This window comes from Nocardia sp. NPDC059195, from assembly GCF_042754695.1.
Taxonomy (GTDB): Bacteria; Actinomycetota; Actinomycetes; order Mycobacteriales; family Mycobacteriaceae; genus Nocardia.
In genome coordinates, this window is record NZ_JBHZBG010000024.1 from 57672 (window position 1) to 106790 (window position 49119).

Below are 49119 nucleotides of genomic sequence, written 5' to 3' on the forward strand. Positions count from 1 at the left end.
ACGGCCAGGATCAACGACCCGACCGCGCCGATCAGCGCGCCCGCACCCAGCAGATCGGGCAGTGGACCACCCGCGGCGGGCGGGCACGGCAGCTTGCGCACGCCGATCGCGAGCGCGGCCGACCCGATCGGCACATTCACGAGAAATACCCAGCGCCAGTCGATTTCGACCAGCAACCCGCCGAGCACCGGACCCAGTGCCGCACCGAGACCGCCGAACGCCACCCACAGGCGGACCGCGCTCGCGCGTCGCTCCGGCGGTGTCGCGGCGAGCACCAGCGCGAGCGAGGACGGCGTGAGGAGCGCGCATCCCACGGCCTGGACAACACGGAAGGCGATGAGCGACTCCACGTTCCAGGCCGCTGAGCACAGCGCCGACCCGATCACGAAGATTGCCAGACCGGTGAGGAAGGTGCCGCGGTTACCGCTGCGGTCGCCGAGCCGACCGGCCGGCACGAGTAGGGCGGCGAAGACGATGGCGTAGAGGTTGAGCACCCAGGACAGCTCGGTCAGTCCGGCGCCGAAGTCGCCTGCCATGGCGGGCATGGCGACATTGACGATGAACAGGTCAAGGCTCGACAACAGCACGCCGATGGAGACGATGGCCAGTACCAACCGCGGATTCGTCTCGCGTGACGGGGCAACGGATTTCATGGGACAAGCTCCCGTTCAGCCGAGGACGCGGCGGGTTTGCCGGGCGGTGGCGAGCAGAATGCCCGCGTCGTCCCAGAGATCGGTGTCATCGACCGACCAGCCGTCACCGGAACTGACGTTCGCGGCGCGGACCAGCACAGGTGCGTTGCCGAGGTCGGTGAGGTCGGCGTGCAGTTGCAGCGACAGGGTGACGGTCGGGACGGCGACCGGCGCGGTGAGCAGCGGGAACAGTCCGGGTGGGAGGGCGTCGGCGAGCACGGCCAGACTCGGCGCGTCGATGGGCAGCGCGGGGTCGAGCGCGATCCAGGCACACATCATCGCCTCGTCCGCGCCGCTGAGGGGCAAAGGGCCCGCAGCGGGTCGAATGACGAAATGCGTGCCGACGGGGACGATTTCCGGGGGCAGCTGGAACAGTGCGCAGTCCTGTGGAGCCGCGACGATGGGCGCGGGCCTGGCACTGTGGGCGGGGATCGTTGTCGCGCCGGGCGCGCCCAGGGTGACGGTGGCCGCGGCGACGGGCGCACCGTCCTGTTCGGCGATCACGTCCAGGATCGTCGTGCTGCGCCCGACGGTGTGTTCGGTGGCGCGCAGGGTGAACGCACCGGTCGCGGGTCGGCCGAGGAATCTGACCTCGGCGGCGCGCACGGGGAACTCGCGCGAGCTCGCCCGCTGGGCGACCTCGATCAGGAGCCCGGCGAGCGCGCCACCGTGTGGGCCGGTCCAGCCACGCCACGAATCGTCGACAACGGCATGCCACGGCCCGGATTCCCCGGCAGTGAGGGCGAATTGTGCGCCGAGACGCCCAGTGAGTTTCATCATGCAACTCACGATAGGTGGGTGAGTTCTTTCATGCAACCGACTAGACTCGGCTCATGCGACGCACCAGCTTCGAAGACATGAACTGCTCCCTGGCCCAGTGCCTGGAGGTGGTCGGGGAGTGGTGGACGCTGCTGATCGTGCGCGACGCGCTGTTCGGTGTCACCCGCTTCGACGACTTCCGCGACCGCCTCGGCATCGCCCGCAACGTGCTGGCCCAGCGCCTCGACGGCCTCGTCGAGCACGAGATCATGACCCGAGAGCCCTACCAGGACAACCCCGTTCGCTACGACTACCGGCTGACGGCCAAGGGTCGCTCCCTCTGGCAGGTGGTGACCGCGATGCGCCAGTGGGGCGACGAATGGGCTGCTCCGAACGGCGCCCCGGTCGAGGCGCTGCATCGCAGCTGCGGCCACGTCGCTACGGTCGAGCCGACCTGCTCGCACTGTGGGGAGCGGGTCAACGGCCGCGACCTGCAACCGGTGGACGGCCCCGGCGCCGGTGAGCGCTCCCCGTTGCCCGCGGCGCTGCGGGGGTAACGGCCGCTCGGGGCTTGTTCTGGACGATCTATTGCTCGTCGGCCTGGCGTGGTCGGCCGAATGTCGCTGCCGGACAGCCTGTTCTGTGAGTTCAGCCGCGCAGGCCGCGGAGGGCGGTCTCGACAACGCGATCGGCGAATTCGGTGGTCAGGGTGCCGGTGCGCAGCAGCCATCGGTCCAATAGAGGACCCCAGATCATCGCGATGGCCACGTCGAGATCGACGTCGGCGGCGATCTGTCCCGCGGCCTGCGCGGCGTGCAGTCTGCGGCGTTTCAGGTCGTCCATGGGCGCCTGGAGGCGTTCGACATAGGTGGTGGCCAGGGCGGTGTCGTTCAAAATCGCGCTGGTCAGGCCGCGTAAGGGGAGGTCGAAGTGGGGGTCGGCGAGTTCGGCGACGGTGGCGTGGAGAACGAGTTTCAGGTCGGCTTCCAGGTCGCCGGTGTCGGGCAGGCCCGATGCCTCGTCGTCGCCGGTCTCGCTGAGCATCAGGAAGGCATCCAGCAGGACCGCGCCCTTGGACGGCCACCATCGGTAGATCGTCTGCTTGCCGACGCCTGCTGTGGCGGCGATCGCCTCGATGGTCAGCTTGTCGAAGCCGATCTCGCCCGCCAGCTCGAATGCGGCGGACAGGATCGCGCGCCGGGATCCTTCATTGCGCCGGGTCGCGTCCGCTGACGGTCGGGGCGCGGGATTCACCTGCTGGCTCATACGGCCATCATAGCAATCAAGAGAGACGAGACGTTGCGTCTTGACAGCGCGATGAATCAGTGGAATCCTCGAATCATCAGACGAGACGCAACGTCTTGTCTAGTCGAGGAGGACTGCTATGACCACCGCCGGTACCACCGCATCTCGTGTCTGGTTCATCACCGGAGCGAGCCGCGGTCTCGGCCGTGCCTTCGCCGAAGCCGCACTGGCGGCGGGGGACCGGGTCGCTGTCGCGGCCCGCACTCGATCCGCACTCGACGAACTCGCCGCGGCCCACCCGGAAAAGGTGCTGCCGCTGACCCTCGACGTCATCGATCGTGGCGCGGTGCACGAGGCGGTCGATGCCGCCGTCGCCCACTTCGGCCGCCTCGACATCGTGGTCAACAACGCGGGCACCCTGTCGATGGGCATGATCGAGGAATTCACCGAAGCGCAGGCTCGCGCCCAGATGGAGGTCAACTTCTTCGGTGCGCTGTGGGTGAGTCAGGCCGTGCTTCCGCACTTGCGCACCCAGCGCTCCGGGCACATCGTGCAGGTCTCCAGTATCGGCGGGCTCGCCGGTTTCCCACTGTCGGGGATGTACGCGGCGAGCAAATTCGCGCTGGAGGGCATGAGTGAGGCGCTGGCACTGGAAGCCGGGGAATTCGGTGTCTCGCTGAGCATTCTGCAGCCGGGCGGCTACTGGACCGACCTGTATTCGGCCATGGCGAACACCACGCCGATCGAGGCCTACGCCCCGCTGCGCGCCCAGCTCGAGGCGCAGTGGGCCGAGGGATCCGTCGACAGCGAACCTGCCCTCGCCGCCGTTGCGCTGCTCACGCTCGTGAACTCCGACGAGCCGCCGCTGCGGCTGCTGCTCGGAGACATGGTGTACGACTTGGCTTTCCATCTCGCGCGCGCCAAGGCGGCGACCTGGTCGGCCTGGGAGCAGACCAGCCGAGCCGCGGAGCGGGCAGTAGCCGCGCCGGGCTCGGCGTCGTAGCTCAGGTGGTGACCGGAGTCCGTGCGGCGCGGTCGATCAGGTACTCGACCAGGTGGGTCAGCACCGCCTTGGCCGAGGGCCGATCGCGCGCGTCGCACAGGATCACCGGAGTATTGGGATCCAGGTCCAGCGCGTCACGCACCTCGTCGATGGTGTAGCGCGGCGCGCCGTCGAAGCAGTTCACCGCGATCAGGAACGGCAAGCCACGCCGTTCGAAGAAATCGACCGCCGCGAACGAATTGCTCAACCGCCGGGTGTCGGCCAGCACGATGGCCCCGAGGGCGCCACGGCACAGCTCGTCCCAGAGGAACCAGAAGCGGTCCTGTCCGGGCGTGCCGAACAGGTACAGCACCAGATCCCGGTCGATGGTGATGCGACCGAAGTCCAGCGCGACGGTGGTCGTGTGCTTCTGCTCCACGCCCGACAGGTCGTCGACACCGGTGCTGACTTCGGTGATCAGCTCTTCGGTCCGTAGTGGCGCGATCTCACTGATCGCGCCGACCATGGTGGTCTTGCCGACGCCGAAGCCGCCGGCAATGAGGATTTTGACCGAGGCGGCCATGTGCTGGTCGCCTGCGGACATCGGGTCAAAGTTTTCGGATGCCATCCAGAACCGCTCGCAATATGTTGAGGTCACCGGCACCGGCCTCGGCCGATACCGGAGCCCGGAAGATGAGGTGGCCCTCGGCGATGAGATCACCGACGAGGATCTTGGTCACCGCCAGAGGCAGTTTCAGCACGGCCGAGACCTCGGCCACCGACTGCGGACGCTTGCACAACCGCGCAATCGTCGTGTACTCGGGTTCTGGTTTGCGCAGGGTGGGGGCGGGATGCACTGCTACCACCACCGTGAGCATGTCCAGGTCGTGCGCCGCGCCCATGGTGCGGCCGCGGGTCACCGCGTACGGCCGGACCAGGGGTCCAGCCGCGTCGTCGAACCACGGATCGCCGAGTCGAGTCATAGTCGAAACTTCCTATAGCTGCGCATGCCCGTGCCGCGGCTCCGTCGACAGATAACTGCCGACCCGCTGCACAGTGAGATTCATTTCGTAGGCGACCATGCCGAGATTGGCCGACTCGTTGGCTTGCAGTGCCAGACAAGCGTTTTCACCTGCCGAGGTGACGAAGAGTACCGCCCGATCGAGCTCGATCACCGCTTGGCGCACGCCGCCGCCGTCGAACCGGCTACCCGCGCTGCGCGCGAGACCGTAGAGGGTCGAGGACATGGCGGCGAAGTGTTCGGCATCTTCACGCTTCATCTGCGAGGAGCGTCCGAGCAGCAGTCCGTCGGTGGACAGCACAACCGCGTAGCGGACCCCTGCCAGCCGGTCGACGAGATCGTCGAGTAGCCAGTTGAGATCACCGGGGGAAGAGTTCACCTCAGCCTTCCTGTTCGTCCTGGTTCGATGTGGTCTGTGGTTTGCGACCCTGACGGGTGCCGTTCTCGATCGCGGACATGATGTCGCGCGCCTGTTCTGCGGAGCGGGGGCGCTCGGGCACTGATGGGACCTCGGCGGCGGGCTCGGTGAGCTCGGGGGCCAGATTCGTCTGCCTGCTGCGGCGCGGCAGTGCGGGGCGTTCATCGGAGCCGGTGTCGTAGCGCGGGGTCTGCACGGCGGACACGTCCGGGGCCGGCGCCATCGGACGCGGGGTCGGCGGGTCGGCGACCAGGGTCGCGACGGGCGCCGGAGCCGATTCGATGGCGGCGACCGGTCCCGATTCCTGCGGCGCGGGCAGGCCACGGCGCAGCGGGCCGGTCATCGTGGGCGGCATGCCCGCCAGGTCGGCCTCGCCCGCCAGCAACTGCTGGGGGATCAGCACGATGGCACGGATGCCGCCGTAATCGGACTCGCTCAGCCGCACCGAGACGCCGTGTGCGAGGGCAAGCCGGGCGACGACGAACAGGCCGAGGCGCGAGTCCGAGGACAGCGTGCCGACACCGAAGTCCGGCGGATCGGCCAGCATGTTGTTGTAGCGCACCAGGTCGTCGGCGCTCATGCCCATGCCCTGGTCGGTGATCTCGACGACCACACCCTTGCCGACGACATTGCCGCCCGCCTCGACCCGCGACTGCGGCGGGGAGAACGCGGTGGCGTTGTCGACCAGCTCGGCGAGCAGGTGCACGAGGTCGGCCACGACGGTGCCGACGACGCTGACCTCGGGCAGCTTGGTGACCCGCACGCGCGCGTAGTCGAGTGTCTCGCCGATGGCGCTGCGCACCACGTCCATCACGGGCACCGGCTGACGCCACTGCCGCCCCGGCCGGCCGCCGCCGAGGATGATCAGGTTCTCGGCGTTGCGGCGCTCACGAGTGGCCAGGTGGTCGAGCCGGAACAGCGTCTCCAGCAGCGCCGGATCCTCTTGGCGGCGTTCGGCTTCGTCGAGGATCTCGAGCTGGCGGTGCACCACGATCTGGCTGCGGTGGGCGATATTGAGGAATACCGCGCGCACACCCTCACGCGTGCGGGCCTCGTCGACCGCGGCACCGATCGCCGCCGCGGCGGCGTGCTCGAAGGCCTCGGCGACCTGACCGATCTCGTCGCGCCCGAAGTCCAGCGTGGGGGCGGTCTCGGCCTTGTCGACCTCGCCGCCGTCGCGCAGGGTGCGCATGGTGGCGGGCAGCTTCTCGTCGGCGAGTTGCAGTGTGGCGGTGCGCAGGCGGCGCAGGCGGCGGATGATCCGGTTGGCCAGGATCACCGCGACTACGAAGACGAGCACACTGAGCGCGAGCACGCCGCCGCCGGCCAGTGCGGCGTTCGTCTCGGCTTTACGCGCGGAGTCCTCGGCGAGGTTCTGGACGTGGTCGTTGTACGCGGCATAGGAGTCGAGCAGGCTCCGGTTGACCTCGGCCGCGGCGTTCTGCCAGTCGGGTGTCGCCATCGGCAGCGCGGCGGGTGTGACGGACTTGCTGGTCGAGGTGCCCGACTGGGCGGCCTCCGACACTGCGAAACGCTGCACGAGAACGGATTCCATGGCGGTGAGCTGCTGCCAGTGCCCGGTGGCCGTCAAGGCGACGACAGCACTGCGCTCCGGTTCGTCGAGTCCGGCCGCCAGGTTGGCGATTTCACCGTGGTAGAGGCCGGTCTGGTTGATGAACTCGTCGAGCGGAATAGTCGAGTTTCCGTCCGAGGCCACCATCGCGGTGGCGACCGCGTTACTGCGTGACATCGCCTCAGCGGCACCGAGCAAGCGCAGACCCTGGGCCACACCGGACGCGACGATCGCGTCGGGCGCCGCACGCTCGGCGACTTTGGTGCCCTGGATGATCACGTTGAGCAACGAGTTGTAGAACAGGTAGGCGTCCGAAATCGGCAGCATCCGGGCGTCGGCGCCCTTGCGTACACCGTCCAGGTGCGTGCCGAGCGTGGCGAAACCAGCCTTGTCGCCGCCGATATTGGTGTCATCGATCGCGCGCAAGGTCTCGCCGGCGGCGAGCAGTCCGCGAAACGCGCCGTCCATGCGCGTGCGCGCGGCGGCGAGCCCGAGTGCCGCGGTCTCATCGCCGGCCAGGTGCGCCAGGGTGAGGTGTCGCTCGGATTGGACCGACTCGATCAGTTCGCGGGCCGGAACCGCGGCAGCCTGCAGCCGCACCGCCCACGATTCGGCCTTGTCGCTCTGCTCGACCAGGTAGCCCGCCGTACCGACGCCGACCACCACCAGAGTCAAACTGGGGATGAGGGCAATCGCCAGAATCCGGGTGCGCACACCGAGTCTCGCTAAGAACATCGCTATAACGTAACGGAATCGTTGCAGTGTTGTCGTGCGTGTCTCGGTGAGCGAGACGCGATTTGGTTTGCGCGGGAACACATTTGCTATATGGGGGGCACACACGAAAAACGGCGAGCTCACCCCGCCGGCTGAGCCGCGATGGCCCAGTCGGCGGGGGCTCGCCGTGACCTGCCAACCCCGGGAAAGATGCTGCCAGGTCAGGTTTCGACGGCGCCGCTACAGCGTGCGGTCGGCGCCCGTTCGTGGTGGCGGTGCGGCCGCCAGTGCCACGTTCTCCGCCTCGGTCAGCAGCCTGGCGCGCAACACGAATCGCATGCCCTGCCCGGCTTCGAGGGAGTCCTCAGCGGCCTCACCGCGCGTCACATCGACGGTGAGGTGGGTATCTTTCCAGCATTCGAATTGCTCGGCGCTGATCCAGAATTCGGTGTGCCAGCTGAGCCGGCCGAGCAGGATGTCGGCCTTCTCGATCGGGAACTGCTTGGCCGACAGGCACCGCGGGGCGCTGTCGTCGTCGCAGCAATCGCCCGCCTGGCGGAACAGGACGGGGCCGTTGTCCTCGATAAGCCTGCGGAGCAGGGTCTGGGCGCGCTCGGTGATCTCCACACGGTGGATTCGATTCTGCATCAGAACATCCCGAGTTTCGTTGTCGAATAACTGACCAGCAGGTTCTTGGTCTGCTGGTAGTGCCCGAGCATCATCGCGTGGTTCTCCCGGCCGAATCCCGACTTCTTGTAGCCGCCGAACGCGGCGTGGGCGGGGTAGGCGTGATAGCAGTTGGTCCAGACCCGACCTGCCTTGATGCCGCGCCCGAGTCGATGGGCGGTGTTCATATCGCGGGTCCACACGCCCGCACCGAGACCGTAGAGGGTGTCGTTGGCGATGCGGATCGCTTCGTCGACGGTATCGAAGCGGGTGACCGCGACGACCGGGCCGAAGATCTCCTCCTGGAAGATCCGCATCGTGTTGTCACCGGAGAAGACGGTGGGTTCGATGTAGTACCCACCCGGCAGGCCGTCGACCTTGCGTGCTTCCCCTCCAGTGAGCACGCGGGCGCCTTCGGCTCTGCCGATGTCGAAATAGGACAGAATCTTCTCGTACTGGTCGTTGCCGGCCTGCGCGCCGATCATCGTCTCGGTGTCGAGCGGATGACCGGACACGATGGCCTCGGTGCGGGCGATGGCTCGGGCGAGGAACTCGTCGTAGATCGACGAGTGGATCAGCGCCCGCGACGGGCACGTGCACACCTCGCCCTGGTTCAGGGCGAACATGACGAACCCCTCGACGGCCTTGTCGAGGTAGTCGTCGTCGGCGGCCAGCACATCGGGCAGGAAGATGTTGGGGCTCTTGCCGCCGAGTTCGAGGGTGACCGGAATGATGTTCTCGCTCGCGTACTGCATGATCAGCCGCCCGGTGGTGGTCTCCCCGGTGAAGGCGATCTTGGCCACGCGCGGGCTCTGCGCCAGGGGTTTGCCCGCCTCGGCGCCGAAGCCGTTGACCACGTTGAGAACTCCGTCGGGCAGCAGATCCGCGATGAGTTCGACGACGAGCAGCAGTGAGGCCGGTGTCTGTTCGGCCGGTTTGATCACCACGCAGTTGCCCGCCGCCAGCGCGGGCGCGAGTTTCCAGGCGGCCATCAGGATCGGGAAGTTCCACGGAATGATCTGCCCGACCACCCCGAGCGGTTCGTGGAAGTGATAGGCGACGGTATCGGCGTCGATCTGGGACAGCGATCCCTCTTGGGCGCGCAGCACACCCGCGAAGTAGCGGAAGTGATCGATGGCCAGCGGGAGGTCGGCCGCGAGGGTTTCGCGAACCGGTTTGCCGTTGTCCCAGGTTTCGGCCACCGCCAGTGGTTCGAGGCTGTTCTCGATCCGGTCGGCGATCTTGAGCAGGATGTCGGACCGCTCGGTGACCGAGGTCGCGGCCCAGCGCTCGGTGGCGCGGTGCGCGGCTTCGAGCGCCATATCGATATCGGCGGCGGTGGAACGGGCCACCGCGCAGAAGGTCTCACCGTCGACCGGTGACGTGTTGTCGAAATAGCGGCCTTCGACAGGGGGAGACCAGTCACCTCCGATGAAGTTGTCGTATCGGGGGGCATAGCTGACTATGCCGGTATCCGATCCGGGTTTGCCGTAGATCATGCGCCTCGCTCCTCGCGACCCTTGCGTGGTGTCCCACACTATTGTCGGAGAAGGTTGGTACGAGGTTGGTGACGGCGTTTGTGCAGGTCAGGACTGTCGCGCGGTGAAAAGTCGGGCCGTGACGACGGCGCGCCGGACATCGTCGCGAGGCAGTAGCCGCAGGGCGTGCTCGTGCACGGCGACATCGCCGGGGCACCGCTGCCCGAACGCGACGGCGTGCTCGGGTCGGTCGCTGCCGAGCACGGCGTTGCGGATGCCGACGTCGAGATGGGCGCGCCACTGTTCGACGCCCGGCAGATCCGAACCGGGCAGCAGCGGTCCGCGATACAGATACAGCGCGGAGGTGAGGTCGCCGCCCTCGATAGCGGCCAGCAGATCCACCGCGTCGCAGGAGACCGCACCGGTGAGCATGTAGCGCCGGTTCGCGATCTCGCCGCGGGTGGCGCGGCGCAGGTGCGACACATCGGCTTTGAGCGTGTTCAGCGACACCGACCGTTCACCGTAGACCGCGGCGTGCAGCTGTTCGGGGGTGTAGCCGTCGGGCTCGAGCGCCAGCAGCGCCAGGATCTCGAGTTGACGTGGCGGCAGCGGCACCGGTCGGCCGTCGCGCAAAAGTCTTGCCGCGCCGAGGCATTCGAGCCGTACACCCGGCGCGGGCGTCGGTGCTTCGGCGCGCAGCATCGTCTCCACAGCGGTGACCAGCGCGCGCACCGAGGTCATCACCATCGGATGCGAGCGTTCCCAGGTCGAGGACAGGTCGAGCACACCGACTGTTCGGCCGTCGGGGCCGTGGATGGGTGCGGAGTAGCAGACCCAGCCGTGCAGCGCGGCGACGAGATGCTCGGCGGAGAACACGGTAACGGCCCTGTCGTCGTGCAGGGCCAGGGATAAGCCGTTGGTGCCCATATGGCTTTCGTCCCACACCCCGCCGGGCGCGAAGTTCACCGCTTCCCCCTGGCGGCGCAGCGTGCGATCGCCCGCGGTCCACAAGATGGTGCCCGATTCGTCACTGACGACAGCGAGATAGCCCGACTCCTCGGCCATTCCGCGCAGCTGGCCCGCGAGTTCGGTGACGGGCCTGCGCAGCGGGGACTCCGACCAGCGGTCGCTGATGTCGCTGAATCCGGGAGCGACTTCGGTGGCGGGGTCGACGGTGTGCAGGGAGCGCTGCCAGGATTTGGCGACATCGTTGCGCACGGCACCGGTGTCACGGGGCAGCGTCAGGGGGCGTGAGGGTGCTGCCAGGCGGTTCCACTGCTTCTCGAGCTCGACCCGGTAGTCGGAGAGCCGTTCGGGCCTGTGCGGTCCGGCGATCGGGTATGGGGGCCTTCCTGCGTCCTCGGCCACGTTCACTCCCTGCTCGTCGGTGACGCACCGTTCCTGCGACGAGAATCGGTGTGGCGCTTACTGTCTATCAGCTCTGCCACCACCATGGGAACGTTTGTGCCGAGGACGACCAGGTCGCCGGTCGGTAGCCTGTCGCGTCGCCTTGACGTCGACTACTTGTTGAGGAAGATCCCGGCGATATCGGCGTTCTTGATCGGAGTGTCGACATTGCGCTGGGTCGCGCACAACAGGTCGACCTGCACGATCATCGAGTCGACCACGGTGCCCGCGGGTTCGTTGTCGTTGCCGGTCTGTTGCTTGATCGCCTTGGTGATGGTGATCCGCTTGGTGTTCGCGTCCTGGTTGACGTAGTCGCGGCAGCTCGTTTCGCCACCCTGGTTGAGCACTCGCTCGACCTCGGTGCAGCCGGTAACCAGTGCCGCCAGCACCGCGACGCCCACCGCGACAGCGCCGGTACGGGTGTTGGCGTGCATGGTTCCTCCTGGAATGGTTCGCTACGCGCACCTGCGCGTCGGTGACAGCTTAGGTGGTGGTGCTCAGGCGCGGTGGATCCGCAGGGGAACCCGCAGTTCAGCGGGGGTGAGCGAGCCGTGGTGGCCGACCATCAACGATTGCAGCGGTTCGGCGCCGGACCGCACGACACCGCCGTCGCCGCTCGCGATCACGACGAGATCGCCGATGCGTGCGGCGGCCTCCCGGGTGGGCGCCGGGCCGAACCAGCCCGCGTCGATCGCTTCGTCTCGGGTGCGTACCAGGAACCTGCTCCCGAGAACGCCTCGCCAGGTATCGGCGACCGAAGCACTCGCGTCGGTGTAGACGTGGCGGGCGCGTGGTTCACCGCCGAGTGCCAGGACGTTTTCCGGCAGGTGCGGGTGGGTGTCGAAGTCGATGCGCTCGACGAGTTCGACCATGCCGTGATCGGCGGTGACGATGAGCGCCGAGCGAGCGGGCAGCCGCGCCGCGATCTCGGCGGCGATCCGGTCGACATTGGCGAGCTCGAATCGCCACGCCCGGCTGGCGGGTCCGCGCGCGTGGCCGGTGGTGTCGAGTTCTGAATGATAGGTGTAGACAAGGGTTTTCGGTGCGCAGGTGAGGGCCGTCAGGACGCCGTCGACGAGATCACCGACCGAATAGGCGGTGCGGAATCCGCCGCCGCGCCACCCGGCCAGGGTCAGGCCGGAGCCGTCCTGGTAGCTCGGCGCCACCTGCACGGCGGCGATGCCCGCATCGGTCGCGCGCTCGAAGATGGTGCGGCGCGGCTGAATTCGGTCGGGCGGGTACGCGGTGAGCGCGTCCACCTTCGGCCCTGCGCCGGTGAGTTGCCACCGGAGCGAATTGAACAGGCGTTCTTCGCCGGGCAGACGCATGGTGTAACCGACGATGCCGTGCTCGCCCGACGGCAGTCCGGTGCCGAGGGTGGTCAGGCTCGTTGCCGTCGTGCTCGGAAAACCGGCATCGAGGGTCGCCTCGGGCAGGCTGGTCAGGAACGGCGCCGCAGTGGATTCGGCGGCCAGGGCGTGCGCGCCGAGTCCGTCGACGAGCAGCACACAGACCCGGTCGACATCGAGTTCGAGGCCGAGTCGGTCGGTATCGCCGGGTACGCCGAGGCAGGTCAGTACCGAGGGGAGTAGATCGGAGAGTGCGGCGGTGCCGTAACGCGGTGTCAGCAGAAGATCGTCGGTCACGCCTGTCCTGTTTCGAATCGGCTGATCAGCCCGTCGCGCAGGACGAACTGCCAGGTGGTTCGCATCGAACCCCACCGGCTGTTGGTGTAGTCGGCGGTGAGTGCGAGGCCGTCGTCGGAGTCGACCGTGTCTACGGCGAGATGCCCGTTGCTGCTGAAGATCTCGGCCTCTGTCCACTGTGCGAGATTGCGTTCGACACCATCATCGGACATGGTCGCGTCTTCGGTGAGCACACCGTAGAACTGGTCGGTGTCCTGCGCGTTGAGTGCGTCGACGAACGCCTCGACCACGGGATCGAGTTTCGCGGTGCCAGACATCGGGCCTCCTGCTCGAAACGGCTACGCAACGACAAACACGGTTCTACCCACTGTAGGTGAGTGCACACGCCGGGCCGACGGAATATCGGCGGCGCGTCAGGACGAACTCGGCGCGATCAGCGCGGTGAATGTGCGCATGATCGTGTCGACCAGCTCGGGCGCGTTGGTACCCATTTGTTCGCTGCGCTTCTCGAGATGACCGTCGAGCCACAGCGACGCCAGCCCGTGGGCCAGCCCCCACCAGGCGACGGCGAGGGTGTCGGCGCGGTCGGCGGGCAGTGCGCCGGTGGCGACACATTCGGCGACGGTGTCGACCAGCACGTCGAATGCGGCGTCACCGGCGGCGTGGGCATCGGGGTGCTTTTCCGGCTGGGACAGCTCAGGTCGGAACATGAGCCGGAACTGGGCGGGGTGATCGCGGGAGAACCGCACGTAGGCATCACCGAGTTCGGTGAGCGCGGCCAGCGGGTCGGCCGACGCCGCCCTGGCGGCGACCATGTAGGCGGCCAGCTGCTGGAAGCCGTCGATCGACAGGGCCGAGAGCAGCGCGGCGCGGTCGGCGAAATGGTGATAGGGCGCGCCACTGCTGACCCCGGCCTCTCTGGCGACGCGGCGCAGGCTCACCGCGGCCAGGCCCTCGCTCTCGATCAGGCGCAGGCAAGCCTGCATCAGCGTGGCGCGCAGGTCGCCGTGGTGGTAACTGGTGCGCTTCACCCTGCTGAGCGTAGGCGAGATTCCGGCCGGAATTGGCACTGGACAGGAAATCTATGCAGTGTTTAGATTAATTGAGCATCGCTTAGATGCGTGCTCCACCGAATCGACGGAATGGATGACCACCATGACCACTCGGGTACTCGTCACCGGCGCGACAGGTTTCGTCGCCGGCCACTGCATCGCCGAACTCCTCGAGCACGGCTACGCCGTGCGCGCCACCGTGCGCGATCTCGCCGCGCACGCCCGCCGCGCCCATCTCACCGAACTCGCCCGCCGCACCGGTGGTGACCTGGAATTCGTCGCGGCCTCCCTCGACGACGATGCGGGCTGGGCCGCGGCGGTCGCGGATTGCGACACCGTGCTGCACGTCGCGTCACCGTTCCCCGCCACACCGCCCGACAACGAGAAAGACCTCATCGAACCCGCGGTCCAGGGCACCCTGCGCGTGCTGCGCGCCGCCGCGGCCGCCGGTGTACGCCGCGTCGTGCTCACGTCCTCGGTCGCCGCCGTCGCCTATGGCCATGACGTGGACACGGTGCGCACCGAGGACGACTGGTCGGTGGTCGACCGCATCCCCGCCTATCAGAAGAGCAAGACCCTGGCCGAACGGGCGGCCTGGGAGTTCGTCGAATCCCTGCCCGCCACCGCCGGTCTCGAACTGGTGGTGGTCAATCCCGGCATGATCCTCGGCCCGCTGCTCGAAGCCCGGACCAGCACCTCTCACGAACCGGTCCGCCGCCTGCTCGCTCGCGACGTCCCGGGTTCGGTGAAGACCGGCTGGACCCCCGTCGACGTGCGCGACCTCGCTGTCGCGCATCGGCTGGCGATGGAAGTTCCCGAGGCGGCGGGCAATCGATACATCTGCGCGACCGACCCACTGTGGATGGGCGAGTTGGCCCGCCTGCTGGCCCGCGACTACGCCGCCGAGGGGTTCCGTGTCCCCACCCGGATCCTGCCGAACTGGGCGATCCGCCTCGTCGCGGTCTTCGACAAGGGCGTCCGCTTGACCGTGCCGGTTCTCGGCCGCACCGAACATGTCAGTGCGGACAAGGCCCGGCGCGAACTGGGCTGGACCATGCGCCCGATCGAGGACACCATCCGTGACACCGCCGACAGCTTGATCGCCTTCGGCATCGTCACCGCCCCCGACCGGCCCGCGAAGCCATCGCGTGTTCGGGTCTGAAGTCAACGCCATTCTTGGCGTTGCAGATCCAGAATCACCGGGTGCATCAAGGTCGAGACCTCGGGGTCGACCGGGCGCCGATCCGGCGGGAAGACGGTGGCCGCGGTGAGGGTGGCGGCGTCCAGGGAGCGCAGCGGGCCGGGGCTGCGCAGGGACGGGGTCGGGGCCACGGTGGCCGAGGCCAGCACGAAGCCCCAGTCGCCGAAGCTCGGGACGTCCACGTGGTAGGGGGTGGTGTGCAGACCCGCGGAACGCAGGGTGGCGTCGATGGTCCAGAAGGACCGCGGGGCGAAGAAGGGCGAGCCCGATTGGACGACCATGCGGGCGCCGGGCGCCAGTACATTGGCGGTCATCGCGTAGAACTCTTGCGAGTACAGCTTGGCCACCGAGGTCTGGTCAGGGTCGGGCAGGTCGACGATCACCGCGTCGAAAAGGCCTGGGGCGCTGCGTAACCAGGTGAACGCGTCGGCGTTGACCACCTCGACTCGCGGGTCGTCGAACGCATGGTCGTTCAGGCCGACCAGGCGGTCGTCGGTGCGGGCGAGGTCGATCATCGCCGGATCGAGTTCGACCAGTGTCACCTCGGCGATGTCGGGATAGCGCAGGATCTCGCGCAGCGCGAGGCCGTCGCCGCCACCGAGGACCAGCACCGACCGGTGCGGGCCGGACAGCACCGGGTGCACCAGCGCCTCGTGGTAGCGATATTCGTCGACCGAGGAGAACTGGAGTCCGCCGTTGAGATACAGCCGGGTATCGGTGGTGGCGAACGGGGAGAACGATTCGGTGAGCACGATCTGCTGATAGGGCGTGCGCGTCTGCCACACGATCGGGTGGGCGAACAGGGCCTGCTGCGCGGTCGCCTCGAAACGGTCGGCGTAGAGGTAGCTTCCGGTGAGGCCGCAGGCGACCGCGACGGTGGCGGCGATCAGGGTGTGGCGGGCGCCGCGCGTCATCTTGTCGCGGAAGAAGAAGAACGCCAACGCGAGTCCGGCGACGGCGTTAACGACCCCCACCACCAGACTGCCGCGGATCTGGCCGAACACCGGCAGCAGCAGGAACGGAAACGCCAAGCCGCCCAGTAGCGCACCCACATAGTCGGCCGCGAACAGATCGGCGACCGCGCTGCTGGCCTCCTGCTCGCGGATGTCCTGCAGCAACTCCATCAGCAGCGGAATCTCCGCACCGACGAGCATGCCGATCACCGCCGCCGCCAGCACCAGCGTGCCCGTATAGATATTGAGCCACGCGTAACTGGCGTACAGAGCGGCTACCGACAGCCCGCCGACCACGGCCAACGTCAACTCCACCGCCACGAAAGCGGCAGCGGCACGGGGCCGCAACGGTTTGGCCACCAGCGCGCCGACACCCATCGAACACACCATCACGCTCAGCGTGATCGAGGCCTGGGCGGCGGTGTCACCGATCAGATAGCTCCCGAGGGTGACCAGCGACAGCTCGTACACCAAACCGCATGCCGCGCACACGAACACGGTCGCCAGCAGCGCCGCCCTGGCCAGGCGGTGCCGCGGCATCAGGTCAGGCCCGCGGCCACCACCAGCGCGACCGCGATATGCGCCGACGCCGTGACCCACACCGCCGGATGCGGTTCCGCGTCGGCGACGACGGCCCGGAAGTCACCGGGAGTGAGCGCGTCGAGCAGCACGAACGCCACCGCCATCGCGGCCAGCCCGATCACGCCGTAGATCGCGCTCGCCAGCAGGGCCTCGGCGATCTTGCCCTCGGAGGTCCAGATGGCCACGGCCACGATGATCCCGACCCCGAACAGGTTCGAGGCGAGCAGGATCGCGGCATTGCGGTTGCGTTCGATCCAGATCTGGGCGCGCAGGTCGCCGGGGGTGAGCAGGTCGACGACGCCGAAACCGACGGCCATCAACACGATTCCCACCGCGGAATAGGCGAGCGCGGCGCCCGCGTCCGCCGCCAGGTCGGCGAGCATGAGTGTCCTCCTGTGTTGTGCGAGCGAGATGCCCGAATGAACTACTTGCCGCCGTTGTCGCTGCCGCCGCCGCGGTAGTCGCCTGCCGCCGAACCGCTGGTCCAGCCGTAGCCGCTGATGTGGCTGTGATGGCGGCGAGTGCCGTTGGACAAGCTGTCGACCAGGACGAGGGATCCACCGGCATGCGGTGACACCGCGACGAGATCCCGGTCGAATCGCAGATAGTGGTTGTCACCGGTATTGCGCTTGTCGCGCGGATCGGTCGCTTTCGCGATCGCGGCGGCCACCGCGGCAGGTGCGGCGGTGGCGAGGAACGCTAGACCGTTGTTCGCCTGATCGAGTTGTTGGGCTCGCCGATACTTCTCTGCGACGAATTCACGCGGATCCTCGTCCCGCGTGGCAACCACAACGACGACCACCGCCACGACTACCGCAACCACAGCGAGCAGGCTCGCGATGATCCACCGGGTGCGATTCATCGACTCGACCCCCCGTGCCCGGTGCGCCACACAACAGTCCGTGATGCGTTGATGACTGACCCTCCCCATCGAAAAATCTTGCCGGACTGTATCACCCAGGTAGGCGGACATACCGCATCGATTCGGACAATACGGATCCACGTCGGTCGCAACGCCGCGACCGAGGCCGCCGTCCACACCCTGGCCCGGATCCTCGCCACCGAACTCGGCCCACGCGGCATTCGGGTGTATCGGATCAATATTCGCCGAGCACGGTGGAGTTCTCAGCTGATCCTCGACGTGAAAACGGGAATCGCGGTACCGCTGGAGGCTCAGCAGATTGCGCGGGAGCTGATCCGGCGATCGCTATAAGTCAGGGCCTGCGCCACAGGAGGGTATAGCGCCACATGAGCCGCCGGCGCACCTCGGCGCCGGGCAGCAGATCGGTGGCCGCCGAGCGGATTTCGGTGAGAGTCTCCTGCGGTTCGCGCAGTGTCGCCGCGGGCCCACCTGCGGCCGCGCGGTGCCTGCGGTCGATTCCCCAGATCACGGGTAGCAGTGGGAGATAGTGGATATCGGCGAGGGGATGCATCTTCCAGAGACCCACCACAGCGAGGGTGCCGCCCGGCGCGACCAGGGTGCGTAATGCGGCCAAGCCCTCACGTAGCGGGACATGATGGAGGGTGGCTACCGCGGTCACGATATCGAAGGCTTGGTCGAGATCTCGGAAGTCGGCTTGTTCGAGGTGGACATTGGGTGCCGCGGGAGCGTTGTCGATGACCTGTCGGTCGATGTCGACGCCGAGAACTGCATCGCATCGGTCGGCGAGCTTTCGGGCGAGCAGACCGTCGCCACAACCGATGTCGAGCGCTGTGCGGGCGTTCGAGGGGACCTGATCGAGTACCCAGGGGTGGTAGCGGCTGTTGTGATTCCAGTAGGGGTCCGTCGGCATGACCCGTCAACGCGTCAGGTCTCGGATGGGTTCCGGAACTGGGTTGCGTCACAGGCTGTTTCGTGGACTATCGCCCCGATGCGTGGACGGACAACCACTCGGCGAACTGGGTGAGATCGTCGAGGACCACGTCCGCGCCCGCGGCCCACAATCCCTCGGCATCGTAGGGACCGGTGGTGACACCGACGGCCACCACACCGGCGGCCTTGGCGCCGCGCATGTCACCCGCGTGATCGCCGACGAAGACGTGGGCCGATTCCTCGCGCAATACATCGGCCTTCCCGGTCGACCACAGGTCGCCAGCGAGACGATCGATCTGCCAGCCGAGGTGATCGACGTGCAGTCGCGCGTGCGGCTCGAATTTCCCGGTGACGACCAGCGTCCGCCCACCGTCGGCGCGCACGGCGGCCAAGGCGTCGTCGGCCCCGGGTAGCGCGGCGATGTGGTCGACGACGTCCGGGTACAGCTCGCGGTAGCGAGTGACCAGATGGGGGATCAGGTCGTCGGGCGCGCCCGCGTCGCCCAGCAGTGTGGCCAGCGGCGGTCCGAGGTGCTCGGCGAAGTGCGAGCCGTCCATGGCGAGATCGAACTCGCGCGCGAGGGTGTCGATCGCCAGGGCGACACCCGGACGTGAGTCGATGAGAGTCATGTCCAGGTCGAAGCCGACGGTGAGGGTCACGCCGCCGAGCCTATCGCCGACCGTGCCCGACTCTGTCGAACGCGGTCCGAACCTGCCCCGAACTGCAGTGATTCACGTGGAACCCCGGCTGCACACGATGCCGAAAAAGGTTGGGGGAGTGCGGTGCCGCGAAGCATGATGTGCGTCATTGCATTTCGGTCCTACTGGTCGGTATTCGAAAGAATGGCAGGTCACGGCCGCATCGAAAGATGTTGGGCTACCGTGCTCCCCGGCAAACGACAGGGAGCGCAACGGTGCAGCGACTGCCGAACCGGTGCTCCGAATGGCCCTGCCCGGATTACCGTGGCGGGGTCGGCACCGGCACTCGTCGCGGGGCGCGACCCTAGATCCTGGCCGCGCCCCGCGGTATCAGCTACTCGCAGCGGCGGTGAACGGCGCGATCGACGGCACCGGCACCGGCCGCGATGGATGCGTCCACACGCCCTTGCGCTCCAGAATCGGCAGCACACCCTCGCCGAACCAGTACGCCTCCTCCAGGTGCGGGTACCCGGACAGGATGAAACTGTCGATCCCGATCGCGGCGTACTCGAGGAGGCGATCGGCCACCTCGGCGTGCGACCCGACCAGCGCCGTACCCGCACCACCGCGCACCAGGCCCACGCCCGCCCACAGATTCGGCGCGATCTCGAGCCCGTCGGTCCGCCCGTTGTGCAGCCGTGCCATCCGGCGCTGCCCCTCGGAGTCGCTCTTGGCCAGGTTCGCCTGCACCCGCTCGATCTCGCCCGGTGAGATGCCGTCGAGGAGTCGGTCGGCCTCCGCCCACGCCTCGGCGGCGCTGTCGCGGCTGATCACGTGGATGCGCAGGCCGAAGTCGACGGTGCGGCCCTCGATCGCGGCCAGGCCGCGGACCCAGTCCAGCTTCTTCGCGACCGCGTCCACCGGTTCGCCCCAGGTGAGGTAGGTGTCGGCGTAGCGGGCCGCGATCGGTCCGGCCGGACCCGACGAGCCGCCGAAGAACACCGGCGGAATCGGGTCGGGACGGGCGCTGAGGATCGCGTCCTGCACCCGCAGGTGCGCACCGGTGAAGCTGAACGGTTCGGTCCGCGACCACAGCTCTCGCACGATATGCAGGAACTCGCCGGTGCGGGCGTAGCGCTGGGTCTTGTCCAGGAAGTCGCCGTAGGCCTCCTGCTCGCGCTGCTCACCGCCGGTGACGACATTGAGCAGCAGCCGACCGGCGGAATGACGCTGGAAGGTGGCCGCCATCTGCGCGGCCAGGGTGGGGCTGGTCAGGCCGGGGCGCAGCGCGACCAGGAACTTCAACGTCTCGCTGGTCTGCACCAGCATGGCGGTGGTCAGCCAGGCGTCCTCGCACCAGGCGCCGGTCGGCGTGAGCACGCCCTCGAAGCCGTTGTCCTCGGCGGCGGCGGTCAGCTGATTGAGATAGCGCAGCGTGGCGGGACGATCACCGGACATGAAGCTGCCGTGTCCACCCGCCATCAGGCCGCGAGAGTCGCCGTAGGTGGGTAGGAACCAGTGGAACGACAGTCCGCGCTCGGTCATGTCCGCCTTTTTCGTTGCAGTGATGGGGCCCATCGATGCTGACCGGTGCGCCCGCCCTCGTCACGGATTCCGATCACCGTGCGCGCAACCCGCGCCGCGACTACACCGAACTAGACGTAACTATGCGAAACACGTAACCTGGAAGCAGGCTCGGGCGACGATGCTCGGGTCGGCGACCCTACGAAACGAGCTTCCTCAATGACGCGGCATGTCGACGTACTGATCATCGGCGCGGGCCTGTCCGGAATCGGCACGGCCTGTCACCTCTCTCGCGAGCAGACCGGACGCACCTACGCGATCCTCGAGCGCCGCGAGAACATCGGCGGCACCTGGGATCTGTTCAAGTACCCCGGCATCCGCTCGGACTCGGACATGCTCACCTTCGGTTTCGGATTCCGCCCCTGGATCGGCACCAAGGTGCTCGCCGACGGCGCCAGCATCCGTGACTACGTCGAGGACACCGCCAAGGAATACGGCGTCACCGACCACATCACCTTCGGCCGCAAGGTCATCCACCTCGCCTTCGATCGTGCCGCCGCGCTCTGGACCGTGACGGCCCAGATCGAGGCCACCGGCGAGGCCGAGACCTGGACCGCCAACTTCGTCGTCGGCGCCAGCGGCTACTACAACTACGACAAGGGGTACCAGCCGGAATTCCCCGGTCAGGCCGACTTCAAGGGTCGGATCGTGCACCCGCAGCACTGGCCGGAGGATCTGGACTACGCGGGCAAGAAGGTCGTCGTCATCGGCTCCGGTGCCACCGCGATCACGCTGATCCCGTCGATGGCCGATACCGCCGCGCACGTCACCATGCTGCAGCGTTCGCCCACCTGGATCCAGGCACTGCCGTCGGACGACCCGGTCGCCATCGGTTTCAAGAAGTCGCGTGTGCCCGACGCCGTCGCCTACCGGATCGGCCGCGCCCGCAACATCGCCCTGCAGCGCGCCAGTTTCCAGCTCTCGCGCACCAACCCCGAGCTGGCCAAGAAGCTGATGTTGGCCCAGGTGCGCTTGCAGCTCGGCAAGAAGGTGGACCTGAGCCACTTCACCCCCAACTACAACCCGTGGGATCAGCGCCTGTGCGTGGTGCCCAACGGCGATCTGTTCAAGGTGCTCAAGAGCGGCAAGGCCGATATCGTCACCGACCGCATCGCGACGTTCACCGAGAACGGCATTCTGACCGAGTCGGGCCAGGTTCTCGAGGCCGACGTCATCGTCACCGCGACCGGCCTGAACGTGCAGATCCTCGGCGGCGCCACGATGAGCATCGACGATGAGCCGGTGAAGATGAACGAGACGGTCGCCTACAAGAGCGTGCTGTACTCCGACATTCCGAACTTCCTGATGATCATCGGCTACACCAACGCCTCCTGGACCCTCAAGGCCGACCTGGCAGCCGCCTACCTGTGCCGCGTGCTCAACATCATGCGCGACCGTGGCTACACCACCTTCGAGGTGAACGCAGGCCCCGATGACTTCGCCGAGGAATCCCTCATGGGTGGCGCTCTCACCTCGGGCTACATTCAGCGCGGTAACGGCGAAATGCCCCGCCAGGGCGCGCGTGGCGCCTGGAAGCTGGTCAACAACTACTACCGGGACCGCACGCTGATGCACAAGGCCCCGATCGAGGACGGCGTGCTCCGGTTCAGCAAGACCGGCACCACCGTCAAGCCCGGCGCGAAGGTCGCCGGCGCCTGAACCTCGGCCGTTCATCGCGATGGGCCCCGCACGCTGGAGAAGCGTGCGGGGCCCATTGTTGTTCCCGGCCGCCCACGCGGCGGTCCGCCAGGTAATGGGCGACTTCCCTTCCGAACGAGTGCATGGCTTTGCCGATCGAGATAGAGTGCTCGACGGATCGGTGGGTGCGAAAGTTGCTGGGGGAGAACGTGATGTCCGATGGGAACACTGATACGTCGAACACTGGCAGCACAGGAATACTCGGGTATACCCGCGCAGAGTTTTGGGGGATGGTCGGCGCCCTCGTCGCTATTGTCGGCGTAGCAGTCGCCGTCCTCGCACTCTTTGTCGACTTCAAGCCGACTGTGAAGCCGCCGACTGCGATGCCGCCGAACCCGACGGTGACCTCGCCTCCTCCGTCCAGCACAATCGCGGACACGTGGGACGCTCGGCACAAGGCCATTGCTGCCGCATTTCCCCAACTGGTCGGCTCCGCTGGAGCACCGACCGGGTTCGGCGGCGCGACGTGTATCGAAAGCGACCCTCAGTCGTCGGAGAGTTCGTACTGGTTGACTGCGGGCGCCACAAGAATTCGATGCGAGGTCACCGGCAACGGCATGTTGTTCGATGTTATGGATGTGAGTGGGACGCGATCAGGCGGCGAAGGCAGTCAGGCCTTCGCCCAGCAGATTCTCGTCGACGCCGTACAGGAGCAAAGGGATCATCCGTCGGCTGGGCGAGGTCTGACAGTGACTACACGTCGCGGAGCCGGCGCCGACTCCACGAGTAGTCCGGCGTTCGTGGTGACCTCATTCCCCGCCGCCGACCCGCGCTCGCCTTACGTCGTGGTCGCCCGATGGGTCGGTCACTCGGCCGGCGACCTGATCGAGACCTGGTGGCGGACTGCCCCGCTGGGTTCGGCCTGAGAATTGGACCGCCGAACGTACTGGTCTGAACTCGGCCCGGCGAATTGTCAGCTCCTCCCGTACGATCGCGATCGAAGACACCGCCCGGGGAGATGAAGGAGGACGGTGTGGGATCTCGCCTACCGGCGACCATCCGTGACGCGGGGACGTGGCTGCGGCGGTTCGCCGCGACGACACCAGGTGCGATCGGGGTGGTCCTCGTCGTGACCACGGTGGCCTGTCTGGTCGCCGGATCGACTGCGGGGCAACAGCTCGACGCCAAGATCGTGCGCACCGAACAGGTGCTGGATCGGACCGAGCCGCTGGCCTTCGCCGCGCAGAGTCTGTATGTGTCGCTCTCGGCGGCCGACGCGGGCGCGGCGACGGCCTTCCTGTCCGGTGGCATCGAATCACCGCAGGTACGAGACACTTACGAGCAGGCGCTCGCCGAAGCCGCCGCCGCGCTCGCGGAAGCGACCGCCGGTGCCACCGCCGCGCAGACCAGGGCGATCGTGGCCCGGATCGCCGCCGACCTGCCGACCTACACGGGTTTGGTCGAGACCGCGCGCGCCAACAATCGGCAGGGGTTTCCGGTGGGGTCGGCGTATCTGCGCCAGGCCTCGGATCTGATGCAGATCTCGCTGCTGCCCAACGCCGAACAACTCAGCAAGGCCCGCTTCGCCGCCGTGCGTGAAGACCAACAGCGCATAGGCACACTGCCGTGGACGAGCATCGTGCTGTTGCTGCTCGTCCTGGCGGTGTGCGCGGTCGGGTCGATCGTGTTGTTGCGCCGGACGAACCGTCTGGTGAACACCGGGATGGCCATGGCCGGCCTGGCCGCCCTGGTGGCGATGCTGTGGACCGCGGGTGCCACCCTGACTGCCGCTCAACTGCTCGACAACGGGAGTTCCGGTGCCGGTGCGCGTGTGGAGAACCTGGCAGGGGCCCGCATCCTGGCCCAGCAGGCCCGCACCGACGAGACCCTGGCCCTGATCACCCGCGGCGACATCACCGCCACGGAGAAGGCCTTCCAGACCCACAGCGACGACCTGCGAGGGCGGCTCACCGCGGCCGGTGGCGGCGACTCCGATGCCGCACGCGCGCTGACGAATTGGAGCGCGGGCCACAACGCCCAGCGCACCGCCTACGAGAAGGCCGATTATCGCGGCGCGGTCAACCAGGCGATCGGCACCGGCCCCGACAGTTCGGCCACCAGCTTCGCCCGCCTCGACCAGGAACTGCGCGACGACCTCGCCCAGGCTCGTGACGACCTCCGCGACGGCGTCGCCGCCGCCGCAACGTCGTTGACCCTCAGCCCCTTCGGCACCCTGCTCCTGCTCCTGGCCGCGGCCGGCGCGGTGATCGCCGGACTGTGGCCACGACTCAAGGAGTTCCTGTGAGGCGTCCACTGCTGGTCGCGCTCGCCGCGGCCGTCGCGCTGATCGCGGGCTGCGCCGACGCGCCCGAACCATCGACCATCGACGCCACCGCCGTCGCTCCACCGCTGCCCGGCGCCGAAGCGATCACCTCGGCACCGACCGCCGACGGCGCCGGAACTTGCGATGCCGAAGCGACGCTGGCACCGACGACCCAGCCTCGACCGGGTGCGATGCCGGTCGGATCGGCGATGGCCACGATCGTCGCCAACGGCAGGCTGCGGGTGGGTGTCGATCAGAACACCTACATGTTCGGGTTCCGCAATCCGTCGACCGGCAGGCTCGAAGGTTTCGATATCGACCTCGCCAGGGAGATCGCGCGCGACCTGTTCGGTGACCCGGACAAGATCGAACTGCGTTCCGTCACCGCGGCCGACCGGATCCCGCTACTGCAGGAGAAGAAGGTCGACATGATCGTGCGTACCTTCTCGGCGACCTGTGAACGCCGCCGCGAGGTCGACTTCTCCAGCCTGTATTACCGTGCGGCGCAACGTATTGCGGCTCCACACGGCGCGGGCATCGTCAACGGGGCCGGGCTCGCGGGCAAGCGGGTGTGCGTGGCGAAGGGTACTACCGCCCCCGCACCGCTGTTCACCTTGCCGACGCCACCGGCCGTGCTCGGCGTGACCAACTGGACCGACTGTCTGGTCGCCCTGCAGCAGGGCGTCGTCGACGCGATCAGCGGTGACGAACCGATCCTGGCGGGGCTGGTCGCCCAGGACCACAATCTCGAGATCGTGGGCGACCCGATCGGCGTGGGCGCGTACGCGGTCGGCATGCCGCGTGGCAGTGACGAGTTGGTGCGTTTCGTCAACGGCGTGCTCGACCGCATCCGCAACGACGGCACCTGGCAGCGGATCCACGCCAAGCACCTGTCGACTCTCGGTACCTCGCAAGGCCCGCCGGTGCCCCGGTATGTCGGATGACCTGGCCGATGCTCGGCGTGCTCGAGATCGATCGTGAACTTGCCGGGCGAACAGCGGAATTGGCGAAAGTGACCACGACACTGCTGGAACTGGACCGCCACCCCGGCCTGGCACTGGTCCGCCGCTACCCGCCGACGGGGGAGACCGCACGCCGCTGGGCGCCGGTGGAGAAGGCGCTGGGTGAACTCTGGGAGGACCTGGGGCGGGTGCGTGCCATCCTCACCGAAGCCGAGACGGAGCGTGGGGGACGCGGCAAGATCGACGACCGCGCACGCGGGCGGCTCACCGAGCTGCTGCGTGGGCGCCCCCACGAGGTGGCGAGGATCCCGATTCCCTTGGCACAGCGCGGTCTCACCGGCCCCAGCGAGACCATCGTGACGGTCGGTATCGCCGATTGTCTGGACCGGATGCGCGCCGCGTTCGCCTTCGTCGCCCCGTTCGCCGACGAGATCGCGGCAGTCGACGGGCAGGTGCTCGGTGCGCTCGCCCCGCTGCAACAGCGCGTCGAACGAGCCCGCGGCGCGCTGGACGCGGCCACCGAGCCACTGGCCACCCTCCTGCGGCGCGCAGGCACCGACCCGCTCGGCTTCGGACCGGGGGAGATCGACACCGCGCTCGCCTCGCTCACCGCGCTGATCGACACCGAATCCGCCGCCAGGAGCGAACATCTCGCCGTTGCCGCCGACCTACCCCGCGCCGTCGCCGCCCTGCGCGTACGGCTGGCCGACCTCGGCGAACTCCAACACCGCGCCGACGACACCACCACCCAGGCCCGGCACAAGATCATGACCGGCGAGCTGCCCGACGGCGGCGAACCGGCCGCCAGGTTGCGCGCCGAACTCGACACTCTCGGCGATACGCCCGACCGCCCGACGGTGGAACATCTCCTCGCGCTGCGCGTGCGCGCCGACGGCGCCACCGAAAAGGCCACGCAGCGAGATGACTTGGCGCGTGGGCTGCTCGATCGCCGCGCTGAACTACGCGGCAGGCTCACGGCCTACCGTGCCAAGGCCGCTCGGCTCGGCGTGAGCGAGGACCGTGATGTGCTCGCCGCCGACCGGATCGCGGCCGGTCTACTCACCCGCACACCGTGTGATCTGGCCGCGGTCACCCGGGCGGTCGCGGACTATCGTTCGATCATCGGGGAGAAAGCGGGGCGGACAGCATGACTTGTAGTGAATCGGGGTGCGGCGGCACGATCGAAGACGGCTACTGCGCACTGTGCGGTACCGCGCCCGTCGCGAGCGCACCGCCGGCACCGCGGGCCCGCGCCGCGGGCAACGGCCGATCGGGGCGCACGACAGCGCAACCGCGCAGCGGGAACGGTCAGGCGCCACCGGCGCCCGTTCCGGTTCCCGGTGCCTGTGGTGAACTCGATTGCGGCGGCACGATCGTCGACGGTTACTGCGACACCTGCGGTACCGCTCCGGCCACGGTGACGGGCCCGATGCACAGCCCGTCCGCCTCGACGGTCAGTGCGAGCGGACGCACCTCGAGTCGCTCGGTCCGGACCCGTTCGGGCTCGGCCCGTTCGGCCGCGCGCGGCAGGCTCGGCGCCGGTCTCGTCGAAGTACCACCGGTCCCGCGCGTCGACCCGGTCACGGCCGTGCTCGTCGACCCCCAGGTGCCCGAATCCGACCGCTTCTGCGGCCGGTGCGACAAGCCCGTCGGCCGGGGCCGAGCAGGCGTTCCCGGTCGCACCTCCGGGTTCTGCCCGCACTGCGGCACCCGCTACTCGTTCGTGCCACGGTTGCGCGCAGGCGATCTCGTCGGCGGCCAGTACGAGGTGGCGGGGGCGCTGGCCCACGGCGGGCTGGGCTGGATCTATCTGGCCACCGACCGCGCCGTCAACAAGCGCTGGGTGGTCCTCAAAGGCCTGATCGACACCGGCGACGCCGACGCGCTGGCCGCCGCGCTGGCCGAGCGCCGCTTCCTGGCCGAGGTCGACCACCCCAATATCGTCAAGATCCACAACTTCACCGAACACGCCGACGCCGACGGCGAGCCCGTCGGCTACATCGTCATGGCCTACGTCGGCGGCACCTCGCTCAAGCAGATCCTGCGCGCCTACCGCGCCGAAACTCAACGCTATCTGCCACCCGCGCAGGCGATCGCCTATGTGCTGGAGATGTTGCCCGCCCTCGGCTATCTACACGCTCGTGGCTGGGCCTACTGCGATTTCAAGCCCGACAATGTGATGCAGACCGAGGAACGTCTCGAGCTGATCGACCTCGGCGCGGTCATCGCGATGGACGACCGCACCAGCCCCATCTACGGCACCCTCGGCTACCAGGCACCCGAGATCGCCGAAACCGGGCCGACGGTCGCTACCGAGATCTACACCGCGGGCCGCACACTGGCCGTGCTGATGATGCGCGTGCCCTCCGTGGACGGCAAACTCGGCCCGATCCCCGGACCCGACGCCGAACCGCTACTGGCCGAACATGATTCGCTGCACCGATTGCTGCAGCGGTCCACCGACCCCGACCCACTGGCTCGGTTCGCGTCGATGAGTGAGATGGCCGACCAGCTCACCGGTGTCCTGCGTGAAGTGCTGGCCACCGGCGACGGCATCCCTCGCCCCGGCATGTCGAGCCAGTTCGGTCCCGCCCGTGCTGTTTTCGGCATCGACAGCGTCACACCCGAGCCTGCCGCCCTCCTTACCGGCCTGCCTGCCCCGCTGGTCGACCCCGGCGACAGCGGCGCCGCCCTGCTCGCGACCACCGACGCCGCGACCCCGGCCGAACTCGAGCAGGCACTCACCGCCGGACTGCGCGCGGTGGTCACCGGATCCAGCGAATCGGTCGAGATCCCGCTGCGGCTGGTGCGTGCCGAGCTCGAAGCGGGCGACGCGGCAGCGGCACTGACCCGTCTCGCCGCCTTGGACGCCGAGCTCGAATTCGACTGGCGCCGCGTCTGGTATCGAGCCCAGGCCGCCCTGCTGAACGGCGACTATGCTGCTGCCGCAGCGGATTTCGAGTCGGTCTACGACGCGCTGCCCGGTGAACCCGCCCCGAAACTCGCCATGGCGGCCACCCTGGAACTCGCCGCCGAGGCCGCCCGCGGCGAGAATCCGGACACCGGGGCCGTCGAGCTCAGCCGTGCGCCGGCGCTCTACGAAGTGGTCTGGCGCACCGACCACACCTTCCTGTCCGCCGCGTTCGGTGCCGCGCGACTGCGCCGCACCAGCGGCGACCGCACGGGCGCGGTAGCGGTCCTCGACCAGGTCGACCGCACCTCCTCGATGTTCACCGAGGCCCGGGTCTCCGCCGTCGAAACCCTGCTGGCGCACCGTGATCCGGCCGACCTCGACGAAGCGCTGCTGCGCCGGACCGGCGAGCGCGTCGACCAACTGCGCCTCGACTCGCGCAAACGCACCGCGCAGGTGCGCATGTTCGTCCTCGAGGCGGCACTGAACTGGATCCGGTCGGGGCAGCGGCCGAGCACACCAGGCAAGCTATTGGACGTGGAATTCACCGAGCAGGGCGTGCGGACGGGGTTGGAACGATGCTTGCGGACACTGGCGCGCGAGGCCGACGACATGTGGACCCGATTCGTCCTGGTGGACCAGGCGAACTCGGTGCGCCCCAGGACCACCCTGTGACGGCGCCGGGTTGTCCCGATTGCGCCGGCTCGGCGCGGTCGGGACACCGCTTCTGTGAGGGCTGCGGTCGCGAGCTCGGCGTGCGCAAAGTCGCACTGCCCGTCCATGATCCGGTCGCGGTGCCGCAGTGCTCGACCTGCGGTGAACGCCGCTACGAGGGCGGCTACTGCGTCAAGTGCGGCAGTCCCAAGCCCATGCCGGATCGCTTCGAGGAAGATCTCGGCGCGGTGTATGTCCTCACCGACCGCGGAATCAGCCACTCCCGCAACGAAGACGCGGTCGCGGCCGCGGTGCGCGAGGGCGACGGCATCCGGGTGATCGTGGTCAGCGACGGCGTGTCCACCTCCCAGGATCCGCAAGCGGCCTCCGGCAATGCCGCCCGCACCGGCGTCGACGCCGCCCTGGCGGCCCTGGCCGAGGGCCGAGCCGATTCCGACGCCGCGATGGCCGGTCTGGCAGCGGCGACCGCGGCGGTGCGCGGCATGTCACGCACGCCCGAGTACGCGCCGTCGTGCACCTACGTCTCCGCGATCGTGCGCGAGACGAGCCTCGGCACCGACATCACCGTCGCCAATGTCGGTGACAGCAGGGCCTTCTGGCTCGCCGCGGGCGATCCCACCGCCTCGCGCCGACTCAGCGTCGACGATTCGTGGGCCCAGGCCCTCGTCGACGCGGGCGCACTCGACGAGACCGCCGCCATGAACGACCCGCGCGCCCACACCCTGTTGCGCTGGCTCGGCGCCGACGGCGGCGAAGCGCCGTGGTCGGCGAACTGCCTGCAACGCATGCTCGCCACCGAACCGGGCACGCTGCTGCTGTGCAGTGACGGACTGTGGAACTACCTGCCAGAGGCGGTCGCGCTCGCCGGTTTCACCGTCGAGACCTCGCCGCAGGCCGCCGCTCGCGCGCTCGCCGACTTCGCCCTGAACAGCGGGGGCAGCGACAACATCACGGTCGCGCTGGCTCCGGTGCCGGTCGCCGTATCGCACGAACCAGGAGTGTCATGAGTTCCCCTGAGACAGCCGGTATCTCGATCGCCGTAGACCAGAACGAATTCCTCGCCGAAGGTGCGAGCGTGGTGGACGCGGTGCTGACGGTGACCACCGGCCCCGAACTCGCCGCCGTCGCGGCACCGCCGCCGCGGCTCGAGATCCTGATCATCGACTGTTCCGGTTCGATGGGTAACAAGCGCAAGTTCGAGAACGCGCGCAATGCCACCCGCACGGCCCTCGACGAGATCCCCGACGGCACCGCGTTCGCCATCATCGAGGGCACCGAATCGGCCCGGATGATCTACCCGACCAACAACAGCATGTCCGCGCCCGCCGACCGCGCGCACCGCGGCTCGGCCCGTCGGGCCCTGGATCGGTTGCGTCCCGACGGCGGTACCGCGATGGGTTCGTGGCTGGCGCTGGCCCGCCAGGTCGCCGCCGCGCACCCCGGCGCGCAGGCCCACGCGATCCTGCTCACCGACGGCAAGAACGAACACGAGACCCCACAGGAACTCGCGACCGAACTCGACCGTGCCGAAGGGCTTTTCGTCTGCGACTGCCGCGGTGTCGGCGACGACTGGGTTGCCGAGGAACTGCGCAAGATCGCCTCGAAACTGTCCGGCGACGCGAATATCGTCGCCGATCCGAAGGACCTGGCAGGCGACTTCGCCGCGATGATGCGCTCGTCGGCCGCCCGGGTGATTCCGGAACTGACACTGAAGGTCTGGACCCCCGCTGGTGCACGGGTGCGGATGGTCAAACAGGTCTCGCCGGTGCTCGAGGATCTGACCGGACGCCGGACCGACGCCGGTGCGCAGGTGGGGGAGTACCCGCTGTCGTCGTGGGCCGCCGAGGAGCGCGAGTACCACGTGCAGATCGAACTGGAACCCGCCGCACCGGGCCGGGAGAAGCTGGCAGCGCGGTTGAGCGTGCTGGCCGGTGACGACATCCTCGGCCAGGGCCTCGTGCGCGCCGTCTGGACCACCGATTCGACCCTGTCGACCCGCATCAGCACCCGCGTGGCCCACTACACCGGCCAGGTCGAACTGGCCCAGGCCGTCCAGGAAGGTTTGGCGGCCCGCCGCAACGGCGATGTCACGACCGCGACCGCGAAACTGCGACGCGCGGTGGAACTGGCCGCCGCTTCCGGCCACGAATCCACCGCCAAACTGCTGCGCGGTGTGGTCGAAGTCGAGCACGACGGCACCGTGAAGCTGCGCGGCCAGGTCGCCGCGGCCGACGAACTGGCCCTCGACATCCGCTCGACGAAGACCGCCCGGGTGCGGCCGGAGGGCGGCTGACATGCCGATGTGCGCGGACGGACACCAGTCGCGGTCGACCGACTACTGCGATGTGTGCGGATCGGCACTCGACGGCGCGCCCGCGCCCGATCCGGCGGACCTGCGCCTGTGCCCCCACTGCCACGCGCCGACGAGTGGGCGCTTCTGCGAGGGCTGTGGCCACGATTCAGCACTACCACCTGCGGCCACGTCGCGAGCCGGGGATCGACCGGCAACTGCTGACCCGTTCCGGGCCGGTGCGCGACCCGACCCGGGTGACCCGTCGCAGGCTGGTGCGCAATCGGACCCCGCCGGTTCCGCACGGGAGGGCGCGCGACTCGATCTGTCGAGCACAGCTGCGTCGGCCGATCCGACATGGGCCGGTGCCCGACCCGATCATCGGGGCGGTTTCGACCCCACTCAGATCGCGACCGCCGCGACCCCGGACAGCGGCCGGCCCAGGATGTGGGTCGCTCGGATCTTCGCCGACCGCGAGTTCTACGCGCGCGTCCAAGCCCGCAAGGGGCCCGATGCCGAACGTGTCGAATTCCCGGACTTCTATCCGGAGCGCCGGATCATCTTGCGTGGCAACCAGTTCCTGATCGGAAAACGATCGGCCTCGCAGGGAATCGTGCCCGAGATCGACCTCGGCATCGCCCCCGCGGATATCGGAGTCTCGCGCGCGCATGCGATGATCCAGGTCGATCAGGGCGGCGCGCTCACCATCACCGACCTGGGTTCCACCAACGGGACCAGCCTGGACGGCGCCGAAACACCGATCACTCCGCAGCAGGCGGTCGCCGTGCGCGAAGGCAGCCGGATCCACGTCGGCGGCTGGACCACCATCGCGATCACCGCGGAACCGTAGACGCAGCTGTTCACCAAACGTAGGGTCGGGGCCATGACGAAGTTCGACGGGAAGACCTGCCTGATCACCGGTGCCGCCAGTGGCCTCGGCCGCGCCACGGCGTTCGCGGCGGCCGCCAAAGGGGCGTCTCTCGTCCTGACCGACATCACCGCCGACGCGCTCGCCACCACCGCCGCGGAACTGCGCGCGACCGGAGCGACGGTGCACCTCGCGCACGCGGCCGACGTCAGCGACCATTCCGCGGTCGTCGGCCTCGCCGCCCACACCTTCGAAGCGGTGAGCGGAGTCGACATCGTCATGAACGTGGCAGGCATCGCCACGTGGGGCACCGTCGACAAACTCACTCCCCAGCAGTGGCGCCGCACCGTCGACATCAACCTGATGGGCCCGATCCACGTCATCGAGGAGTTCGTGCGCCCGATGATCACCGCGGGTCGCGGCGGACACCTGGTGAACGTGTCCTCGGCGGCGGGCATCTTCGGCCTACCGTGGCACGCCCCCTACAGCGCCACCAAGTTCGGCCTGCGCGGGGTCTCCGAGGTCCTGCGTTTCGACCTGCGCCGCCACAAGATCGGCGTCAGCCTGGTCTGCCCCGGCGCGATGGCCACCCCGATGGCCGACACCATCGACATCGCGGGCGTCGACCGTGACAATGCCGCGCTGCAGAAGGCGATCGGACTGTTCATGCGCCACGCCGTCACCCCCGACCAGGCCGCCACCGCGGTGATCAAGGGTGTCGAGCGCAATCGCTACTGGGTCTACACCTCCCGCGACATCCAGTTCGCCCACTGGGGCCAGCGCTACTTCCCGTACGGCTACACCCTGGCCATGCGCGGCCTGAACAACGCGATGACCAACTACGCCGACAAGAACGCCCTGGTCCGCTAGGCGTACCTCCGCCTTCGCTCCGGCCGTGCGCGGAAAGGAACGCCGGCGCGTCTGTGCCTGTTAGACGAGGTCGCTGGGGTCGGTATTGGCCCCGCACAGGATCACGCAGACCCGTTCGCCGGGTTCGGGCCGGTAGACCGGGCCCGACCCGGTGTCGAGCAGCGCCGCCATCGCGGTGGCCGCGCCGTTCTCGACGACGATACGGTGCGAGCCCCACAGCTGCTGCCTGGCCGCGCGGATCGTCTCGTCGGGTACCAGCAGCGAACGCACACTCGGATGCTGGGCCGCGGTCAAGGCCATCGCGGACACGTTCGGCGCGCCGAGGGAGTCCGAAGCGATCGAGTCGACGGTGACATCCACCGGGTGACCGGCTTCGAGCGCGGCATTCAGCGATCGACAGCCCTGTGGTTCGACGGCCACCGTGCGAATCCCGAAATGCTGTGCGGCGACAGCTGTTCCCGTGAACAACCCGCCGCCACCGACGGCGACGAGCACCGTATCCAGAGCAGGAATCCGCGCCTGGATCTCGCGCATCAGCGTGCCCGCGCCCGCCGCGACGAGCGGATGGTCGTAGGCATGGGCGGCCAGCGCACCGCTGGTCTCGGCGAACTCCCGGCACGCGGCCAGCGCCTGTTTGTACTCCGGACCGATCAGTCGCACCTGTGCGCCGTAGTCACGAAGTCGACCGATTTTGACCGGGGGAGCGGTCTCGGGCAGAAACACCGTCGCGGGTACCCCCGCCTCGCGCGCCGCCCACGCGCACGCCAGCCCCGCATTGCCACCCGAGGCGATCGTCACACCCGCGTCCGGCAACGTCGCGGCGGCGGCGTGCGCACGCACGAAATTCTGCGCACCACGCGCTTTGAAAGTGCCGGTGAACTGCAAGAACTCCAGTGCGAACCAGAGCGGATCCGGGCCGGGCCCCGCGGGTGCGACGGTGATCGGGCGAACCAGTCCGTCGATGCGCGCCGCAGCGGCTTCGATGTCAGCAAAAGTCGGGGTCACGCCCTCGACTATGCCATCGGATCGGCACCGCTCAACCGCCTGTTGACCGGGCGAATTGTTACAACGGGTTTACGCCGGGGCCAGTCTGGGTACATAACAGATCGGTAACAAGCTCGAAGGCGGGTAGTCGTGTCGGTCTGGGGACGCGAAACCCCCAGTGCACCGGCACACGCCCGGCGTGTCAGCAAAGGATGTGCACACACATGAGCGCGAACCTGATGATTGTGGACGACGATGTCCAGATGCGTGGTGACCTGCGCCGCGCGATGGAAGACGAAGGGTATGCCGTAGCCGAGGCAGGCGTGCCCTCCGACGCCCTCGATCGGCTGCGAAACGACGGGCCACCCGATCTGATGATCGTCGACCTGATGCGCGGCGAGGCCGATGGCTTCGACTGCATCAGGGAGATCCGTCGTGACCACGACGTGCCGATCATCGTGATCAGCACCCGGTACGACACCCACGACGTGGTCGCGGCCCTGGAGGCGGGGGCCGACGACTTCGTGAGCAAGCCGTTCGAAATCAAGGAGATCACCGCCCGGATGCGCGCGCTCCGCCGTCGCGCCCGCATCACCGCCGATCGCGACACGACCCCCGAGGCCGTGCTCGACGCCGATCCGCATGCTCCGCTGGTGCTCGCGGCCGACGCGGGCGCGGTGCGCCGCGGTACCGAGGAGATCCACCTCACGGTCACCGAATTCCGGTTGCTGTGTGAATTGGCGGAGACCCCCGGACGGGTGCTGAGTCGATCCGTGCTGCTCGAAAGAGTCTGGGATCAGGGCTTTTTCGGTGACGAGCGGATCGTCGACGTCCACGTGCGACGGCTGCGCACCAAGATCGAACGCGACCCGTCCGACCCGCGCATCGTGGTGACCGTGCGTGGTCTCGGGTATCGCCTCGACGTGCAGTCGCAGTAAACGATTCGTCATACAACCGCAAAGAGCTCGACACAAAGACCGCAAAGTCGGCTGGGCACGTTAGATGTATGACAACGTCCACCATGTCCATCGAGCCGGCCGCCAGTGCGGCGGGCCCTGGTTCGGAAACGAGATTGCGTCATCCGCGGCTGGGCGACGGTGCCCAGCTGTGGCGGATCGCCCGCGATTCGCAGGTACTCGACGTCAATTCCAGCTACGCGTACCTGCTGTGGTGCCGCGATTTCAGCGCGACCTCGCTGGTCGCGGAAATTGATGGTCAGCCCGTCGGGTTCGTCATCGGATATGTGCGTCCGGAAGCTCCGGACACGCTGTTCGTCTGGCAGATCGCCGTCGACGCGCAATGCCGTGGCCGCGGCCTGGCCGGCGCCATCCTGCACGCGCTGCTCGATTCGGTAGCACAGGCGGGCATCACCACGCTGGAAACCACGATCTCACCCGGAAACACGGCCTCACATGCGCTGTTCTCCGCGGTGGCCAGGGAACGCGGTGCCGATTTGCGCACCGAGGACCTATTCGAAGAAAACGATTTCCCCGATTCACACGAGGCCGAGCTGCTGTATGTGATTTCACCGGCTCAGCGCCAGGAGGAACGACGATGATCACGACCACCGACACCAGCATTTTCGAGGCAATGGAATCGAATGTGCGCGGATACTGCCGTGACTGGCCGGCCATCTTCAGTACCGCCGAAGGCGCCTGGTTGCGCGACGAGCAGGGCCGCGAATACCTCGACTTCTTCGCAGGCGCAGGCGCGTTGAACTATGGACACAACAACCCGATTCTGAAAAAGGCGCTGCTCGACTACATCGGCAGCAATGGCATCACCCACGGTCTGGATATGTCGACCGTGGCCAAACGCGAATTGCTCGAGACCATCCGCGACAATCTGCTGTCGCCGCGTGGGCTCGACTACAAGGTGCAGTTCCCTGGCCCGACGGGCGCGAACGCCGTCGAGGCCGCGCTCAAGCTGGCCCGCAAGGTCACCGGTCGCAAGACCATCTTGAGTTTCACCAACGCCTTCCACGGCATGACCCTCGGCGCGCTGTCGGTCACCGGCAACGCCGCCAAGCGGGCCGGTGCCGGTGTGCCGCTCGAGCACTCCACCCCGATGCCCTACGACGGCTACTTCGACAACACCATCGAGGACTTCGGCTGGATGCAGCGCGTCCTCGACGACAGCTCCTCGGGTTTCGATCGTCCCGCCGCGGTGATCGTGGAGACCGTGCAGGGCGAGGGCGGCGTCAACCTGGCCCGCGCCGAATGGCTGCGCCACCTGGCCGGACTGTGTGCCGCGCGCGACATCCTGCTCATCGTCGACGATGTGCAGATGGGTTGCGGTCGCACCGGCCCGTTCTTCTCCTTCGAGATCGCCGGTATCACCCCCGACATCGTGACGCTGTCCAAGTCGATCGGCGGCTACGGACTGCCGATGGCGCTGGTGCTGCTCAAGCCCGAGCACGACCAGTGGGCGCCCGGTGAGCACAACGGCACCTTCCGCGGCAACAACCCTGCCTTCGTCACCGCGACCGCCGCCCTGCGCGAGTACTGGACCGACGACAAGCTCGCCCAGCGCACCGCCGAGAACGGCGCCTACGTCGGCCGCACGCTGAGCGCGGTCGCGCAGCGGCACGCCGGGGTGACCACCCGTGGCCGCGGCATGGTGCACGGCATCGTCTTCGACGACCCGTCGCAGGCGGGCAAGGTGTGCCGCACCGCGTTCGAACAGGGTCTGCTGGTGGAGACCTCGGGTTCGATGGACGAGGTCGTGAAGCTGCTGCCGCCGTTGACGCTGGGTACCGACGAACTCGATCAGGGCCTGTCGGTGCTGGTCTCCTCGATCGACACCGTCTGTGGTGGTGCCGCATGATCGTGCGCACCACCGAAGAGATCACCGGCACCGAACGCGATGTGGCAGGGCCGGGCTGGCGTAGCAAGCGGATCGTGCTCGGCGGCGACAGGGTCGGGTTCTCCTTCCACGAGACGACGATCGAGGCAGGCACCGTCCACGAGTTCCACTACCAGAATCACGTGGAGGCGGTGTGGTTGGTCGAGGGTGAGGGCAGTTTGCTCGATCTCGACAATCAGACGGTCTACCCGCTGGGGCCGGGCTCGATGTACCTGCTCGACGGCCACGAACGCCATCAGGTCACTGCCCGCACTCAGTTGCGAATGCTGTGTGTTTTCAACCCGCCGGTTACCGGCCGCGAGGTACACGATGAGAACGGGGTGTATCCGCTGATTATCGAGGAGGATGCCGCCAGTGCCTGATCAGCTCGACCGCTACCCGACCCGGCTGTCCGAACCTGCCCCGCATATCGAACGCACCGATCCGACAGTGTGGGGCACGCTGAGCTCACCCGAGCTGGCCGGTTTCGACACGAACGGCTTCGCGACGATTCCCGACCTGCTCAGCCCCGACGAGGTGGCCGCGTTCGGCGCCGAGGTCGGCCACCTCGCGGGCGACCCGCTGCTCTACGGGGACGAGCGGGTGATCGTGGAACCCGTCGCGGGGCAGGTGCGTTCGGTGTTCCAGGTGCATCAGCTCAGTAAACCGATCGCGGACCTGGTCGCCGAGTCGCGGATCGCCTGCCTCGCCGAGCAGATCCTCGGTTCGGCGGTGTACCTGCATCAGACCAGGGTGAACTACATGCCCGGTTTCGGTGGTAGCGGTTTCGGCTGGCATTCCGATTTCGAGACCTGGCACGCCGAGGACGGCATGCCCGCCCCGCGCGCGGTGAGTCTGTCGATCGCGTTGACCGACAACTACCCGTTCAACGGCAGCCTGATGTTGATGCCCGGTTCGCACCGCACCTTCGTGCCGTGCCTGGGCGAGACGCCGAGCGGTCACTATCGGGAGTCGTTGCGCGAGCAGCGGATCGGAATCCCGACGGCGGACGACATCACGTTCCTCGCCGCCCGCTACGGCATCACCCAGTTCACCGGGCGGGCCGGTTCGGCGCTGTTGTTCGACTCCAACATGATGCACGGTTCGTCGAACAACATCACCCCGTTCCCGCGCTCGAACATCTTCCTGGTGTTCAACAGCGTGGACAACGCACTGACGGAGCCCTTCGCGGCACCTCATCGCCGCCCGCGACACATCGCCGCCCGCGACTTCACCCCGCTGCGTGAAGTCCCGTCGGAAACTGTTGCCGTACTGGCGGATCAGGTGCCCTAGGGCTGTTCGGACAATGCGGAGAGGGAGGCCGCCGCCCGCGGATCGTCGTGGGCGGCGGCCTTCCACCATTGTTCGGCGGCGGCGCGCTCGCCCTGCCGCAGGAGCAGGGTGCCCAGGTCGTAGGCGGCCCCGCTGTGGCCCGCCTGTGCGGCCTGGGTCCACAGTGCGCGGGCCGAATCGTGTTCACCGCGTTCGTGCATGGCGGTTCCGAGATCGTGGAGGGCGCCGCCGACACCTTGGTTGGTTGGTTGCGGGAGAGTCGGTGGGTCAGCGGGTGCGATGGTGACGGGCGGCGGGGGATTCACGGTGGGGGATTCGGGTCCGGTGGAAACCACCGGGGGAGTTGCTTCGGCATGGCCGGTCGGCTCGGCTGACCTGGCGGGTGGGATGGGGTTGGCCGGTTGGGCCGGGCCCGTGCTGAGCTCGACGACGAGTTCGTTGAAATCGGGTGTACCGGGCCCGGTGCTGCACCACAGCGTCGATGCCCCGTCGGGGAGCAGGTCGACGACCATCCCGTAGTTGCCCGTCCAGGACTGATGGGTGCCCGACTCGGCCACCCAGACGGGTGTGAGCGTGAACAGCGCGTCGGGTGCGTCCGCTGTCACCGAGATGTCGATGCCTCCGGCGAGGGCTTCGTACCAGATGTCGACGCCCGCCAGCGATTTCCCGTTCAGATTCACGTGCCCGTCATGGACGGAGAGTCCTAGACCGAGGCCCGTCACGTCCTCGGGCGCCATGACGGACAGCGCACGCAGATGCACCGCCGTCGTCCCGGCGGGTAGCGCCTCGGTATACATCGGATACACCGCCGCACCACACCATTCGATCGGATCGGCGCCGTGGTAGCGCTGATCGAGCGGCACCGGTTCGCCAGGGCGTTGCGCGCCGGGATCATTCATCGGTGGCACCCACACTTTCCGCTGTCGAACCCCCTCGCGGTGCCAGACGGTCCGCGGTTGCGCGCTACACCGTACTCGCCTCTACGCGCAGCCGTGGCTGATTCTCGGCTACATCGCCGCTGATTGCAACAACGCCCCGGCGACTCCTGTCGACCGGGTCCGGAACTGTGTGTCCGGATGTCGGGCAAGGGAATTCGCCGGGGCGTAACCAGACTGATCGGGCGTGGGTGTCAGACGGCGACCGACTCGCCGATCTCCTCCTCGACCGTGGCAGCCGCGATCGGCTTCGGCGCGTGGCGTGCCTCGTGCCTGCCCGCCACCACGACGAGCGCAACGCCGACCGCCAACCAGGCGAACAGGCCGAACAGGCGGGCGCCGAATCCGGCACCACCGTCGAAGTAGAGCAGGTTGCGCAGGCCTTCGACGAAGTCGGCGCCGTTCCAGAACGAGTGCAGCGCACCGAAGAAGCCGTTCTGGAGTTCGGGCCCGTAGACGCCGCCGGAGGTGGTGAAGTTCAGCATCACGAACAGGGTGATCAGGGCCAGGGTGGTCCAGCGCTTCAAGAAGGTGTGCAGGCCGATGCCGATTCCGATGATGCCCGAGGTGTAGAGCCAGGCAATGCCGAACACGCTCGCGAAGTCGCTGTCGATCACGCCGAAGACCGGACCTGCCACGAGAACGCCGATGAGGCTGACGGCCAGCGCCGTCACCACACCGACCGCGGCGCGCACCCGCATCCGCAACATCGCGCCCGCGGCGCCGATCACGGCGACACTGCCGTACGCGCCGACGCTCAACGCGACCAGCAGGAAGAAGATGCCCTGACCCGTCGGATCACCATCGGCCTTGGTTGTCACATCGGTGATCACCAGTGGCACACCCTGATGATCGGACACCGACCGGAAGGCCACCTCCGCGGCCATCGCGCTGGTATCGGAGCTCGCGGTGGCGACGAGCAGTTCCGGCTTGACGGCGTCGGGCACGTAGGCGCCGATGAGTTCGCGGTTCTGTAGCGCGCTGACGGCCGCTGCGCGATCGGGCACGGTGACCATGTCGAGGCCGGAGCCGCCCTTGTCCTTCATCGTCTGCGCCAGCACCATCGTCTGCGGGGAGTCGCCGACGACAGCGAGCGCCAGATTGTTCGGCTCGGGCTGATGGAACGCGCCCAGGTAGGCGAAGGCCATACCGAGGCACATCAGTAGCGGTGTCAACAGGTGTCCGGCGATATGCCGGAACTGTGTGCGAGTCATCGAGGAGAATCTCCAAACAGTTGGTAAATGCAACTATATATGGTTGTAGGATACAACCATGAACGCGCGGGACACAAGAACCCAGGCTGTCGACACGATCCAGCGGGAACTCACCGCCTTCGCCCGGCGGGCCCGGGGCCGTGCCGCCGAACTGCACCCCGAGCTGAGCTTGGTCGCTTACAGCATTCTCGACCTAATCCTCGAACGCGACGGATGCCTGGCCACCGACCTGGCCGAACAGTTCCTGCTCGACAAGTCCACCGTCAGCAGGCAGGTCGCCGCGCTAGAGCAGCTCGGCTACCTCGAACGTGCCGTCGATCCCGGCAATCGGCGCAATCACCTCCTGCACGCCACCCCCGCGGGCCGAACGGTCGCCCGAGAGGCCGAACGCCGCCGTCGCGAGGCCTTCCAGGCGCGTTTCGCCGACTGGCCCGACGAGGACGTCGCGGCCATGGCCGGTTACCTGACCCGCTACAACCGGGGCGACTGACCAACCCGGCATTCAACGCGGGCGGTCTGTCGGTGGGCATCCACCTGGCTATTGCGCGCGTCACTCCCGCCGATGGGCGGTGCCCCGTTGACGCACGCGAGTCGGTATAGTCGCCGCGGATGAGTAGTGACACCACCCACCCCGTGCAAGAGCGTTCCCCACGCCCGATCAATCGAGCATGGTGGCTGGTGCCGGTATTGCTCACCATTGTTTCGGTCGTCTGTGTCAGAACGCCGCTGTGGCCCTTCGAACGCTATTCCGGTGGGTTCATCGATCTCCAGGTCTACCGTCTCGGCATCGAGGCGATGCGCGACGGCGCCGATCTGTACGGCCAGCTGCCCAAGACCACCGCCGGTATCGGCCTGCCCTTCATCTACCCGCCGTTCGCGGCCATCGCGCTCGCGCCGTTCGCGCTGCTGCCGTGGGGCACGGCGAAGATCCTCTACGTCGTGGTGTCGATCGCCGCCGTCGCTTGGACGCTGTATCTGGTCGCCCGCCGTTACTACCCGGACCGCAAGCAGGCCGCCCTGCTGGTCACCGCCTGCGCGGTCCCGTTGGCGATGCTGCTGGAGCCGGTCCGCTCGACCATCGACTTCGGCCAGGTCAATCTCCTGCTGATGGTGCTGGTCGCCACCGACTGCCTGCTGCCGAAAACCCGCTACCCCCGCGGCATGCTGATCGGCCTGGCCGCCGCCATCAAACTCACGCCCGCCGCCTTCGTTCTCTACTTCCTGGTCCGCAAGGACTACAAGGCCGCCGCGACCGCCGCGGGCACCGGTGCGATCGCCACCATCGCGTCCTTCGCCTTCCTGCCCACCGAATCCACCCGCTACTGGTTCGGTGGCCTCGGCAATGTCTCGGGCCTGAGCGGCTCGGCCTTCCACACCAATCAGTCGATCCAGGCCGTCATGGCCCGCCTCCACATCACCGGGCTCCCCTTCGACGCCCTGTGGCTCGTGCTGGGTGCCCTGCTGCTGGTCCTCGTCGTCGCCGCGATGCGCAAGGCCGCCGACGCCCCCGTGATCGCGCTGTCCCTCAACGCGGTCTTCACGCTGCTGCTGTCGCCGATCTCGTGGTCGCATCACTGGGTCTGGATCGCGCCCGCGTTGCTCGCGATGGTCTGCCACGCCCGCACTCTGCCCGTCAGCAGTGCGCGAGGCTGGTATGCCACGGCCGTCGTCGTCGCCGCGGTCTTCGTGATCGCACCGCACAGTTTCCTGCCCGATGGTGAGCACCGCGAGACCTCATGGACGTGGGATCAGCACATCATCGGCGACACCTATGTATGGCTGGCTGTTGGGCTCGTTGTGCTGTTCCTCGTCACCGGACGTCGGTCGGCGCGGACCGTGGCGGCGCCGACGGCGGTCGAGGAGCCCGCGCGCGTCGCTTAGATCGGTTCGAGACGCCACCGGCGACGACTGATCATTCGAATCCGGCGGCTTCCTCCCGTGTCGGGCGGTGACCGACGGCCGCCGGGAGCCGGGTTGTGATTCCGTCGGGGTTCGCGATCTCGGCCAGCTGCCGAAGGTTCGAGTCCAGCCCCGACTGGATGGCGTGCCGAAGCACCACGGCATCGGCATCGCGCAACACCGTGCCGTGCAGACCGGTTCGAAGGGTGGCGCGCGATCCTTCTCCCAGGTGCTCGAGTTCCGCGGTGAAGGTGACCGCGATACCGGCCACCGCGCTGCATGTCATCGTCCAACTTCGGGCCGGGTGGAATTCGGTGACGGCCAAACGCAGGTCGTGGAGCATGTGGAACAGCTGGACCTGCGCGGCGAGCTCGTCGCCGGCATCGACTCGATCTGTTCGCGGGCCGGTCCAGGCGTGTAGTTCGGACATCCAGGCGGCGATCTCGTGCGGCTGGGACAGGATGTCCCACAGCCTTTCCGGCGGAACGGGCAGGGCGACCGCACCGCTGACCAGCACGTAGTCCACGCCGGAGGAAGGGGAGGGGTCAGGCGTTATCAACCGATCGGTCTGTCGCCTGCGATTGCTCCGCTGGGCCATGATCCCCCACTCATCGCCGACACGGCGTGCGGTGTTCGCACGTCGATCTTGTCCCGAACGGCGTGTCAGAGACGCTAGCCGACCGCCACGAAATGTCCATCCGGATGGGGGATCTCGCGAGTGACACCAGATCGGCACCGGGTTCTTCGTGGAAAGTCACCATCGCCCCACGTGCGGTCCACAGGGGGCGATGGTTCGTGGGCTGGGTCAGACGGGGAGAGCGGCTTCGCGTTGGAGTTCGAGGGCGATGTCGATGAGCTGGTCTTCTTGGCCGCCGACGAGTTTGCGTTCGCCCGCGCGGACGAGCATCTGCGCGGCGGAGACACCGTAGCGTTCGGCCTGGCGTTCGGCGTGCTTGAGGAAGCTCGAGTAGACGCCCGCGTAGCCCATCATCAGGGCTTGGCGGTCGAGGAGGCATTCCTGCGGCATGGCAGGGCGGACGACGTCCTCGGCGGCGTCGGCGATGGCGAAGAAATCGACACCGGTGGTGATGCCGAGTTTGTCGGCGACACCGACGAACGCTTCGACCGGGGTGTTGCCCGCGCCCGCGCCGAAACGGCGGGTGGAGCCGTCGATCTGGGTGGCGCCCGCGCGGATGGCGTAGACGGAGTTCGCGACGGCCAGGCCGAGGTTTTCGTGGCCGTGGAACCCGACTTGGGCGTCGGTGCCGAGTTCGGCGACGACAGCGGCGACGCGGTCGGAGACCTGTTCGAGGACAAGGGCTCCGGCGGAGTCGACGATGTAGACGCAGTGGCAGCCGGCGTCGGCCATGATCCGGGCTTGCTGTGCCAGGATCTCCGGCGGCTGGGTGTGCGACATCATCAAGAACCCGACGGTTTCCAGGCCGAGGTCGCGGGCGAATCCGAAGTGCTGGATGGAGACATCGGCTTCGGTGCAGTGGGTCGCGATCCGGCAGATCGAGGCGCCGTTGTCCTGGGAGATCTTGATGTCTTCTTTCACGCCGACGCCGGGCAGCATGAGGAACGCGATCTTGGCGTTCGCGGCTGTCTCGGCGGCGATCGTGATGAGTTCCTGCTCGGGGGTTTTGGAGAACCCGTAGTTGAACGAGGATCCACCCAGGCCGTCACCGTGGGTGACTTCGATGACGGGCACACCGGCACCGTCGAGGGCGGCGACGATGTCACGGACCTCGGTGGCGGTGAATTGGTGGCGTTTGTGGTGGGAGCCGTCACGCAGGGAGGTGTCGGTGATCCGAATGTCGAGTTCGGCAGAGAATGGCATGGTCGAGTCTCCTTACGCCCGGCTCGGCGGCGGCGGCCGCAGGGCCTCGGGGGTGATGGTGTCGAGGGCTGATGAATCGGTCATGGTCACACTCGCGTCGACAGGATCTGTTCGGCCACGACCTCACCGACGCGAGTCGCGGCCGCGGTCATGATGTCGAGGTTGCCCGCGTAGGGCGGCAAGAAGTCGCCGGCGCCTTCGACCTCGACGAATACCGAAACTTTCGCCAGCCCGCCGGAAACGACCGAGGGCTCGTCGAACTGCGGTTCGTTGAGCAGGCGATAGCCGGGCACATACTGCTGGATGTCGGCCACCATCTGATGGATCGATGCGGTGATCGCGTCATGGTCGGCGTCGTCGGGAATGGCGCAGAAGATGGTGTCGCGCATGATCATCGGCGGTTCGGCCGGGTTCAAGATGATGATCGCCTTGCCGCGCTGAGCACCACCGATGGTTTCCACGCCACGGCTGGTGGTCTTGGTGAACTCGTCGATATTCGCCCGAGTACCCGGGCCTGCGGAGTTCGATGAGACCGAGGCGACGATTTCGGCATAGGGGACGGGCACGACGCGGGAGACGGCGGCGACGATCGGGATGGTGGCCTGTCCGCCGCAGGTGATCATGTTGACGTTCGGCGCTTCCAGCAGCGAGGCCAGGTTGACCGGCGGCACGACAGCCGGGCCGACCGCGGCAGGGGTGAGGTCGATGGCGCGGATGCCGAGTTCGGCGTATCGGGGTGCGGCGGCGCGGTGGACGTAGGCCGAGGTGGCTTCGAAGACCATGTCGGGTTTGGTGTCCTGGGCGAGGAGCCAGTCGACGCCCTCGGCGGAGGTTTCCAGGCCGAGCCCGCGGGCGCGTTTCAAGCCTTCGCTGTCGGGGTCGATGCCGATCATCCAGCGGGGCTCGATGGATTCCGAGCGCAGGAGTTTGTAGAGCAGGTCGGTGCTGATATTGCCGGATCCGACGATCGCGGCGGTGACGGTACCGTGGGACACGGTCGGCCTCCTCGAGGAATAGCGGCCCGAACAGGCCGGCGGATGTGGGGTCGGCTCAGGTGAACGACAAGCGGACGGAGCCGAGTCCGGTGAAGTCGGCGAGGAAATCGTCGCCGGGACGGGCGTCGATAGCCCGGGTGCAGGAACCGGGCAACACGATGTCACCGGCTTCGAGCCGCACCCCGAAGGTCGCGACCTTGCGGGCGAGCCAGGCCACCGCGATCACCGGATCGCCCAGGACCGCGTCGCTGCGGCCTTCGGCGATGACTTCACCGTTACGGGTGAGCACGGCGTCGATGGCGGTGATGTCGATGTCGGCGGGGGCGACGCGTTGCTTGCCGAGCACCCACCCGGCCGAGGAGGCGTTGTCGGAGATGGTGTCGGCCAGGCCGATCTTCCAGTCGGTGATCCGGGAGTCGATCAACTCGATCGACGGCACATAGGCGACGGTCGCGGCCAACACGTCGGCTTCGGTGCAGTCCTCGCCGGGCAGATCGGCGCCGAGGATGAACCCGACCTCGACCTCCACCCGGGGCAGCAGGAACTTCGAGGTGTCGACGGGGACGTCCTCGTAGACCTCCATGTCGGCGAGCAGGTGACCGTAGTCGGGCTCGTCGACGCCCATCATCTGTTGCATCGCCAGCGACGACAGCCCCACCTTGTGCCCGACCACCTTCCCGCCGTCATCGAGCCTGCGCCGGATATTGAGCAGCTGGATCTCGTACGCGTCCACCACATCGATGTCCGGATACCGGTCCACGATGGGAGACACGGCCACCCGATCCAGCTCCGCCCGCGCCAGTTCGGCGGCGAGCTCGGCGCGCATGCCGGTTGTCAGCATCCTGGCTCCCTCTTCTCTTCTGGTGATACCACCCCATGCTCGTCGTCGAGACCGTGCGCGGGGCCGGGCCCTCCCGCTGGATGGACAGGAAATTGCATGGCCCGGCCGGGGATCGCCGCACACGCGGCCACCAGCACGACGGTCATCGCCGCGATGGTCGCGAACACGAGATGTACTGCGGCCGACAGTGACTGCGGCGTCGGCACACCCGCATCACCGAGGCGCGCGTTGACAACCGCACCGAACGCGGCGACCCCCACCGCGCTGCCGAGCGACCGCGCGAACATATTCGCCGAGGTGACGACGCCGCGTTCGGTCCACTGCGCGCTCGTCTGCGCCGCGATGAGCGTGGGTGTGGCCACCAACCCCATGCCGGCGCCGACCACGAAACACGAGGCGGCGACCTGCCACAGTGCCGAGTTCTCGTCGAGCATCAGAGTCGTCGCCGCGCCGATCGCCGCGACGGTACTGCCGAGGACGGCGCACGTACGAAACCCGAAGCGCAGGTATATCTTTCCGGCCTGAGCGGCCGCCAACGGCCAGCCGAGAGTGAGCGCGCCGGTGACGAGTCCCGCGACCAGGGCGCTCGTACCGAGCACACCCTGATTGAACATCGGCGCATACGTCGTGAACCCGAACAGCAGCGCCCCGCCCAGCATGGCGGCCACACAGCTCGCGATCACCACCCGCCGGGTGAACACCCACAGCGGAAGAATCGGGTGCGTGGCTCGCGCTTCGACAACCACGAACAGCGCGAGCGACAGTGCGGCGCAGCCGAAGACCGCGAGGCCGACCGGCGATCGCCACGCCCAGGCGTTCCCGCCCTCGAGCAGCCCGAGCACCAGTGCCCCCGCGCCGAGGGTGAGCAGTGCCGCACCCGCGTAGTCGACGCTGCGGTGTCGCCGGGGCACGGACTCGTGGAAATTGCGGACCAGCATCCACCCGGCGAGCGCGGCCAGCGGCAGGTTGACCAGGAAGATCCACCGCCAGCCCAGGTAGTCGGCGCAGATGCCACCGAGCAGTGGGCCGGTCACCGACGCCACCGCCCACACGCCGGCCAGATACCCCTGGACAGTGGCACGTTCGGCCAGCGTGTACAGATCACCGGCGATGACCATGGTCGTCGGCTGAATCGCACCGGCACCGATGCCCTGGACAGCGCGGAACACGATCAGGGCGAGCATGCTGCTCGCCAGCCCGCACAGCAGCGAGCCGATCGCGAATACCGCGATGCCGAACAGCATCACCGGCTTGCGACCGAACGAGTCGGCCAGCGCGCCGTAGATCGGCACGGTGACCGCCTGGGCGAGCAGATAGCTCGTGAACAGCCACGGGAACAGGGTGAAATCGCCGAGACTGTCGGTGATCGACAGCACCGCGGTCGCCAGGATCGTCGAATCGAGCGCGACGAGTCCGGTGGCGAGCATCAGCGAGGCGAGTACCGGCCCACGGTCCGAGCCGAATCCGACCTCGGATCGTGCGGTATCGGTTGCCACAGCACACCTCTCGGCTCAGAAACGGATACGGACCTGATCGGAGCGCGGACGGGCCTGGCAGGCCAGGGCGTACCCGGCGTCGATGTCCTCCTGATCGAGGATCGACGCGTTGGTCATCGTGACCTCACCGTCGACGACGGTGCACGCGCACGAACCGCATTCGCCTTCGCGGCAGGAATAGGGGACATCGAGTCCGTCGGCGAGCATCACGTCGACGAGGGTGCGCGAGCGTGGCCAGCTCAGCGCGTGCACCGCACCGTCGAGTTCCACCTCCACGTGCGCGGCGTCCTCGGTGTCGACGAGGTCGAGTGGCTCGGGCTCGGCGAAGGGATCACCCGACAGCGAGACGAACACCTCGGTGGTGACGCGCTCGCGCGGCCACCCGGCGCCGGACAGCGTCTCGGTCACCGCCGACATGAACGGGCCGGGCCCGCACACGAACGACTCGAAGGCCGAATACGGTGCGGCGAACTCGGCCAACTGGGTCGTGGTGGGTAGGCCTTGGAGCGATTCGAGCCAGTGCGCCACGGTAATTCGACCCGGATATCGAGCGAGGAGGTCGCGGAGGGCATCGGCGAAGATGACCGATTCCCGCTCGCGATTGGCGTAGAACAGGACCACCCGGCCCGTGCCGTGCGCCAGGGCGGACCGCAGAATCGACATCACCGGCGTGATACCGCTACCAGCGGCCCACAACAGCAGATCGGCGTCGAGGGAGGTCGGGGTGAAGGTTCCTTGCGGCGGCAGCACGTCGAGGGTGTCGCCGACGGAGACGTTGTCACACAACCAATTCGAGCCATAGCCGCCGGCCGTGCGCTTCACCGTGACCTGCGGCGGATCACCCGTGAACGGCGAACTCGCCAGCGAGTAGCAGCGCGCCACCGGGGCGGTCCGCTCGCTCGGGATACGCACGGTGAGGAACTGGCCCGGCCGGTAGGCGAAACGGTCGGCGACCGCATCGGGCACATCGAACACCAGCGAGCGCGCGTCCGCGGTCTCCTCGATCACCGCCGACACCCGCAGCGTCACCACCCGCGAGCCACGCGGAACGTCGACAGTCGCCCTCGTCACTGGTGTCCTCCTCGATCACAGAACCGGCGTTGCGGAACAACCGTCGCAGGCCCGTCGCCGCCGCGGAGCCCATGGCTCCCGGTGGCCGGGACATCGCCGCGCACTGCCCGCTGACCGGGAAGACCAGGGCAGATGCGCTGGGCGCGAACCCTAGCGTCGAGCTCGTGGACACCAGATTCTCCGGGGGCACCCGATGAACCGCATGCACAACACCGTCGCGCTGGTGACCGGCGCGGCCGGGGGAATGGGCCGCGCCCATTGCCGTCGGCTGGCCGAGGAAGGCGCCGACATCATCGCACTCGACATCGAGGCCGCCGCGGCCGAATTGGCCGAGACAGCACGCGAAGTCGAGACGACAGGTCGCCTGTGCGTCACCGGCGTCGCCGACGTACGCGATCAAGCATCCATGGACGCGGCGGTCGCCGATGGCGTCGCCGCACTGGGCCGCCTCGATGTGATCGTGGCCAACGCGGGCATCTACAGCGACCTCGGCCTGTCCTGGGAGCTGTCGGACCAGGCCTGGCAACGCACCATCGACATCAACCTCACCGGCATGTGGCACACCGTGCGCGCGGCCGTTGCGGCCCTGAGCGACGGCGGCTCGGTCGTGATCGTGAGCTCCACCAACGGCATCGTCGGCGCGGCGGGCGCCCCGCCCAACACGGGGCGCCAGAACGCCGCGGGGGGCGAGGCGCGCACCCCGGCCAACCCGGACCGCCCCCGCCGGGACGCGGGGAAACCGGGTG

The 49119-nt window shown here is 67.9% G+C and carries 51 protein-coding genes (1 of these 51 cut by a window edge); 22 read left to right on the forward strand and 29 right to left on the reverse strand.

Features of this window, described 5'->3' with window-relative positions; genetic code table 11:
* Positions 1-653: the 5' end (the start) of an MFS transporter gene (locus tag ACFXKN_RS25470; protein ID WP_378951758.1), read on the reverse strand. It extends 799 nt beyond the left edge of the window; the window shows 653 of its 1452 coding nt (coding positions 1-653); its start codon is at positions 651-653; its stop codon lies beyond the left edge, outside the window.
* Between the two features lie 15 nt (positions 654-668).
* A complete protein-coding gene (locus ACFXKN_RS25475) occupies positions 669-1472 on the reverse strand; it encodes an acyl-CoA thioesterase (protein ID WP_378951755.1) in 804 nt (267 codons plus the stop codon).
* A 53-nt stretch (positions 1473-1525) separates the two neighbouring features.
* Here ACFXKN_RS25475 and ACFXKN_RS25480 point away from each other — a divergent pair, with 53 nt between their 5' ends.
* A complete protein-coding gene (locus ACFXKN_RS25480; RefSeq protein WP_378951752.1) occupies positions 1526-2008 on the forward strand; it encodes a winged helix-turn-helix transcriptional regulator in 483 nt (160 codons plus the stop codon).
* 91 nt (positions 2009-2099) lie between these two features.
* On the opposite strand, the gene ACFXKN_RS25485 is transcribed toward ACFXKN_RS25480, so the two are convergent.
* Complete coding sequence (locus tag ACFXKN_RS25485) at positions 2100-2717, reverse strand: TetR/AcrR family transcriptional regulator (protein WP_378951749.1); 618 nt, start codon at positions 2715-2717, stop codon at positions 2100-2102.
* 118 nt (positions 2718-2835) lie between these two features.
* Here ACFXKN_RS25485 and ACFXKN_RS25490 point away from each other — a divergent pair, with 118 nt between their 5' ends.
* Positions 2836-3699 carry an SDR family NAD(P)-dependent oxidoreductase gene (locus tag ACFXKN_RS25490; RefSeq protein WP_378951746.1) on the forward strand — a complete coding sequence of 288 codons (864 nt, stop codon included), beginning with the start codon at positions 2836-2838 and terminating at the stop codon, positions 3697-3699.
* A gap of 1 nt (position 3700) precedes the next feature.
* On the opposite strand, the gene ACFXKN_RS25495 is transcribed toward ACFXKN_RS25490, so the two are convergent.
* The 11 genes from ACFXKN_RS25495 to ACFXKN_RS25545 all read right to left on the reverse strand — a co-directional run bounded on the left by ACFXKN_RS25495 (position 3701) and on the right by ACFXKN_RS25545 (position 13632).
* Positions 3701-4306, reverse strand: coding sequence for an ATP/GTP-binding protein (locus tag ACFXKN_RS25495; protein ID WP_378951743.1), 606 nt, complete (start codon positions 4304-4306; stop codon positions 3701-3703).
* Positions 4287-4661 (reverse strand): DUF742 domain-containing protein, encoded by a 375-nt coding sequence (locus tag ACFXKN_RS25500; RefSeq protein WP_378951741.1) that lies wholly within the window; start codon positions 4659-4661, stop codon positions 4287-4289. Before ACFXKN_RS25500 ends, ACFXKN_RS25495 begins: the two co-directional genes overlap by 20 nt.
* A 12-nt stretch (positions 4662-4673) precedes the next feature.
* Positions 4674-5078, reverse strand: a complete 405-nt coding sequence (locus ACFXKN_RS25505; protein WP_056809728.1) for a roadblock/LC7 domain-containing protein — start codon at positions 5076-5078, stop codon at positions 4674-4676.
* A gap of 1 nt (position 5079) precedes the next feature.
* On the reverse strand, positions 5080-7425 hold the full coding sequence (locus ACFXKN_RS25510) for a nitrate- and nitrite sensing domain-containing protein (protein ID WP_378951737.1): 2346 nt from the start codon (positions 7423-7425) through the stop codon (positions 5080-5082).
* A gap of 219 nt (positions 7426-7644) precedes the next feature.
* Positions 7645-8052 carry a DUF779 domain-containing protein gene (locus tag ACFXKN_RS25515; protein ID WP_378951733.1) on the reverse strand — a complete coding sequence of 136 codons (408 nt, stop codon included), beginning with the start codon at positions 8050-8052 and terminating at the stop codon, positions 7645-7647.
* Positions 8052-9569, reverse strand: a complete 1518-nt coding sequence (locus tag ACFXKN_RS25520; RefSeq protein WP_378951728.1) for an aldehyde dehydrogenase family protein — start codon at positions 9567-9569, stop codon at positions 8052-8054. The genes ACFXKN_RS25515 and ACFXKN_RS25520 overlap by 1 nt, the downstream gene beginning before the upstream one ends.
* Before the next feature lie 87 nt (positions 9570-9656).
* The gene (locus tag ACFXKN_RS25525; RefSeq protein ID WP_378951725.1) at positions 9657-10916 is read right to left on the reverse strand and encodes a transcriptional regulator; all 1260 of its coding nucleotides are present in this window, start codon (positions 10914-10916) and stop codon (positions 9657-9659) included.
* Between the two features lie 152 nt (positions 10917-11068).
* Positions 11069-11389, reverse strand: a complete 321-nt coding sequence (locus ACFXKN_RS25530) for a hypothetical protein (RefSeq protein WP_378951722.1) — start codon at positions 11387-11389, stop codon at positions 11069-11071.
* Between the two features lie 63 nt (positions 11390-11452).
* A complete protein-coding gene (locus ACFXKN_RS25535; protein ID WP_378951720.1) occupies positions 11453-12601 on the reverse strand; it encodes an alkaline phosphatase family protein in 1149 nt (382 codons plus the stop codon).
* Entirely contained in the window at positions 12598-12918 is a 321-nt protein-coding gene (locus tag ACFXKN_RS25540) for a nuclear transport factor 2 family protein (protein ID WP_378951717.1), read from the reverse strand. The genes ACFXKN_RS25535 and ACFXKN_RS25540 overlap by 4 nt, the downstream gene beginning before the upstream one ends.
* Positions 12919-13014: 96 nt before the next feature.
* A complete protein-coding gene (locus tag ACFXKN_RS25545) occupies positions 13015-13632 on the reverse strand; it encodes a TetR/AcrR family transcriptional regulator (RefSeq protein WP_378951714.1) in 618 nt (205 codons plus the stop codon).
* 124 nt (positions 13633-13756) lie between these two features.
* On the opposite strand from ACFXKN_RS25545, the gene ACFXKN_RS25550 reads away from it, so the two are divergent.
* Complete coding sequence (locus tag ACFXKN_RS25550) at positions 13757-14815, forward strand: NAD-dependent epimerase/dehydratase family protein (protein WP_378951702.1); 1059 nt, start codon at positions 13757-13759, stop codon at positions 14813-14815.
* Between the two features lie 2 nt (positions 14816-14817).
* Here the strand turns inward: ACFXKN_RS25550 and ACFXKN_RS25555 are convergent, their stop codons facing one another.
* Genes ACFXKN_RS25555 through ACFXKN_RS25565 form a run of 3 tightly spaced genes read right to left on the reverse strand, consistent with a single transcriptional unit; the run spans position 14818 to position 17251 of the window.
* On the reverse strand, positions 14818-16347 hold the full coding sequence (locus ACFXKN_RS25555; protein WP_378951699.1) for a polyamine aminopropyltransferase: 1530 nt from the start codon (positions 16345-16347) through the stop codon (positions 14818-14820).
* Positions 16347-16772 (reverse strand): DUF350 domain-containing protein, encoded by a 426-nt coding sequence (locus ACFXKN_RS25560; protein WP_378951696.1) that lies wholly within the window; start codon positions 16770-16772, stop codon positions 16347-16349. Before ACFXKN_RS25560 ends, ACFXKN_RS25555 begins: the two co-directional genes overlap by 1 nt.
* A 41-nt stretch (positions 16773-16813) precedes the next feature.
* The gene (locus tag ACFXKN_RS25565; protein ID WP_378951693.1) at positions 16814-17251 is read right to left on the reverse strand and encodes a DUF4247 domain-containing protein; all 438 of its coding nucleotides are present in this window, start codon (positions 17249-17251) and stop codon (positions 16814-16816) included.
* A 78-nt stretch (positions 17252-17329) separates the two neighbouring features.
* On the opposite strand from ACFXKN_RS25565, the gene ACFXKN_RS25570 reads away from it, so the two are divergent.
* Positions 17330-17602, forward strand: coding sequence for a hypothetical protein (locus ACFXKN_RS25570; protein ID WP_378951690.1), 273 nt, complete (start codon positions 17330-17332; stop codon positions 17600-17602).
* Position 17603: 1 nt separating this feature from the next.
* Here ACFXKN_RS25570 and ACFXKN_RS25575 read toward each other — a convergent pair whose 3' ends face one another.
* From ACFXKN_RS25575 to ACFXKN_RS25585, 3 genes are all read right to left on the reverse strand, one after another.
* A complete protein-coding gene (locus tag ACFXKN_RS25575; protein WP_378951686.1) occupies positions 17604-18182 on the reverse strand; it encodes a class I SAM-dependent methyltransferase in 579 nt (192 codons plus the stop codon).
* A 67-nt stretch (positions 18183-18249) separates the two neighbouring features.
* Positions 18250-18861 (reverse strand): HAD family hydrolase, encoded by a 612-nt coding sequence (locus tag ACFXKN_RS25580; protein ID WP_378951683.1) that lies wholly within the window; start codon positions 18859-18861, stop codon positions 18250-18252.
* Between the two features lie 369 nt (positions 18862-19230).
* A complete protein-coding gene (locus tag ACFXKN_RS25585; protein ID WP_378951680.1) occupies positions 19231-20385 on the reverse strand; it encodes an LLM class flavin-dependent oxidoreductase in 1155 nt (384 codons plus the stop codon).
* Positions 20386-20583: 198 nt separating this feature from the next.
* Here ACFXKN_RS25585 and ACFXKN_RS25590 point away from each other — a divergent pair, with 198 nt between their 5' ends.
* The 10 genes from ACFXKN_RS25590 (at position 20584) to ACFXKN_RS25635 (ending at position 32961) form a co-directional block, all read left to right on the forward strand.
* Positions 20584-22083 carry a flavin-containing monooxygenase gene (locus ACFXKN_RS25590; RefSeq protein WP_378951677.1) on the forward strand — a complete coding sequence of 500 codons (1500 nt, stop codon included), beginning with the start codon at positions 20584-20586 and terminating at the stop codon, positions 22081-22083.
* A gap of 122 nt (positions 22084-22205) precedes the next feature.
* Positions 22206-22988 carry a hypothetical protein gene (locus ACFXKN_RS25595; RefSeq protein ID WP_378951674.1) on the forward strand — a complete coding sequence of 261 codons (783 nt, stop codon included), beginning with the start codon at positions 22206-22208 and terminating at the stop codon, positions 22986-22988.
* A gap of 107 nt (positions 22989-23095) precedes the next feature.
* Positions 23096-24367: a hypothetical protein gene (locus tag ACFXKN_RS25600; protein ID WP_379433987.1), complete on the forward strand. Its 1272-nt coding sequence runs from the start codon at positions 23096-23098 to the stop codon at positions 24365-24367.
* Positions 24364-25329, forward strand: a complete 966-nt coding sequence (locus ACFXKN_RS25605) for a glutamate ABC transporter substrate-binding protein (RefSeq protein ID WP_378951668.1) — start codon at positions 24364-24366, stop codon at positions 25327-25329. Before ACFXKN_RS25600 ends, ACFXKN_RS25605 begins: the two co-directional genes overlap by 4 nt.
* The gene (locus ACFXKN_RS25610; protein WP_378951665.1) at positions 25326-26498 is read left to right on the forward strand and encodes a hypothetical protein; all 1173 of its coding nucleotides are present in this window, start codon (positions 25326-25328) and stop codon (positions 26496-26498) included. The genes ACFXKN_RS25605 and ACFXKN_RS25610 overlap by 4 nt, the downstream gene beginning before the upstream one ends.
* Entirely contained in the window at positions 26495-28933 is a 2439-nt protein-coding gene (locus ACFXKN_RS25615; RefSeq protein ID WP_378951662.1) for a tetratricopeptide repeat protein, read from the forward strand. The genes ACFXKN_RS25610 and ACFXKN_RS25615 overlap by 4 nt, the downstream gene beginning before the upstream one ends.
* Positions 28934-29013: 80 nt before the next feature.
* Positions 29014-29940 carry a PP2C family protein-serine/threonine phosphatase gene (locus tag ACFXKN_RS25620; protein WP_378951657.1) on the forward strand — a complete coding sequence of 309 codons (927 nt, stop codon included), beginning with the start codon at positions 29014-29016 and terminating at the stop codon, positions 29938-29940.
* Positions 29937-31226 (forward strand): VWA domain-containing protein, encoded by a 1290-nt coding sequence (locus tag ACFXKN_RS25625; RefSeq protein WP_378951654.1) that lies wholly within the window; start codon positions 29937-29939, stop codon positions 31224-31226. The genes ACFXKN_RS25620 and ACFXKN_RS25625 overlap by 4 nt, the downstream gene beginning before the upstream one ends.
* 442 nt (positions 31227-31668) lie before the next feature.
* Positions 31669-32073 carry an FHA domain-containing protein gene (locus ACFXKN_RS25630; RefSeq protein ID WP_378951651.1) on the forward strand — a complete coding sequence of 135 codons (405 nt, stop codon included), beginning with the start codon at positions 31669-31671 and terminating at the stop codon, positions 32071-32073.
* A 33-nt stretch (positions 32074-32106) separates the two neighbouring features.
* Positions 32107-32961, forward strand: a complete 855-nt coding sequence (locus ACFXKN_RS25635; protein ID WP_378951648.1) for an SDR family oxidoreductase — start codon at positions 32107-32109, stop codon at positions 32959-32961.
* Positions 32962-33021: 60 nt separating this feature from the next.
* On the opposite strand, the gene ACFXKN_RS25640 is transcribed toward ACFXKN_RS25635, so the two are convergent.
* A complete protein-coding gene (locus ACFXKN_RS25640; RefSeq protein ID WP_378951645.1) occupies positions 33022-33966 on the reverse strand; it encodes a threonine/serine dehydratase in 945 nt (314 codons plus the stop codon).
* Between the two features lie 203 nt (positions 33967-34169).
* Between ACFXKN_RS25640 and ACFXKN_RS25645 the strand changes: the two genes are divergently transcribed.
* The 5 genes from ACFXKN_RS25645 to thpD all read left to right on the forward strand — a co-directional run bounded on the left by ACFXKN_RS25645 (position 34170) and on the right by thpD (position 38082).
* On the forward strand, positions 34170-34883 hold the full coding sequence (locus ACFXKN_RS25645) for a response regulator transcription factor (protein WP_378951642.1): 714 nt from the start codon (positions 34170-34172) through the stop codon (positions 34881-34883).
* A gap of 68 nt (positions 34884-34951) precedes the next feature.
* Entirely contained in the window at positions 34952-35503 is a 552-nt protein-coding gene (ectA, locus tag ACFXKN_RS25650) for a diaminobutyrate acetyltransferase (RefSeq protein ID WP_378951638.1), read from the forward strand.
* Positions 35503-36771, forward strand: a complete 1269-nt coding sequence (gene ectB / locus ACFXKN_RS25655) for a diaminobutyrate--2-oxoglutarate transaminase (protein WP_378952041.1) — start codon at positions 35503-35505, stop codon at positions 36769-36771. Before ectA ends, ectB begins: the two co-directional genes overlap by 1 nt.
* Positions 36768-37172 (forward strand): ectoine synthase, encoded by a 405-nt coding sequence (locus ACFXKN_RS25660; RefSeq protein WP_378951635.1) that lies wholly within the window; start codon positions 36768-36770, stop codon positions 37170-37172. The genes ectB and ACFXKN_RS25660 overlap by 4 nt, the downstream gene beginning before the upstream one ends.
* On the forward strand, positions 37156-38082 hold the full coding sequence (gene thpD / locus ACFXKN_RS25665; protein ID WP_378951632.1) for an ectoine hydroxylase: 927 nt from the start codon (positions 37156-37158) through the stop codon (positions 38080-38082). The genes ACFXKN_RS25660 and thpD overlap by 17 nt, the downstream gene beginning before the upstream one ends.
* Here the strand turns inward: thpD and ACFXKN_RS25670 are convergent.
* Both ACFXKN_RS25670 and ACFXKN_RS25675 read right to left on the reverse strand, forming a co-directional pair.
* On the reverse strand, positions 38079-38981 hold the full coding sequence (locus tag ACFXKN_RS25670) for a hypothetical protein (RefSeq protein ID WP_378951629.1): 903 nt from the start codon (positions 38979-38981) through the stop codon (positions 38079-38081). The genes thpD and ACFXKN_RS25670 overlap by 4 nt on opposite strands.
* 230 nt (positions 38982-39211) lie before the next feature.
* Entirely contained in the window at positions 39212-40231 is a 1020-nt protein-coding gene (locus tag ACFXKN_RS25675) for a hypothetical protein (RefSeq protein ID WP_378951626.1), read from the reverse strand.
* A 58-nt stretch (positions 40232-40289) separates the two neighbouring features.
* Here ACFXKN_RS25675 and ACFXKN_RS25680 point away from each other — a divergent pair, with 58 nt between their 5' ends.
* Entirely contained in the window at positions 40290-40721 is a 432-nt protein-coding gene (locus ACFXKN_RS25680) for a MarR family winged helix-turn-helix transcriptional regulator (RefSeq protein ID WP_378951623.1), read from the forward strand.
* Positions 40722-40840: 119 nt separating this feature from the next.
* Positions 40841-42112, forward strand: coding sequence for a glycosyltransferase 87 family protein (locus tag ACFXKN_RS25685; RefSeq protein ID WP_378951620.1), 1272 nt, complete (start codon positions 40841-40843; stop codon positions 42110-42112).
* 31 nt (positions 42113-42143) lie between these two features.
* On the opposite strand, the gene ACFXKN_RS25690 is transcribed toward ACFXKN_RS25685, so the two are convergent.
* The 6 genes from ACFXKN_RS25690 to ACFXKN_RS25715 form a co-directional block, all read right to left on the reverse strand.
* Positions 42144-42656 (reverse strand): SRPBCC family protein, encoded by a 513-nt coding sequence (locus ACFXKN_RS25690; protein WP_378951617.1) that lies wholly within the window; start codon positions 42654-42656, stop codon positions 42144-42146.
* Positions 42657-42935: 279 nt separating this feature from the next.
* Positions 42936-43970 carry a 4-hydroxy-2-oxovalerate aldolase gene (gene dmpG / locus ACFXKN_RS25695; protein ID WP_378951614.1) on the reverse strand — a complete coding sequence of 345 codons (1035 nt, stop codon included), beginning with the start codon at positions 43968-43970 and terminating at the stop codon, positions 42936-42938.
* A gap of 86 nt (positions 43971-44056) precedes the next feature.
* On the reverse strand, positions 44057-44965 hold the full coding sequence (locus ACFXKN_RS25700; RefSeq protein ID WP_378951611.1) for an acetaldehyde dehydrogenase (acetylating): 909 nt from the start codon (positions 44963-44965) through the stop codon (positions 44057-44059).
* Positions 44966-45020: 55 nt separating this feature from the next.
* On the reverse strand, positions 45021-45806 hold the full coding sequence (locus tag ACFXKN_RS25705) for a 2-keto-4-pentenoate hydratase (RefSeq protein ID WP_378951608.1): 786 nt from the start codon (positions 45804-45806) through the stop codon (positions 45021-45023).
* Positions 45800-47302 carry an MDR family MFS transporter gene (locus ACFXKN_RS25710; protein ID WP_378951605.1) on the reverse strand — a complete coding sequence of 501 codons (1503 nt, stop codon included), beginning with the start codon at positions 47300-47302 and terminating at the stop codon, positions 45800-45802. Before ACFXKN_RS25710 ends, ACFXKN_RS25705 begins: the two co-directional genes overlap by 7 nt.
* A gap of 15 nt (positions 47303-47317) precedes the next feature.
* Entirely contained in the window at positions 47318-48373 is a 1056-nt protein-coding gene (locus tag ACFXKN_RS25715) for a 2Fe-2S iron-sulfur cluster-binding protein (protein ID WP_378951602.1), read from the reverse strand.
* A gap of 193 nt (positions 48374-48566) precedes the next feature.
* Here ACFXKN_RS25715 and ACFXKN_RS25720 point away from each other — a divergent pair.
* Positions 48567-49119: SDR family NAD(P)-dependent oxidoreductase (locus ACFXKN_RS25720; protein WP_379433988.1), on the forward strand; the 553-nt coding region annotated here is incomplete at its 3' end.

Coding starts and splice junctions, on each gene's coding strand:
- ACFXKN_RS25475 (WP_378951755.1), bottom strand. CDS start 1,472: ATGATGAAACTCACTGGGCGTCTCGGCGCACAATTCGCCCTCACTGCC.
- ACFXKN_RS25480 (WP_378951752.1), top strand. CDS start 1,526: ATGCGACGCACCAGCTTCGAAGACATGAACTGCTCCCTGGCCCAGTGC.
- ACFXKN_RS25485 (WP_378951749.1), bottom strand. CDS start 2,717: ATGAGCCAGCAGGTGAATCCCGCGCCCCGACCGTCAGCGGACGCGACC.
- ACFXKN_RS25490 (WP_378951746.1), top strand. CDS start 2,836: ATGACCACCGCCGGTACCACCGCATCTCGTGTCTGGTTCATCACCGGA.
- ACFXKN_RS25495 (WP_378951743.1), bottom strand. CDS start 4,306: ATGGCATCCGAAAACTTTGACCCGATGTCCGCAGGCGACCAGCACATG.
- ACFXKN_RS25500 (WP_378951741.1), bottom strand. CDS start 4,661: ATGACTCGACTCGGCGATCCGTGGTTCGACGACGCGGCTGGACCCCTG.
- ACFXKN_RS25510 (WP_378951737.1), bottom strand. CDS start 7,425: ATGTTCTTAGCGAGACTCGGTGTGCGCACCCGGATTCTGGCGATTGCC.
- ACFXKN_RS25515 (WP_378951733.1), bottom strand. CDS start 8,052: ATGCAGAATCGAATCCACCGTGTGGAGATCACCGAGCGCGCCCAGACC.
- ACFXKN_RS25520 (WP_378951728.1), bottom strand. CDS start 9,569: ATGATCTACGGCAAACCCGGATCGGATACCGGCATAGTCAGCTATGCC.
- ACFXKN_RS25530 (WP_378951722.1), bottom strand. CDS start 11,389: ATGCACGCCAACACCCGTACCGGCGCTGTCGCGGTGGGCGTCGCGGTG.
- ACFXKN_RS25540 (WP_378951717.1), bottom strand. CDS start 12,918: ATGTCTGGCACCGCGAAACTCGATCCCGTGGTCGAGGCGTTCGTCGAC.
- ACFXKN_RS25550 (WP_378951702.1), top strand. CDS start 13,757: ATGACCACTCGGGTACTCGTCACCGGCGCGACAGGTTTCGTCGCCGGC.
- ACFXKN_RS25555 (WP_378951699.1), bottom strand. CDS start 16,347: ATGCCGCGGCACCGCCTGGCCAGGGCGGCGCTGCTGGCGACCGTGTTC.
- ACFXKN_RS25560 (WP_378951696.1), bottom strand. CDS start 16,772: ATGCTCGCCGACCTGGCGGCGGACGCGGGCGCCGCGCTCGCCTATTCC.
- ACFXKN_RS25565 (WP_378951693.1), bottom strand. CDS start 17,251: ATGAATCGCACCCGGTGGATCATCGCGAGCCTGCTCGCTGTGGTTGCG.
- ACFXKN_RS25575 (WP_378951686.1), bottom strand. CDS start 18,182: ATGCCGACGGACCCCTACTGGAATCACAACAGCCGCTACCACCCCTGG.
- ACFXKN_RS25585 (WP_378951680.1), bottom strand. CDS start 20,385: ATGACCGAGCGCGGACTGTCGTTCCACTGGTTCCTACCCACCTACGGC.
- ACFXKN_RS25590 (WP_378951677.1), top strand. CDS start 20,584: ATGACGCGGCATGTCGACGTACTGATCATCGGCGCGGGCCTGTCCGGA.
- ACFXKN_RS25595 (WP_378951674.1), top strand. CDS start 22,206: ATGGCTTTGCCGATCGAGATAGAGTGCTCGACGGATCGGTGGGTGCGA.
- ACFXKN_RS25610 (WP_378951665.1), top strand. CDS start 25,326: ATGACCTGGCCGATGCTCGGCGTGCTCGAGATCGATCGTGAACTTGCC.
- ACFXKN_RS25615 (WP_378951662.1), top strand. CDS start 26,495: ATGACTTGTAGTGAATCGGGGTGCGGCGGCACGATCGAAGACGGCTAC.
- ACFXKN_RS25625 (WP_378951654.1), top strand. CDS start 29,937: ATGAGTTCCCCTGAGACAGCCGGTATCTCGATCGCCGTAGACCAGAAC.
- ACFXKN_RS25630 (WP_378951651.1), top strand. CDS start 31,669: ATGTGGGTCGCTCGGATCTTCGCCGACCGCGAGTTCTACGCGCGCGTC.
- ACFXKN_RS25635 (WP_378951648.1), top strand. CDS start 32,107: ATGACGAAGTTCGACGGGAAGACCTGCCTGATCACCGGTGCCGCCAGT.
- ACFXKN_RS25645 (WP_378951642.1), top strand. CDS start 34,170: ATGAGCGCGAACCTGATGATTGTGGACGACGATGTCCAGATGCGTGGT.
- ectA (WP_378951638.1), top strand. CDS start 34,952: ATGACAACGTCCACCATGTCCATCGAGCCGGCCGCCAGTGCGGCGGGC.
- ACFXKN_RS25660 (WP_378951635.1), top strand. CDS start 36,768: ATGATCGTGCGCACCACCGAAGAGATCACCGGCACCGAACGCGATGTG.
- thpD (WP_378951632.1), top strand. CDS start 37,156: ATGCCGCCAGTGCCTGATCAGCTCGACCGCTACCCGACCCGGCTGTCC.
- ACFXKN_RS25670 (WP_378951629.1), bottom strand. CDS start 38,981: ATGAATGATCCCGGCGCGCAACGCCCTGGCGAACCGGTGCCGCTCGAT.
- ACFXKN_RS25675 (WP_378951626.1), bottom strand. CDS start 40,231: ATGACTCGCACACAGTTCCGGCATATCGCCGGACACCTGTTGACACCG.
- ACFXKN_RS25680 (WP_378951623.1), top strand. CDS start 40,290: ATGAACGCGCGGGACACAAGAACCCAGGCTGTCGACACGATCCAGCGG.
- ACFXKN_RS25685 (WP_378951620.1), top strand. CDS start 40,841: ATGAGTAGTGACACCACCCACCCCGTGCAAGAGCGTTCCCCACGCCCG.
- dmpG (WP_378951614.1), bottom strand. CDS start 43,970: ATGCCATTCTCTGCCGAACTCGACATTCGGATCACCGACACCTCCCTG.
- ACFXKN_RS25705 (WP_378951608.1), bottom strand. CDS start 45,806: ATGCTGACAACCGGCATGCGCGCCGAGCTCGCCGCCGAACTGGCGCGG.